The following is a 55,165-nucleotide window of genomic DNA, read 5'->3' on the forward strand; positions in this document are numbered from 1 at the left end:
TGGCGCCTCTGGTTTTCCGGCATGGCCTGATAGCTGTCGTAATCGGCGGCGAGGATCAGCCGGGCGAGGCCGGCCTCGCGCGCCGCCTTCAGGTTCTGNGCGCTGGTCTTTTCCAGGTCGCCCAGGGTGATCTCCAGGCCGGAGGCCAGAAACAGCGCCTTCGCCTCGAAGACCTTGGCCACATACTGGTTGTAGCCCTCGATGGTCCAGCTCGTGCCCGCCGTCTCGCCCTCGCCGTTCACGATCAGCGCCAGCGCCCATTCGCCCCGCGCATTCGTGGTCGCCTCGACCTTCTGCGTCACCACCCGCACCCCGCCGTCGAAAATGTCCGAGCCCTGCAGCGTGGCGACGATCTTGCCCGCGGCGACCGGGGCGAGCGTCGCGTCCACCAGCACCCCCCTGACTGTGGCTTTGTTCGGCATCTGTCCCTCTCCTCATCCGAATGGCCCGGCCATTATCCGGCAGAGGCGCCAGCGTTGCCGCAAAGGGCCGTGCAACGGGCGGCTAGGGCGCCTCCCCGGCCGGCAGGCCGCGGCTCTGGCGCCAGAGGTCGGGCGTGCTGCCCTCGGTCTCGCGGAAGACGCGGATCAGGTGCGAGGCGTCGCAGAAGCCGGTCTCCTCGGCGATGCGGGTCACGGTGCGGTCGGTGCGCGCCAGCAGCATGCGCGCCTGCGCCAGCCGGATGCGGATCGAGGCATCGGCCGGCGGGATGCCCAGGTCGGCGTTGAAATGCCGCTCAAGCTTGCGCCGCCCCACACCGAGGTCGCGGGCAATGCGCGCGATCGGCAGCGGCGCGTGCAGGTTCTGCTGCATCGCCAGAAGCGCCCGCCGCACCAGAGGGTCCCGCGCATGCAGCTCAAGCGGAAGACCAGGCTGAGGACGGTCTCCGGCCCGAAAAGCAGAAACCCCGGACAAGCCAACGCAATACATTGACTTGTCCGGGGTTTCTGGTGCCGGTGAAGGGACTCGAACCCCCGACCCCATCATTACGAATGACGTGCTCTACCAGCTGAGCTACACCGGCATATGCCGCGCCGGATAGCAGGTTACGGCGCGGCCGAAAAGGGGGGATCAGTATTTTTTCCCCGCGATCTTCGCCTCCTCAGGCTCGGGCGGTTCGACATCGGGGCGCACCGGCAGGATGTCGCCCTGCGCGGCGACCAGCGGCTGGCGCTCGGACTCGGGCGGGGCGGCCTCGGCCGGGGCGGCTGCCGGTTCGGGCTCGGGGTCGGTGACGGTCATCGCGGGTTCCGCCCCGGCCGAGACCGGCGAAACCCGGCGATAATCCGATTCGCGCGGCACCATGCCGGGCGAGACATCCGCGATCTCGACCGGGGCCGGGGCGTCTGGGGAAGGCTGCGCCCCGGGCTGCGGACCGACCATGCCGGGCGACGGCGCGCCGGCGGGCTGCGAAGCCGTGGCAAGCGGCGTCGGAACCGGCACCGCCCCCCCCGCCCCATGCCTGTCCCCGACCAGCAGCGGCAGCATCTCGGCCCCGTTCGCGGCCGGCGCGCTCCAGACCGGGCTGTCCGGCTCGCGCCAGGTCAGCGTATCGAAGCCGCCGCAGCTGTCGCAGGTCGGGGACCAGTCCGCCATGACGTTGTGGCACTTGTCGCAGACCCATTGCGGGCCGCGGCTGGCGACCAGCGCACGCGCCAGAATGCCGCGCACCACCGCGTCGTCCGAGCCTTCGCCGCGCTCGACGGCGGCCAGGATCGACAGCGAGCGCACCGTCGGATGCTTCTCGGCCAGATCGCCGAGCGCGCGGCGGGCGCCGGGGAAATCCTCGGCGGCCAGCAGCAGTTCGGCGCGCAGCAGCCGGGTCTCCTCGTGATCCGGGTTCTGCCGCATCAGATCCTCGAAACGGCGCAGCCGCGCGGCCGGCTTCTCGTCCGGCACGATCTCGGCATAGGTCGCGGCGATCGCGGGATGCGGGCGCACGCTCCAGGTCTTTTGCAGCACCCGGCCGGCGTTGCGGGGATCGTTCTGGGCGATGTAGCTGCGCGCGGCCAGCACCGCGGCCGGGATCAGGTCCGGGCTGGCCCGGTTGGCCGAGATCGCGGCCTCGCGCGCGCTGATCGAATTGCCCTCGGCGAGCACCTCGGACGCCTCCTTCAGCGCCAGCACGGCATCGCGGCGGACATGCACGTCCTTGGGCAGCTGGCCCTGCTTGCGCTTGTCCTTGAGCACCGCGCGCGCGCCCTTCCAGTCGCCTTCGCGGGTCTGCAGCTCCAGCAGCATGTCCTGGACCTCGCCGTGCTTGGGCTTCAGCGCATAGGCCTTTTCCGCCAGCTTCAGCGCGGTGGCGGTGTCGCCCTCGGCCAGCTTGTGGTGCATCAGCCCGCGCACGCCGACGAAGCGGGTGCGCGGATCCGAAAGCAGCCGGCGATAGATCTCGGCCGCCTTGGCGCGGTCGCCGGCCACCTCGGCGGCCTGCGCCGCCAGAAGATCGGTGACATGCGGCTTGTCGAGGAATTTCGCCGCCTTCGCCGCCTTGTCCTGCGCCAGCCGGCCCTCGCCCGAGGCGACGGCCAGCATGCCCTCGGACAGGGCGTCGTAGCCCTTGCGCTCGCGCGAGCGGGCGAAATAGCGGTTGATCGCCGTCTCGTCGCCCAGCAGGAAGCGCAGGAAGGCCAGAAGCAGGGCCAGCAGCCGCACCACGGCCCAGCCCAGCACCACCACCACCAGCGCCGCGATCACCAGCTGCACCGGCCCCAGCGTGTATTCGGTGCCGCCATAGACCATGCTCAGGCCCTGGCCGGTTTCCGAAAGCTGCATGGCGCCCAGCGTCAGAACCAGCACGATGGCGAAGAAGATCAGGATTTTCAGTGCCGAAAGCAGCATGGCGCGCCCCTTACATGCTGCCCGCGGCCAGAGCGGCCAGCGCGGCATTGGCTTCGATCCACGTCCGGGCGCGGGAGGTCCAGCCGGCCATCGCCGCCTGAGCGGATTGCGGCAGGGTGGCGATCTCGTCCAGCGCGCCCTTGATGTCGCCGGCATTCACCGCCGCATCGGCGCGCGACAGGATGGCGTCGGGATCGCCGCCCTCGCGCGGCTCGACCGAGCGGGCGCCGGTCTGCACCCGCAGGAAATTCCCGATGACGCCCAGCGCGCCCTCGGCCTCGGGCGCGTCGCGCAGCGCGGCGGCCAGGCCCTCGCGCGCGGCGGCGGGAAAGCCCGCGCGCAGCTGGCCCAGCGTCGGGACGTCGCCGGCCAGCACGGCGGGCGGCTCGACCCCGGCGGCGCGCAGGTCGGCCAGCGCCTGATCGCGCGGGCCGCCGGTCTCGAGCGCGGCCTGCAGCGCCGCGGCGGCGGTGGCGGCCTGGGCGCGGCGATTGGCCGCCTCGGCGCTTTCCTGCAGGGTCGAGGCCTGCGCCTCGGCGGCGGCGATGCGCTTCTCGGCCTCCTCGGCCGCGGCGGCGATCTGCGCCTGCAGCGCCTCGGCCTGGGCGGCAAAGCCCTGGATCTGCTCGGCGGTGGCCGTATCGGTCGCCGGACGCGCCGCAAGCTCGTCGATGCGGCCCTGCTGCGCCGCCAGCCGCGCGGTCAGCTCGTTCAGCACTTGCTGCAACCCGTCGCTGTCCTCGCCCGAGACCACCGGCGCCACGACGGGACGCGCAGCCAGTTCGGCGACGGCCTTTTCCAGCGCGGCCAGCTTTTCCCCCTGCGCCTGCAGCGCCTCGGCCTGGCCGGCCTGGGACTGCCCCTCGGCATCGGCCAGCGCCTGGCGCGCCGCATCCGCCCCGGCCTCGGAGGCGCGGTTGGCAAAGGCGTCGGCCTGGGTCTGGATCTCTTCGCGCGCCGCCTCGATGGCGGCCTCGCGGGCGGCGGCGATCTGGGCCTCGGTCGGGGCGGGATCGGTCCCGACCGGCTGCCAGGCGGGCGGCAGATGCGGAATCGCCCACCAGGCCGCCGCGGCGCCCAGGCCGGCGGCGACGACGCCGCCCAGGAAGGTCGGCGCGAAACCGGCCTTGCGCACCTCGACCACGCGGGTTTCGACCTTGGCGGGCTGCGGCTGCGAAACGGCCGGCTTGGGCGCCTCGGCCGGCCCGGCATCCGACTTGCCGACCGGCGGCACGGTGCCCGGCTTCGCCTCGGCGGCGGACGGCGGCACGGCGGTTTTCGATTCGGCGGAGGGCTTGCCGGTCGCCGGCTTGGGCGCGGCGGCATCCGGGCCGGTGCCGCTGCCGACCAGCCTCGATTCGATCTGCGGCTTCGGCTCGGGCTTCAGGGCGGCGGCGCCCTCGCCGGCGCTGACCGGGCGGCTGTCGATCGCCGCGCCCGAAACCGCTTTTTTCTTTCCGTCTTTTCCGGGGCTTGCCTTGTTCTCGCTGGAATTGGTTTCTGGCTTCTTCACAATTCTTCCCCGTTCCCTTTCGTGTCGCAGCCCGGCTGCCGGGGCAGGCCCTGCCCCCTCCGCCCGCGATCATGCCTGGCTCCCGCCGGCAGTCTAGTCGCGGGGGCGTGGCGCCTCAACCCGCCCTCATGCGGATTGTTCCGTTGCCAGCAGGCGCCGGATCGCGCAAAGCATCCCCTCCGCGTCGGGCGTGGGCGCCAGCGCGACCTGCGCCGCCGGCCCCGTCCAGGCTTCGCGCGCCGCGGCGCTGATCGGCGCCAGCCACAGCGGCGCCCGCGCCCCCGCCGCCTGATCCGCCAGTATCCGCGCCGAGCGGGGCGAGAACAGCGGCAGGATCACCGGCGCCGCGCCCGCCAGCACCGTCCGCGCCGGCCCGTCCAGCGGCTGGGGCAGCTGGTCATAGACCACCATGCCCGGCACCGGCAGCACCTTGGCGACATGGGCGCCGTGCGGATGCAGCCAGCCCTCGCCCAGCCCCTCCAGCAGCGGCAGCATCCGCGCCGCGTCGCCCGGCCCCTCGGCGACGTCGAAACCCGCGGCCCGCGCCGCCTCGGCCGTGGCCGGGCCGACGCAGATCGCCGGCCGCCCGCGCCCCTGCCCCGCCGCCGGCACGGCATTGACCGAGGTGAAGACCAGCCCCCGCGCCGCCGCCAGCCGCGCGGCGTCATGCGCGACCGGCCGGATGCGCAGCACGGGCGAGATCAGCACCTTCAGCCCCGGCTGTCCCAGCCCTGCGGCAAATCGCCGCGAGGCCGGTTCGGGCCGGGTCAGCAGTACGATGGGCGCGGGGTTGGGCGGCATGGCAATCGGCCTGACAAGGTGTTACTTCCCCCTTGCCTAGGCCCTTGGCGGCGCGGGAACAAGGATGAGCATGGGACTGACCTTTCTGGGCATAGAAAGCAGCTGCGACGACACCGCCGCGGCGGTGGTGCGCGACGACCGCAGTATCCTTGCCTCGGTGGTGGCGGGCCAGACGGCGCTGCATGCCGATTTCGGCGGCGTGGTGCCCGAGATCGCCGCCCGCGCCCATGCCGAGAAGCTGGACCTCTGCGTCGAGGAGGCGCTGGCCCAGGCGCGGCTGCGCCTGTCGGATCTGGACGGCATCGCCGTCACCGCCGGGCCGGGGCTGATCGGCGGCGTGCTGTCGGGGGTCATGCTGGCCAAGGGGCTGGCGGCGGGCAGCGGCCTGCCGCTAATCGGCGTGAACCACCTTGCCGGCCATGCGCTGACGCCGCGGCTGACCGACGGTGTCGCCTATCCCTATCTGCTGCTGCTGGTTTCGGGCGGGCATTGCCAGTTCCTGCGCGTGGACGGCCCCGAGGATTTCGCCCGGCTCGGCGGCACCATCGACGATGCCCCGGGCGAGGCTTTCGACAAGGTGGCGAAACTTCTGGGCCTGCCGCAGCCGGGCGGCCCCTCGGTCGAGGACGCCGCGCGCGCCGGCGATGCCCGGCGCTTCGCCCTGCCCCGGCCGCTGCTGGACCGGCCGGGCTGCGACCTGAGCTTTTCCGGCCTCAAGACCGCCGTCCTGCGCCAGCGCGACGAGCTGGTCGCGGCACAGGGCGGCCTGCACCAGCAGGACCGCGCCGATCTTTGCGCCGGCTTTCAGGCGGCGGTGGCCGAGGTGCTGGCGGAAAAGACCCGCCGCGCGCTGGCGCTGGCGCCCGCTCCGGCGCTGGCCGTGGCCGGCGGCGTCGCGGCCAACGAAACGCTGCGCACGGCCTTGCAGGCGGTCGCGGCCGAGGCGGGCGCGTCCTTCCTCGCCCCGCCGCTGCGGCTTTGCACCGACAATGCCGCGATGATTGCCTGGGCCGGGATCGAGGCTTACCAGGCCGGCCGGCGCGACGGCATGGATCTGGCCGCGCGCCCGCGCTGGCCGCTGGACCGGACGGCCGCGCCGATGCTGGGCGCCGGCAAGCGGGGGGCCAAGGCATGAGCGTCGCGGTGATCGGGGCCGGCGCCTTCGGCACGGCGCTGGCAGTTTCGCTGGCAGGCAAGGGGCCGGTCACGCTCTGGGGTCGCGACACCGGCTGGACCGCGACGCGCGAGAACCCGCGCCTGCCCGGCGTCTCGCTGCCGCCCGCGCTGCGCGTCACCGACCGGCTGGAGCAGATCGCGGCCGAAACCGTGCTGCTCGCGCTGCCCGCGCAGGTGCTGGGCGGCTTTCTGGCCGAGCACGGCGGGCGCTTCGACCGCCGCAATCTGGTCAGCTGCGCCAAGGGCATCGACCTTGCCACGCTGACCGGGCCCTCGGCGCTGATCGCCGCCGCCTGCCCGCATGCCACGGTGGCGGTGCTGACCGGCCCCAGCTTCGCCGCCGACATCGCCCGCGGCCTGCCCACGGCGCTGACGCTGGCCTGCGCCGACGCCGGCGCGGCCGAGGCGCTGCAACGCCAGCTGTCCACCGCCACGCTGCGGCTTTACCGCACCACCGACGTCGCCGGGGCCGAGCTGGGCGGCGCGCTGAAGAACATCATCGCCATCGCCGCCGGCGCCGCCATCGGCGCGGGCTATGGCGACAGCGCGCGGGCCAGCATCGTCACCCGCGGCTTTGCCGAGATGCTGCGGCTGGCCACCGCGCTCGGCGCCCGGCCCGAGACGCTGACCGGCCTGTCGGGTCTGGGCGATCTGGTGCTGACCTGCACCTCGGAACAGTCGCGCAATTTCCGCTATGGCCTGGCGCTGGGATCGCGCCGCCCCTTCGCCGCCGGCACCACGGTCGAGGGCGCCGCCACCGCCCGCGCCGTCACCCAGCTGGCCGAAAGGCTGGGGATCGAGATGCCGATCTCGAATCTGGTCGCGGGCCTTGCCGAGGGCCGCATCGCCATGGAACATGCGCTGGATTTTCTGCTGAAGCGCCCGCTCAAGGAGGAATGATGCCCCTTTTCGCCGTGATCTGCCGCGACCATCCTGGCAAGCTGCAAACCCGTCTCGACACCCGTGAAAAGCACCTGGCCTTTCTCAGGGCGCAGCCCGGCCTGCAGATGGCCGGTCCGCTGATCGAAGAGGGCGAGATGCGCGGCTCGCTGCTGGTGGTCGAGGCCGAGGGGTTGACCCAGGTCAAGGAATGGGCGGCGCAGGACCCCTACAAGGCGGCGGACCTGTTCGCCTCGGTCGAGGTGATCGAATGGAAGAAGGTGATCGGCTGATGGCGTATTGGCTGTTCAAATCCGAGCCTGACGTCTTCAGCTTCGACGACCTGATCGCCCGCGGCGACAAGGGCGAGCAATGGGACGGGGTGCGCAACTATCAGGCCCGCAACAACATGCGCGCCATGAAGAAGGGCGAGCGCGGCTTCTTCTACCACTCGAACATCGGCAAGGAGATCGTCGGCATCTGCGAGGTCGTGGCCGAGGCGCATCCCGACTCGACCGCCGCGGACCCGAAATGGGAATGCGTCGATGTCCGGGCCGTCGCCCGCGTCAACCGCCCCGTCTCGCTGGACGAGGCCAAGGCCGAGCCGCGGCTGGCCGAGATGGTGCTGGTCAACAATTCGCGCCTGTCCGTGCAGCCGGTCTCGGAGGCGGAATGGGATGTGATCCTGGAGCTCGCGGGCGGCACGCGGGATATCTGAAGCACCGGCATGCCGGAACCGGCCGGGCGCCGCGCGCACCCCCGGCCCGGCCGCCCGAACGGCAAAGGAAGACAAGCATGGCCCGCGGCACCCCGATCATCGCCGACCGCCCCACCACGCGCCGCATCGGCGCGCTCCGCGCGCTCTGGCCCTTCATCCGCCCCTATCGCGGGCTGCTGGCGGCGGCGCTGGTCGCGCTGGCGGTGACGGCGGCGATCAGCCTGGTCCTGCCGCTGGCCGTGCGGCGGGTGGTCGACGGTTTCGACGCCGGGGCGCATCTGTTGGACCAGTATTTCGGCGCGGCGCTGGCCATCGTCGGGCTGCTCGCCCTGGGGACGGGGATGCGCTACTATCTCGTCACCCGGCTGGGCGAGCGGGTGGTCGCCGATATCCGCAAGGCGGTCTTCGACCGGGTCATCGCCATGAGCCCGGCCTTCTACGAGCGGGTGCTGACCGGCGAGATCATCAGCCGCATCACCACCGACACCACGCTGATCCAGTCGGTGATCGGTTCCTCGGTCTCGATCGCGCTGCGCAATTTCCTGATCCTGGCCGGCGGCATGGTGATGCTGGTCTGGACCTCGGCCAAGCTGTCCGGCCTGGTGCTGCTGCTGGTGCCGCTGATCGTGGTGCCCATCGTCGTGCTGGGCCGGCGGCTGCGCAAGCTCTCGCGCGAGAACCAGGACTGGATCGCGCTGTCCTCGGGCGCGGCCTCGGAAAGCCTGCTCTCGGCGCAGACCGTGCAGGCCTTCACCCATGAGGGACCGACCCGCGCGCGTTTCGCCGAGGTCACCGACCGCTCCTTCGACGCGGCGCTCAGCCGGGTCAGGACGCGCACGGTGATGACGGTGATCGTGATCTTCCTGATCTTCTCGGGCGTACTGGGCGTGCTCTGGGTCGGGGCGCGCGACGTGCGCATGGAGGCGATGACGGTGGGCGAACTGGTGCAGTTCGTCATCTATGCGGTGCTGGTCGCCGGCGCCGTCGGCGCGCTGTCGGAAATCTGGGGCGAGCTGCAGCGCGCCGCCGGCGCCACCGAACGGCTGACCGAGCTGCTGACCACGCAGGACACGCTGACCGACCCGGCCGATCCCGTCACCCTGCCCCGCCCGGTCAAGGGCGCCATCGGCTTCGAGGAGGTGACCTTCCACTATCCCTCGCGCCCCGACCGTTCGGCGCTGGAGGGCGTGACGCTGGACATCCGCCCCGGCGAGACGGTGGCGCTGGTCGGTCCCTCGGGCGCCGGCAAGACCACGGTGATCCAGCTGCTGCTGCGCTTCTGGGACCCGGATGCCGGCACGGTGCGCATCGACGGCATCGACCTGCGCGCCATGGCGCGGGCCGATTTCCGCCAGGCCATCGCGCTGGTGCCGCAGGATCCGGTGATCTTTGCCGCCACCGCGCGCGAGAATATCCGCTTCGGCCGCCCCGGCGCCTCGGATGCCGAGGTCGAGGCCGCCGCCCGCGCCGCCCATGCCGACGAGTTCCTGCGCCTGCTGCCCCAGGGCTATGACAGTTTCGTCGGCGAGCGCGGCGTGATGCTGTCCGGCGGGCAGAAGCAGCGCATCGCCATCGCCCGCGCCATCCTGCGCGACGCGCCGATCCTGCTCCTGGACGAGGCGACCTCGGCGCTGGATGCCGAATCCGAGCGGCTGGTGCAGCATGCCGTGGACGAACTGGCCCGCTCGCGCACCACGATCATCATCGCGCACCGGCTGGCAACGGTGAAGAAGGCTGACCGCATCGTGGTCTTCGACCACGGCAGGATCGTGGCGCAGGGCCGGCACGAGGAACTGGTGGCGCAGGGCGGGCTTTATGCCCGGCTGGCGCGGCTGCAATTCACCGAAGGCGCGGCGGAAACCGCGTAAGCGGCGGCCAGGCGACAGGCGCGATGCGGGGAGGCGACGGCCGCCCCGAGATTCCCGCCGCCCGGCCATGGTGAAGGCAGGCCCGTTTCATGGTCGGGCCATGATCCCCCCGCATATCCCCGGCGTCGTGGCGAGGAGCCGGCCCGGCGATCCACGCTCCGGCAATTCCACAACGGCGCAGCAGCCGTGAAGACCCTCTCCAGCCTGCGGTCCATGTCGTTCGGCGCACCCCGGGGGGCGTCGTGAGGGCCGCGGCAAGCCCGCACCCGCAGCAAGGGAAACGGCGGCGAAACGGCCTCGCGTAAATAGACCGGGCTGCGGGGTTTCCGGGCTCCCGTCAGGCGACCGGGCTTCCGGGCGCTGCTGGACCGACTCCGCCCTTCCATGGCAACGGCAACGGGAGATCGCCCCTGCCGCCCGGGCCTGCAACCGCAAGCGCCGTGATGATGGCCGCGCGAGGGCCTCGGTCAAGCGGCCGGTCTCGCGGCGCGGTGGGGCGGATCCACCCCTCTCCGCCCACCTTGGCCTTCTCGGCACGGCAGCGGGGAACCGGCAATACCGGGCAGGGTCGCATCCGGAAAGCGCCGCGGCTGGGAGGCCGGGGCGGGTCCGTTCAGCGCGGGGCGCTGTAGACCGCCGCCCAAAACACGGTCTTGCCATCCGCCCCGACCGCCTTGCCGATGCCGTAATGCCGGGCCTGCGGGATCAGGATATTGGCAAGATGGCCCCTGGAACGCGCCCATTCCTGCAGCACGCGCTCTTGCCCCCAGGGACCGGCGGCGATGTTTTCGGCCGCGACGCGGGGCTTGTAGCCCTGACTCTTCAGCCGCTGCATCGGCCCCGAGGACTTGCTGTCGCGATGCGACATCACCCCCCGCTTGGCCATGTCGCAGGCATGGCGCGCCGCCGCCGCGGCAAGATCCCGGTTGGACCGCAGGGGCGGCAGCCCCCGCGCCTGGCGGGTGGCGTTGGTGGCGCGCACCGCTGCCTCGTTTTCAGGCATCGAGGTCTGGTAGCAGGTGACCGTCCCCGGGCCCGCCCCGCCGGGCCCGACCGATTTCGTCGAGATTCGCACCCCTTCCGCCCAGGCGGCAGGCACCCCCAAGCCAAGAAATGCGACAAAAAGCAGGAATTTAGCAGATGTGTTCAACATTCGATTTCCTCTAGACGGGCAGAAGCTAGGAGCGACGGTCCATTTTCTCAACTTCTGATTGCTTAAATTTGTCTGGAACCGGCGGATCGGCGGAGCGTTGCCGCCCGAGACGCAGCCTGAAAGGAGAGGTCATGGCTATCTGGGATTTCGTGAAGGACGCCGGCAAATCGCTTTTCGGTTCGGAAGCCGAGGCGCAGGAGGCGCCCGCGCAGCCCGCGCAAAGCGACACCGACCGCAAGGTGGCGGCGCTCAAGGCCGAACTGTCCGCCCTGGGCCTGACCGGCAAGGACGTGCACCTGAAACTGCGCGGCGACACGGTGGTGATCTCGGGCAAGGCGCGCAATCAGGAGACGCTGGAGAAGCTGATCCTGGCGGTGGGCAACATCAAGGGCATCGCCCGGGTCGAGCTGGCCGAGGGCGCCGGCACGGAAGCCCCCGCCCCGACCGCAGCGGCCCCGGTGTTCCATACCGTGCAAAAGGGCGAGACGCTTTCGGCCATCGCGCAGAAATACCTGGGCAAGGCCAGCCGCTATCCCGAGATCTTCGAGGCCAACAAGCCCATGCTCAGCCATCCCGACAAGATCTATCCCGGCCAGACCCTGCGCATTCCCCAGACCTGACCCCTGCCGGCCGCGACGCTGCGTTCGCCGCCCGGCTGGCGTGGCGGAACGCTTGCCAGCACGCTGATAGTTGGACCATTCTGCCTCTCGGCGGGGCGCGACCCCGGGAGGAAGAACTGGGAGGTAGGATAATGGTCAGGTTCGCGAACGTCGCAGACCGCGATGCGGTCGAGACGGAGATGCCCTATGCGCAACGCCAGGTGCCGCAGACGGTCTATCAGGCCCTGACCGAGACCCGCGACCGCCATCCCCAGCGCCCGGCGATCAGCTTCCAGCTGTTCTCGGACCCGAAGGCTCCGGCCCGCACGCTGACCTGGACCGAGTTGCATGAGCGGGTGACCGAGACGGCGAACCTGTTCCGCAGCCTGGGCGTCGGGCCGGGGGATGTGGTGGCCTATCTGCTGCCCAATTGCATCGAGGCGCCGATCGTGCTGCTGGCCGGGGCGACGGCGGGGATCGTCAACCCGATCAACCCGCTGCTGGAACCCGACCACATCGCCGCCATCCTGCGCGAGAGCGGCGCCAGGGTGCTGGTGACGCTGAAGAGCTTCCCGAAATCCGAGGTCGCCCAGAAGGCGGCCGAGGCGGTGGCGCAGGCCCCGAACGTGCAGACCGTGCTTGAGGTGGACCTGCGCGGCTATCTGACCGGCGTCAAGCGCCTGCTGGTGCCGCTGATGCGGCCCAAGGTCCCGACCCGGCACCATGCCAAGGTGATGGATTTCGAAGCCGCCGCCAGCGCCCAGAAGCACAACCGCCTGACCTTCGACGAACCGGCCGAGGACCGCGTCGCCGCCTTCTTCCACACCGGCGGCACCACCGGCATGCCCAAGGTCGCCCAGCACAAGCAATCGGGCATGGTCTACAACGGCTGGCTGGGCGGCACGCTGCTGTTCAGTGAAACCGACGTGCTGATGTGCCCCTTGCCGATGTTCCACGTCTTCGCGGCCTATCCGGTTCTGATGTCCTGCCTGACGTCGGGCGCGCAGCTGGTCATGCCGACGCCGGCCGGCTATCGCGGCGAGGGGGTGTTCGACAACTTCTGGAAGCTGATCGAACGCTGGCAGGCGACCTTCCTGATCACCGTGCCCACGGCCATCGCCGCGCTGATGCAGCGCCCGGTCGATGCCGATGTCTCGTCGCTGAAGACCGCGATCTCGGGCTCGGCGCCCTTGCCGATCGAGCTTTACAACCGCTTCAAGGCCGCGACCGGGGTCGAGATCGCCGAGGGCTACGGGCTGACCGAGGCGACCTGCCTCGTGTCCTGCAACCCCATCGACGGGCTGAAGAAGGTCGGCTCCGTCGGCCTGCCCCTGCCCTATACCCATGTCCGGATCCTGCAGCGCCAGAACGGCGGCTTCCGCGAATGCGCCACCGATGAGATCGGCGAGATCTGCATCGCCAATCCCGGCGTCTTCGAGGGCTCGACCTATACCGAGGCCGACAAGAACAAGGACCTCTTTGCCGAGGGGCGCTTCCTGCGCACCGGGGATCTGGGCCGGATGGATGCCGACGGCTATCTGTGGATCACCGGCCGGGCCAAGGACCTGATCATCCGCGGCGGCCACAACATCGACCCCGCCGAGATCGAGGACGCGCTGCTGTCGCATCCCAAGGTCGCCTCGGTCGGCGCCATCGGCCAGCCCGACAGCTTCGCGGGCGAGCTGCCCTGCGCCTATGTCGAACTGGTCGCAGGGGCCGAGGTCGGCCTGGACGAGCTGATGGAGCATGCCCGCGCCCATATCCACGAACGCGCCGCCGTTCCGAAGCATATCGAGATCTTGCCGGAACTGCCCAAGACCGCGGTGGGCAAGATCTTCAAGCCGGACCTGCGCAAGCTGGCGATCAAGCGCGTCTACGACGAGGCGCTGGCCGGGGCCGGGCTGGCGGTCGAGGTGGCCGAGGTGGTGGACGACCGCAAACGCGGGCTGGTGGCAAGGCTGGCGCGGCGGGGCACGGTGGATGACAAGGCGGTGGCCGATTGCCTGGGCCAGTTCACCCTGCCTTGGGAATGGGCCTGAAGCCATGAACCCGGTCTGCCCGCTTTGCGGGCGGCCGATTCCACCGGGCGTGCCGCAAAGCCGGCACCATCTGGTCCCCAAGCTGCGCGGCGGCAAGGGCGGCGAGATGGTGCTGCTGCATCAGGTCTGCCACTCGACCATCCATCGCAAGCTGAGCGAGACCGAGCTCGCACGGCAATACAACACGGTCGAGGCGCTGCGCGGCCATCCCGAACTGGCGCGCTTCTTCGCCTGGGTGGCGAAGCGGCCGCCGGGCTGGAAGGGCAAGGTGCGCTAGGGCGCACCCTGCACAGGGCGCCGGCCCTAGCGCATGAACTTCTTGTATTTCACCCGCTTCGGTTCGATGGAATCCGGGCCGAGGCGGCGAACCTTGTCGGCCTCGTAATCCTCGAAATTGCCCTCGAACCATTCGACATGGGCGTCGCCCTCGAAGGCCAGGATATGCGTGCAGAGCCGGTCGAGGAAGAAGCGGTCGTGCGAGATGATGACCGCGCAGCCGGCGAAATCCTCCAGCGCCGCCTCCAGCGCCTGCAGCGTCTCGACGTCCAGGTCGTTGGTCGGTTCGTCCAGCAGCAGCACGTTGCCGCCCGATTTCAGCAGCTTCGCCATGTGGACGCGGTTGCGTTCGCCGCCCGAAAGCAGGCCGACCTTCTTCTGCTGGTCGCCGCCCTTGAAGTTGAAGGCCGAGCAATAGGCGCGGCTGTTCATCGTCGCGTCGCCCAGCTCGATCTGCTCGGCCCCGCCCGAGATTTCCTCCCACACCGTCTTGTTGGGATCCAGCGCATCGCGCGACTGGTCCACGTAGGAAAGCTTCACCGTGTCACCGTAGCTGATCTCGCCCGCATCGGGCTTTTCCTGCCCGGTCAGCATCTTGAACAGCGTCGACTTGCCGGCGCCGTTCGGGCCGATCACGCCGACGATGCCGCCCGGCGGCAGGCTGAAGGTCAGGTCCTCGATCAGCAGCTTGTCGCCCATGGCCTTTTTCAGGCCGTCGACCTCGATCACCTTGTTGCCCAGCCGCTCGCCATTGGGAATGATGATCTGGGCGCGGGTCAGCTTCTCGCGCTCGGACTGGCTGGCCAGCTCGTTATAGGCGTTGATCCGGGCCTTCTGCTTGGCCTGACGCGCCTTGGCGCCGGCGCGGATCCATTCCAGTTCCCGCTCCAGCGTCTTCTGCTTGGCCTTGTCCTCGCGGGCTTCCTGTTCCAGCCGCTTGGCCTTCTGCTCCAGCCAGGCCGAGTAATTGCCCTCGTAGGGGATGCCGCGGCCGCGGTCGAGTTCCAGGATCCAGCCGGTGATGTCGTCGAGGAAATAGCGGTCGTGGGTGACGATCAGGATGGTGCCGGGATATTCGATCAGGTGCTTTTGCAGCCAGGCGATGGTCTCGGCGTCCAGGTGGTTGGTCGGTTCGTCCAGAAGCAGCATGTCGGGCTGTTCCAGCAGCAGCTTGCACAGCGCCACCCGGCGGCGTTCGCCGCCCGACAGGCTTTCCACGTCGGCGTCGTCTGGCGGGCAGCGCAGCGCCTCCATGGCGACGTCGATCTGGCTGTCGAGATCCCAGAGGTTCTCGGCGTCGATCTCGTCCTGCAGCTTCGCCATCTCGTCGGCGGTCTCGTCCGAGTAGTTCATGGCCAGCTCGTTGTAGCGGTCGAGCTTGGCCTGCTTGGCCTTGACGCCCTCCATGACGTTGCCGCGCACATTCAGCGCCGGATCAAGCTGCGGTTCCTGCGGCAGATAGCCGACGGTCGCGCCCTTGGCGGCCCAGGCCTCGCCGGTGAAGTCCTTGTCAATGCCGGCCATGATGCGCAGCAGCGTCGACTTGCCGGCGCCGTTCACGCCGACGACGCCGATCTTGACGCCGGGCAGGAAGTTCAGGCGGATGTTCTCGAAGGTCTTCTTCCCGCCCGGATAGGTCTTGGACACCCCGTCCATGTGGTAAACGAACTGGTAGGAGGCCATGATCTTTCCTCGTTGCTGAACCCGTGAAGTTGCGCGCTATGTAGTCGAGCAGGGGCGAAAGGGGAAGGCTCAGCGGAACTGCCGGGTGAATTCCGGCCCGAAGGTCCGGTCGAGAAACTCGAACTGCGGTTCCAGCTTCTCGCGCAGCCGGGCGCGGGCCTTGTCGGGCACCACCAGCGCGTTGTCCGAGGCGAAGACCTTCTTGCCGACATCGCGATAATCATGCGGGGCCAGGCCCAGGAAATCCTCGACCCGGCGCAGGAAGCCCAGGGGATCGCGGGCAATCATGCCGAAGGGCATGTAAAGCAGCCGGTCGGGGCCGAAATGCGCGTTCCAGCGCGGCACATAGCGCATGTAGTCGCCGCGATCCATCAGCACCGGATCCTCGACCTCGCGCAGCCAGTCCTCGACGCCCTTCGGGCGGCGGCGCGCGCGGGTCAGGTTCATCTTGAGCTGCGAGATGGCGCGATCCACCGGATGGCGGATGATATAGACGAACTTCGCCTGCGGCAGGAATTTCGCCACGAAATCCACGCCTTCCGGCGGAAGGGTCGAATATTCGGGGGTGACGTCGATCGCCTTTGCCCCCTCGGGCGCCGGGGCGAAGACCAGCTTGTACCAATGGTTGGTGAACATCGGCTCGCGGGTGATGCGGTCAAGATAGCGCACCATGTGGCGCGGCATCTCCTCGCCGCGGGCGGCCCAGCGTTTCTCGATGTTCTGGCGGCCGCGGCGGAAATGCCAGGGCAACCATTTGCGATGCTCCTCGATGAAGCGATGGTTGAAGAACTGCACCTCCTTGAACGGAGGCGTCCAGACCTCGGGATGCTGGCCCAGCATCTGCGACAGCCAGGTGGTGCCGGCCTTCTGGGCGCCGATGCCGAGGAAATCGGGTTTGCGGGGCTTGCCTTCAGGGTCCCAGTTCATCCGTGCCGCCTTGTTGCGTCGCTGCCGCCCCTGATAAGCCAGCCGGGCCCGCGCCACAACCGGGGCGGTCATCGCCGGTCAGAGCCGGCCCCAGAGGTCGTATTCGCCGGCCTCGTCCACCGTCACCGTCACGATGTCGCCGGGGGTCAGATCCTCGAAGCCCTGGTCGATGAACAGGTTGCCGTCGATTTCCGGCGCATCGGCCTTGGTCCGGCAGGTGGCGCCTTCGGCATCGACGCTGTCCACGATCACCTCGATGCGGCTGCCGAGCTTCGCGGCCAGCTTCGCCTCGGAGATCGCCTGCGCCTTCTGCATGAAGCGGTCCCAGCGGTCCTGCTTGACCTCTTCGGGCACGTGGTCGGGCAAGTCGTTCGCCCGCGCGCCCTTGACGTTCTCGTATTGGAAGCAGCCGACGCGGTCCAGCTGCGCCTCGTCCAGCCAGTCCAGCAGGGTCTGGAACTCGGCCTCGGTCTCGCCCGGATAGCCGACGATGAAGGTCGAGCGCAGGGTGATCTCGGGGCAGACGGCGCGCCAGGCGGCGATCTCGTCCAGCGTCTTGGCCGCCGCCGCGGGCCGGGCCATGCGGCGCAGCGTGTCCGGATGGGCGTGCTGGAAGGGGATGTCCAGATAGGGCAGCACCAGCCCCTCGGCCATCAAGGGGATCAGGTCGCGCACATGCGGATAGGGATAGACGTAATGCAGCCGCACCCAGGCCCCGAGTTGGCCAAGGTCGCGGGCCAGGTCGGTGATATGCGCGCGATGCCCGCGCTCTTCGGCGAACTTGCGGTCGAGCCCGTAGGCCGAGGTGTCCTGCGAGATCACCAGCAGCTCGCGCACGCCGGCCTCGACCAGCTTCTCGGCCTCGCGGATCACCGCATGCGCCGGGCGCGACACCAGCTTGCCGCGCATGTCGGGGATGATGCAGAACTTGCAGGCGTGGTTGCAGCCCTCGGAGATCTTCAGATAGCTGTAATGCCGCGGCGTCAGCTTGACGCCCGAGGCCGGCAGCAGGTCCACGAACGGATCGGGCGAGGGCGGCACGGCGGAATGCACCGCGTCCAGCACCTGCTCGTATTGCTGTGGGCCAGTCACCGCCAGCACGGAAGGGTGCGCGCCGGTGATGTATTCCGGCTCGGCCCCCAGGCAGCCGGTGACGATCACCTTGCCGTTTTCCGACAGCGCCTCGCCGATGGCCTGCAGGGACTCGGCCTTGGCCGAATCGAGGAAGCCGCAGGTATTCACGATCACCGCGCCGGCGCCCTTGTAGTCGGGGCTGATGGCGTAACCCTCGGCGCGCAGGCGGGTCAGGATGCGCTCGCTGTCCACCAGCGCCTTGGGACAGCCGAGGCTGACCATGCCGATGGTCGGTTGCCCGTCCCTTCGCCCCCCCTCCCCTTGTGCAGAGTCGAAGATCGGGCTGGGGGCTAGATCGGGGCGCAACAGGGGCGGGTTCTGGCTCATGATGCGCGGCATATAGTGGCAAGCGGGCCGCTTGTTAAGCAGGAAGCGCGGCTCGCCGGAACGTCATTTGGCCTTGCGCGCCGGAACGGGCATATCGGCGGGGATGACGAATAGGATGCGCGCCCTAATGCCCCGGATTTCCGCCTGCCTTGCCCTGCTGCTGACCCTGGTCCTGCTGGCCGCGCCCGAGGCGCAGGCCCAGCAGCGCGGCCGGGGCGAGCCCATCGTGATCATGAACAACCGCGGCGGCAACGTGGTCGAGGCGATCCGGTATCGCAACCGGCTGGCGGCCAGCGGCCGCCCGGTCGAGGTGCGGGGCTATTGCCGCTCGGCCTGCACCATCTACATCACCCTGCCGAACGCCTGCCTGGGACCGAATGCGACGGTGGGATTCCATGCCCCGCGGCTGCCGGGCACCCGGATCATCCCGCCGATCGTGGACGAGCTGATGGCGCAATATTACCGCAACGGCATCCTGCAGATGTGGAATGCGCGCTGGAAGCACTCGCTGCAGATGCAGAAGATCTCGGCGCGGGAATATGTCCGGCTGGACCCGCAGACCCGGCTGTGCCGGCGCTGAGGCGCACCCAGCGGGGTGACCGGGGCGCGGTTTCATGGCAGGCTGGACCCGAAGGAGGACAGCCATGTCGGGACAAGGATGGGCCGCGGTCGCCGCGGCCATGATCTGGGCTGGCGCAGCGGCCGCGCAGACGCCGTGGTTCGACGCCGGCAACCAGGCGATGATCATGCATCAGGGCGACCTGCTGGAACAGCAGACCGCGCCGAACGGCGGCGCGCCAGCCGGCAAGGCGGGCAAGAAGCCGGTGCGGACGGCCGACTGCTCGATCTCGGCCAGCCGCGAGCGGCTGCGGCCGGAATACCACCGGCGGCTGCAGGCGCAGGGACGCCAGGCGGCGGATGCCTGGCTGCAGCAGCAGGCGGCGGCGCTTGGCCGGCACGCAGCACAGATGGCCAAGGCCGGAACGCCCTGCCGGCCGTAGAGGGGCGGCGCATCGGCCGCAGGCGCGCGCTCAGGCGCGGCCCGGCGGCGCGACGGGAATCACTCCCGCAGCCGCCAGCCGGTCAGGAAGATCCAGCGGATCGCACCCATGCAGACCAGGATCATCAGCGCCACCGCGGCCAGCGACAGGCCCACCGGCACGTCGGCAAAGCCGAAGAAGCTCCAGCGGAAGCCCGAGATCAGGTAGAGTACCGGGTTGAGCTTGGCGACCCCCTCCCAGAAGGGCGGCAGCATCGAGGCCGAGTAGAAGGCGCCGCCCAGGAACACCAGCGGCGTGATGACCATCATCGGCACGATCTGCAACTGCTCGAAATTCTTGGCCCAAAGGCCGATGATGAAGCCCAAGAGCGAGAAGGCGACGGCGGTCAGGACCAGGAAGGCCAGCATCCAGAACGGATGCGCGATATGCACGCCGGTGAACCAGAAGCTGGTCAGAAGGATCACCAGCGCGATCATCACGGCCTTGGTGGCGGCGGCGCCGACAAAGCCCAGCGTGACCTCGATCCAGCCGGTGGGCGCGACGAGGATCTCGTAGATCGTGCCGGCGAATTTCGGGAAATAGATGCCGAAACTGGCGTTGGCCACCGATTGCTGCAGCACCGTCAGCATCATCAGCCCCGGCACGATGAAGGCGCCATAGGCCACGCCCTCGACCGCCTGGATGCGCCCGCCGATGGCGGCGCCGAAGACGACGAAATACAGCACCGTCGACAGCACCGGCGACGCCAGCGACTGCCAGATCGTGCGGAAGAACCGCGCCATCTCGTGGTTGAAGACGGCACGGGCGGAACGCCAGTTCATGCGGTTTCCTCCTCGACCAGCGACATGAAGATCTCTTCGAGGCTGCTCTGCTTGGTCGAGACGTCGCGCACGGCGATGCCGCGCTCGGCCAGTTCGGCCAGCAGATGCGCGATGCCGGTGCGCTCGGCCCTCGTGTCGTAGTCATAGCCCAACTCGCGCCCGTTGGCCGAAAGCACCAGCCCGCGCCCCGCCAGTTCGGCGGGCAGAGTCGCCAGCGGTTCGTAAAGCGAGACGGTCAGGTGCTTCTTGCCGAATTCGCCCATCAGCTCGTCCTTGGACTTGACCAGCAAGAGCTCGCCCCGGTTGATGACGCCGATGCGGTCGGCCATGTCCTCGGCCTCTTCCAGGTAATGCGTGGTCAGGATGATGGTCACGCCCTCGGCGCGCAATTCGCGCACCACCTGCCACATCTCGCGGCGCAGCGTCACGTCCACGCCCGCCGTCGGCTCGTCCAGGAACAGCACCTTGGGCCGGTGCGACAGCGCCTTGGCGATCAGCACCCGGCGCTTCATGCCGCCCGACAGCTCGCGCGTCTTGGCCTCGCGCTTGTCCCACAGCGCCAGGCTGCGCAGCAATTGCTCGATATAGACCTCGTCCGGCGGCTCGCCGTAAAGCCCGCGGGTGAAGCGCACGCAGTCGAGGACGCTTTCGAAGGGCTCCAGCGCGATCTCCTGCGGGACCAGGCCGATCAGCTTGCGCGCCGCGCGCCAGTCCGTGCGGATGTCGTGGCCGCCGACGCGCACCGTGCCGCCGGTCGGCACCACCAGGCCGCAGATGATCGAGATCAGCGTGGTCTTGCCGGCGCCGTTCGGGCCGAGCAGCGCCAGGATCTCGCCTTCCTCGATCTGCAGCGAGACGTCGTTCAGCGCCACCGTGCCGCTGCCGTAGCGCTTGGAAACATGGTCGATGTCGATGATCGGACGCATCCCGTCCCCCTGTTCTGGCCCGAAGGCCCGCGAATCCGCCGGGCAGGTTGGACCGCAACCGGCCGCGGGTGCAATGGCGAAAACGCCCCTGACCTTGCGTCAGCCGTCAGGCCGGCGGCAGGCCGCCCGCTTCGGCCAGCAGCCGGTCGCTGGCGGTCTCGATCCGTGCCTCCAGAAGCTCCATCACCGCGGTCGAACGCGGGCCGGCCGGGATCGGCGGCAGGAACTCGATCACCGCGGTGCCGCCGCGGATCGGGATGCCGCGCTTGGGCCAGAACAGGCCGCAATTCACCGCGACGGGATGGATGGAGAGGCCGGTCGCGCGCTGGATCGTGCCGGCGCCGTGCTTGTAGGGCAGTTTCTGCCCCGGCCGGGTGCGGGTGCCCTCGGGATAGATGATGAGCTGGCCCAGACCCTCGGGGCGGGCGCGGGCGGCCTCGATGCCGGCGATGATCTGCTTCATCGCTTCCTTGCCGCGCGCGCGGTCGATGGGGATGCAGCCGACCTTGCGGGCGAACCAGCCCATGATCGGCACGCGCAGCACCTCGCGCTTCATCACGAAGGCGCGGCGCGGACAGGCGCGGGCCAGCGCGAGGATGTCGAGAAAGCTCTGATGCTTCGAGGCGACGATGCATTCTCCCGCGGGCGGCGTGCCGCGATATTCGATGCGCACCCCCAGGATGACCCGCGCCGCGCCCAGCATCTGGTCCAGCCACAGGCGGGCGACGCGATGCGCGCGCTCGGGATGGACCAGCACCTGCGGCAGGCCCCACAGCCCCAGCGCAAAGGTCACCAGCGCCGCGTAAAGGTAATAGACCACCGCGCGCAGCCAGTCCAAGGGCGAAGGCGGGCGCGGATGGTAGGGATTCATCAGCGCACCTCGCGCAGCATCTTCAGCGCCGCCCAGCGGGTGGCGGCAAAGCCGATCGCGGCGGCGACGGGCGGCACCAGCAGCGGCCAGAGCCAGCCCCAGCCCTGAAAGCCCAGCCCGGTCAGGAAGCTTCCCGCCTGATCCATCGAGGGCAGCGCCCAGATGGCCGCCATCCCCAGCGCCGTGCCCCCGGCCGCGCCCATGGCGGCGCGGCGGGTAAAGCGGCGCACGAAGGCGGTGGCGATGGTGATGTCGCGCGCACCGATCAGCCGCAGCACCCGGATCACCTGCCCGTTCGCGGCCAGCGCCGCCTTCGCGGCCAGCGTGATCATCGCCCCCGAGGCGGCAGCGATCAGCAGCAGCGAGACGAGCCCCAGCACCCGCAGCCGGTTCGCCGCCGAGACCAGCGGCTGGCGCCAGCGGGTATGGTCGTCCAGCACCGCGCCCGGCGCCTCGCCCTGCAGCCGCAGGCGCAGCGCGGCGGCATCGAAACCCTCGGCGGCCTCGGTGATCTCGATCAGCCGCGGCACCGGCAGGGCCTCGACCGGGACATCGGGGCCGAACCAGGGTTCCAGCAGCTTTTCCACCTCCTCATCGGGCAGCAGCTTGGCCTCGGCGATGCCCGGGGTGGTCTTCAGCGCCTCCATCACCGTCACGGTCTGCTCGTCGATCTGGTCCTCGGGGGCCGAGATGCGCACGGTGACGGTCTGCGCCAGCTCGGTCGACCAGCGTTCGGCCAGCCGGCCGGTGGCCAGCGCCAGCGCCAGCGCAAAGACCGCCAGAAAGGCCATGGCGCCGGCCGAGAACACCGTCAGCTGCGCGGTGAAGCCGGTCGGCGGCACCACGCGGTCCGTTCCCGCCGGGTCCGGCCGGGTCAGCCCCCGCCACAACGTCGCCAGGTCGAGCGATTTCAGTTCGGCTTTCTTCACAGGTCCGCCCCCGCCAGTTGCAGCCTCTTGCCCGCGATGCGCAGCACCCGCGCCTGCACCTGCTGCTTGGCGGCGCGGATCAGGTTCAGGTCATGCGTCGCGATCAGCACCGCCTTGCCCGAGCGGTTCAGCTCGATCAGCAGCTGCAGCAGCCGCATCGACATGTCCCAGTCCAGGTTGCCGGTCGGCTCGTCCGCCAGGATCAGGTCGGGCGACATGATGACGGCGCGGGCCAGCGCGGCGCGCTGCCGCTCTCCCCCCGACAGTTCCGGCGGCATGGCGCGGGCATGGCCGGACAGCTGCACCCAGGCCAGCAGGTCGCCCAGGGCCGGCATGTCCACCTGCTCGCCCGAGACCAGCAGCGGCAGGGCGATGTTCTCGGCCACCGGCAGGTGGTCGAGAAATTGCGTGTCCTGATGCACCACCCCCACCCGGCGGCGCAGCGCGGCGATGCCGTCGCGCGACAGCCCGCGCACGTCCTGGCCGAATGCCGTCATGCGCCCGGCGCTCGGCAGCAGCTCGGCATAGCAGAGCCGCAGGAAGGTGGTCTTGCCCGCACCCGAAGGGCCGGTCAGGAAATGGAAGGAACCCGGCTGTAGCGTCAGCGACATATCGGCAAGCAACGGATCGTTGCCGCTGTAGCCGAAGGACAGGTTCTGCATCTCGATCACTGGTCGTCCCTTTCTGAGCGGGCCTTTCCGAGCGGGCTGCTTGGCGCGCGGTTCGTGGCTTGATAGAACAGTCGCGCGGCGAATGCGAGACGCCCGCATGACCGAAACCGCCCCTGTCCGGAGACGAAAGACCCGCCCATGCGCCTGACCTGCCCCCGCTGCGCGGCCCAGTACGAGATCGCGGAATCCGCCATTCCCGCCTCGGGGCGCGAGGTCGAATGCTCGGCCTGCAGCCATGTCTGGCGCCAGCCGGGGCCGGGAAAATCCGCGCCGTCGCCGGCTGCTCCGGAACGCGGCCCCTACGACCCCGAGGCGCGCCCGGCGCTGAACCGGCCGCTGGACGAATCGGTGCTGGCCATCCTGCGCGAGGAAGCCGCGCGCGAACTGGGCGCCCGCCGCTCCGAGGCGCAGCCCGCCGAACCCGATCACATTCCCGCGACGCAGGCGGCCGAGGCCCCGCCCGAAGTCCCGCCTGATGTCCCGGCCGATGCAGCGCAGCCCGCCGAACCCGCGCTTTCCGGCGACGGAGAGCCGGCCGCCGGCCCGGCGATCGACTGGCCCGCCACCACCGTGACCGAAGCCCCGCTGGCCGAGCCCGCCCCCGCCCACCCGGAGGCGGAACCGCCCACCGAGACCGGTGCCGCCTCGCAGCCGGCCGCGGATCCGGTCCCGCAGCCCGAGGCCGGAGATCCGCAAGCTCTGCACCCGTCCCCTCGGCCCGAGCCGGTGTCCGCCCCGGTCGAGGACTCGTCGGCCTTTGACCAGCCCGAGCCGATCATTCCCATCCTGCCCGATGCCCAGGAACTGGCCGCGACCCTGACTCGCTCGGCGCCGTCCCTGCCCGGCGGCGCGGCCGGGGCGGCCGCCGAGGAACCGCCCGTCCTGCCGCTGCTGCGCCCCGCCGCTGCCGAAGAGACGGCACCGGCCGACACGGCCGCCGAGCCCGCCCCGCGCGAGGCGCCGGTGCCTGTGATCGTGCCGAGGCCGCGCCGCACGGGCTATGCCTCGGGCTTCGGCCTTGCCGCGATGCTGGCGCTGGGGCTGGTGGCCAGCTATGCGCTGGCCCCGCAGATCCCGGCCGACGAGGGCGGCGGGCCGCTGGCGGAATGGCGCCAACAGATCGACCGCGGCCGGCTGTGGCTGCATGACCGCATCAGGGGGGAATAGGCTGCCGAGGCCCTGCGCCCCTGACCGGGACCGGCAGGCAGGCCGCGTCGGGAAGTCCCCGCCGCGCCGGCGCGGCGCCGGCCACCCGCCGCCGCAGGCTCAGAAACTCTCCAGCAACCGGCCCAGATAGTCGCGTTCGTCGCGGGGCCGCTCGCGCTCGCCGCTGCGGCGGCGGATCTCGTCCTGCAGCTCGCGGGCCTTGCGCGAGGGATCGCCGCCCTCGGCCAGCGGGTCGCCCGAGGTGATCGAGCCGCCATCGCCCGACAGCGCCCGGCCCAGCGGATCGGTCTGCGGCCGGCGGTCATAGGGCTGCGCCAGCCCGCGCTGGCCGCGCGGATCGCCCGAGGGCCCTTCGGGACCGTTCTCCTGCCCGCCCTGCTGCGGCTCGCCATCCTGGCCCTGCTGCTGGTCCTGCGCCATCATGTCGCCAAGCGCCCGCATCCCCTCGCGCATGGACTGGATGGCCTGGGCCTGCCGCTCCATCGCCCCGCCGGCATCCCCCTCGCGCAGCGCCTGCTCGGCCTCCTCCATGGCGCGGCCGGCCTCGTCCAGCTGGCGCCGCGCCTCCTCGCCCTGCGGCGTGCCGCGGCCGGGCAGCAAGCCGCGCTGGCGGCCCAAGTCCTCGCGCAGCTCGCGCTGGCGGTCGGCAAGCTGCTGGTTGTCCTGGCTGCCCTGGCCTTCCTCGCCCTGCTGCCACTGGCCGTATTGGTCCTGCATCTGGCGCATCGCCTCGTCGGCCAGCTTCTGCTGGTCGCGCAGCGTCTCGGCCAGCCGGTCCGAGGGGCGCTGGCGCCCGCCCTCGCCGCCCTCGGATTGCGTCACCCGCAGGTTCTGCATCATGCGGTTGAACTGCTCCAGCAATTCCTGCGCCTCGGCCATGCGGCCCTCGTTCATCAGGCGCTGGATCTCGTCCATCATCTGCTGGATCTGGTCACCGGTGATCTGCTGGCGGTTCTGGGGCGAGCGGTCGAAACGCTCGGAAGGGTCCTGCCCCTGCTGCTGCGCCAACATGTCCAGATAATCGTCGGTGGCCTGCTTCAGCTCGTCCATCAGGCGCTGGATCTCGTCGGGGCTGGCACCGTTGCGGATCGCCTCGGAAAGCCGCTCCTGCGCCTGGCTCATCCGCTCCAGCGCATCGGCCAGTCCGCCATCCTCCAGCGCCACGGCCGCGTCCCAGAGCAGCTGCGCCAGCTTGTTGCGCGCCTCTTCGGTCAGATTGCCGGATTCCAGCGCGCCGACGGCGCCCTGCAATCCCTGGTAAAGCTCGGCATCCATGAAGCCCTCGGGCTGCCAGCTGGCGGCGCGCAGCACCTGGGCGCTGCGGCCGGCATTGCCGCGCGACCAAAGCAGGTCGCGCCGCACCTCGATCAGCGCCGCCGCCAAGGGGTCGAAGAAGCGCCGCCCCGGCAGCACCATGCGCATCGGGGCCGAGGCGCCCTGCTGCCCGATGCCGTCCTCCACCTTCAGCGAGACGGTCACCGGCAGGTTGGCCCAGGGGTGGCGCGACAGATCGCCCACCAGCCGGCCGCGGATCTCCTTGCGGCTGCCGGTCGCGGGCAGCGGCAGATCCAGCGCCACAGCCTCGCGCGGCTCGGGGTCGGGGGCAAGGCCGAAGCGCCGGTCGACCGCATCCAGGTCCAGCGCGATCACCGCCTGCCCGGCCGCGATGCCGTTGTCGTCGCTGGCGGTGAATTCCTGCACCAGCCGGCCGTCGGCGCGCCGCTCGGGCGCCTTGCCGGGCGCGACGGCCGGCGCCGCATCGGGCAGCACGGTCACGTCGAATCGCCGCCCCGCGACCTCGATCACTCCGTCGCGCTCGGCCATGAATTCCGGCGCCGAGGGCTCGCCGCCCGGCAGCGCGGCGCCGATATCCTGCGCGATTTCGGCGCCCTCGCCGTAAAGCCGGAAGCTCAGCTTCGAGCCCTTGGGCAATTCCAGCCGCTGCCCCTCGGGCAAGGCGTTGAGGTAAAGCGTCGGGCGGCGGGTATAGGCGGGGGGCTCGGCCCAGCCCTCCCAGGACGGACCGGCCTCGGCCCCCGGACGCGCCTCGGGGGCGGGGCGGAAGGTCGCACCCAGCGCGGCGATACCCTGCCCCAGCTGCCCGGGCGGCGCGAAGATCAGCGCCATGACCAGCGCCACCAGGCCGACCAGCCGCAGCGCGACCGGATCGCGCCAGCGCAGCCGCGCATCCGGCGCAACCGGGCGCGCGGCCAAGGCGGCGGCCTGCATCCGCGCCAGATGCGCGCGCCACAGCGCGTCCGCACCCTCGTCCCCGGCCCCCACCGCGACCCGGTCGCGCAGCGCCGAAAGCGGCCGCCCCGGCAGGGCCAGGTCCACCCGTTCCCGCGCCGCCTCGGCCGAAGGCCGGCGGAAGCGCCGCAGCCCCCAGCCCGCAGCCAGCAGGGCCGCCAGCGCCGCCAGACCCATCAGCCAGATCAGCGCCCGCGAGGAGAAAAGATCGGTCGCGCCGAAGGCCAGCGCCGCCAGCACCAGCGCCAGCAACACGCCCAAAGGCCAGAAGGCCGCGGCCAGCGCCTCCCACCACATGCCGGCGCGGGTCAGCCCGACCGCCCAGCCGATACGGCGCGGTTCAGCCATGGCCGCTTCTTTCTTGGACAAATATCCCACGGGGGCCCGGGGGTGTGAAACCCCCGGCCGCAGCGGCGCGGGAATGAGCGATCAGAGCCATTCCGGGATGGTATCGCGTCCCAGCATTTCCTCAAGCGTCGGCCGCGCCCGAATGACGGCGAATTGATCGCCGCTGACCAGAACCTCGGGCACCAGCGGCCGGGAATTGTATTCCGAGGCCATCACCGCCCCATAGGCCCCGGCCGAGCGCAGCGCCACCAGGTCGCCCGGACCCAGCGCCGGCAGCTCGACCGCCTTCTGGAAGGTGTCGCCGGTCTCGCAGACCGGGCCGACCACGTCATGCGGCGCGACCGCGGCCCCCGGCGCCGCCTCGCGCACCGGGACGATGTCGTGATGCGCCGAATACATCGCCGGCCGGATCAGGTCGTTCATGGCCGCGTCGAGGATCAGGAAATCCCGCCCCTCGCCCTGTTTCAGATAGATCACCGAGGACAGCAGGATGCCCGCATTGCCGGCGATGTTGCGGCCGGGCTCGATCTCGATCTCGCAGCCCAGATCGCCCACGGCATCGCGGATCACCTGGCCGTATTCGATCGGCAGGGGCGGCGCGTTGTTGTCGCGCCGGTATGGGATGCCCAGGCCGCCGCCCATGTCGAGCCGGGTGATCGCATGCCCGTCGGCGCGCAGCGCGCGGGTCAGCTCGGCCATCTTGGCATAGGCCTGGCGATAGGGCTCCAGGTCGGTCAGCTGGCTGCCGATATGCATGTCGATGCCGACAACCTTGATCCCGGGCAGGCGCGCGGCATGCGCATAGACCTCGCGCGCGCGGGCGATGGGAATGCCGAACTTGTTCTCGGACTTGCCGGTGGCGATCTTCTCATGCGTCCTGGCATCGACATCCGGGTTCACCCGCACGGCGACCGGCGCCTCGACCCCCATCGAGGCCGCGACGCGCGACAAAAGCTCCAGTTCCGGCTCGGATTCGACGTTGAACTGGCGGATGCCGCCCGCCAGCGCCATGCGCATCTCGGATTCAAGCTTGCCGACGCCGGAAAACACGATCCGCTCGCCCGGCACGCCCGCCGCCCTGGCGCGCGCATATTCCCCGGCCGAGACGATATCCATGCCCGCGCCCAGATCGCCCAGAAGCTTCAGCACGGCGATGTTCGAATTCGCCTTGACCGCGAAGCAGACCAGATGGTCGCACCACGCCAGCGCCTGCTGGAACAGCCTGAAATGCCGGGTCAGCGTGGCGGCGGAATAGACATAGACCGGCGTGCCGACCTCGGCCGCGATGCGGGTCAGGGGCACGTCCTCGGCATGCAGCCAGCCGTCGACATAGTTGAAATGGTCCATCAGGTGATCCTGCGAGAGCGGATGAACAGATAAAGCGGCAGCGCAAAGCCGATCCCCAGCGCCAGCCCCGGAAGCGTCAGAAGCGCCGCCCAGTTGCGGCGCAGCATGGTCTCGATCAGGCACCACAGCGCCAGCGCCGCCTGCGCCACCAGTTCGGTCGCCCGGGCGCCCTGCCAGAGCGCCTCGCCCCGCCACAGCGCCACGGCGGCGCCAAGCAGCGCCAGCCCCGCCCAGACCAGCCGCAGCGGCGTCAGCTCAGAGCTTCGAGACGACACCGATCTGCGCCTCTCCGCTGATCTGCAAGCCGGATTCGGCGACAGGGCCGGGCCGGGTCGGCGGGCCATCGACGCCGCAGGCGGCCAGCGTCGCCAGCATCAGCGCGAACAGCGCCAGAAGCAGGTGCTGCGTCATGCGGTTTCCCCCAGCTTCTCTTTCCAGCGCGCGATCTGGGCGCGGACCTGCGCCGGCGCGGTGCCGCCGTAGCTGGTGCGCGAGGCGACAGAATTATGCACGCCCAGCACGTTGTAGACGTCTTCGGTGATCGCCGGGTTGACCGATTGCATCTGCTCCAGCGTCAGCTCGGGCAGGTCCACGCCCTGCTTCTCGGCCATGGCGACCAGCGCGCCGGTGACGTGATGGGCGTCGCGGAACGGCAGCCCGGCCTCGCGCACCAGCCAGTCGGCCAGGTCCGTCGCGGTGGAAAAGCCCGAGCCCGCCGCCGCCTCCAGCCGCTCGCGGTTCGCCGTCAGGTCCGACAGCATCCCGGTCATCGCGGCCAGCGCCAGCATCAGGTTGTCGCTCGCGTCGAAGACCTGCTCCTTGTCCTCCTGCATGTCCTTGGAATAGGCGAGCGGCAGCCCCTTCATCACCACGAAGAGCGCCACGGCAGCGCCAAGGATGCGGCCGATCTTGGCCCGGATCAGCTCGGCCGCGTCGGGGTTCTTCTTCTGCGGCATGATCGACGAGCCGGTCGAGAAGCGGTCCGACATGGTGACGAAGCGGAACTGGGCCGAGGACCAGATCACCAGCTCCTCGGCCAGCCGCGACAGGTGGACGGCGCAGATCGCCGCCGAGGACAGGTATTCCAGCGCGAAATCCCGGTCGCTGACCGCATCGAGGCTGTTCGCCATCGGCCGGTCGAAGCCCAGCGCCTGCGCGGTCGCCTCGCGGTCGATGGGAAAGCCCGTCCCGGCCAGCGCGGCGGCGCCCAGCGGCGATTCGTTCATCCGCCGGCGCGCGTCCTGAAAGCGCGACAGGTCGCGGCCGAACATCTCGACATAGGCCATCATGTGATGGCCCCAGGTCACCGGCTGCGCGGTCTGCAGATGGGTGAAGCCCGGCATGACCCAATCCGCGCCCTTTTCCGCCTGCGACAAAGTGGCGCGGATCAGCGCGTCCAGCCCCTGGATCGCCGCGTCGCATTGGTCGCGCACCCACAGCCGGAAATCGGTCGCCACCTGATCGTTCCTCGACCGCGCCGTGTGCAGCCGCCCCGCCGGCTCGCCGATCAGCTCCTTCAGCCGCGATTCCACGTTCATGTGGATGTCTTCCAGCGCGGTCGAGAACGGGAAGCCGCCCGCCTCGATCTCTGACAAGACCGTGAGCAGCCCTTCCCCGATCGCCTCGGCATCGCTAGTGCTGATGATGCCCTGCGCGGCCAGCATCGCCGCATGGGCGCGGCTGCCCCGGATGTCCTGGGCATAGAGCCGCTGGTCGAAGCCGATCGAGGCGTTGATCGCCTCCATGATCGCGTCCGGGCCTGCGGCGAAACGTCCGCCCCACATCTGGTTGGCGGTGCTGGCGGGCTGCTCGGTCATGACTTGTCCTTCGGGGGGTGGAATGCGTTGGCTGGTTCTTTATACGGCGATGATCCTTGGTGCAAATGCCGGTTACGCGGGGGAAATCGACTGGCAGGCCGCGCATGACGGCGGGCTGGCGAAGCTGCAGCAGACCGACCCGACCCCGGTGCCGGCAACCGAATTCACCGATCCCGAGGGCGGCACGCACAGCCTGACCGACTGGAGGGGCAAGGTGGTGCTGTTGAACTTCTGGGCGACCTGGTGCGCGCCCTGCCGCGAGGAGATGCCCTCGCTGGACGCCTTGCAGGCCGAGATGGGCGGCGAGGATTTCGAGGTGGTCGCCATCGCCGCCGGCCACAACCCGCCCCCGGCGGTGAGGAAGTTCCTGGACGAGGAGAACATCGCCAACCTGCCCGTGCGGCTGGACCCGCGCCAGCAACTCGCGCGCGAGATGGGCGTGATGGGCATGCCGGTGACGGTGCTGATCGACCGCGACGGCAACGAGATCGCCCGGCTGATCGGCGGCGCCGACTGGTCCTCGGACACGGCCAAGGCGCTTATCCGGCAGGCGACAGCGCCCTGACGCGGTCATGGGCGGGACAGTGGACCATATGGTCGTTGACCAGCCCGCAGGCCTGCATGAAAGCATAGGTGATCACCGGCCCGCAGAAGGTGAAACCGCGCTTTTTCAGGGCCTTGGCCATGGCTTCCGATTCCGGGGTCTTGGCCGGGACCTCGGCCATGCTGGCGAAACGGTTCTGCACCGGACGCCCGCCCACGAAGGACCAGATGAAGGGCGAGAACCCCTCGGAACTCTCGATGTCCAGAAAAAGCCGGGCGCCCTTGACGGTGGCCTCGATCTTGCCGCGATGGCGGATGATGCCGGGGTTCTTCAGCGCCGATTCGACCTCGGCCTCGCCCCAGCGGGCGACGCGCTCGGGATCGAAGCCCTCGAAGGTCTCGCGGAAGGCGTCGCGCTTGCGCAGGATGGTGATCCAGCTCAGCCCCGCCTGGAAGCCGTCCAGCACCAGCTTTTCCCAAAGCGCGCGCGCATCGTATTCCGGCACCCCCCATTCATGGTCATGATAGGCGACGTAAAGCGGGTCGGAGCCGCACCAGGCACAGCGTTCGGTCATGTCGGGCAAGGATCCGTTAACCTTGAGTCGAGAAATCGGGACCAGTTTACGCGATCTTAGGAGATGATCGCCAGACTTCCGTCGATGACAGGAGTCTTGGCATGACCGACAATATTGATTCGCAAAAGGAAATGGGTTCTCCGCTGGATTTCGCCGTCGATCAGCAGTCGCGGGTGACGATGGCGACGGTGCGGCGGGCGGTCTCGCGCGGCGATGCCGTCCTGGCCTATCAGCCGGTGGTGCAAGCGGAACGCCCCGACCATGCGGCCTTCCACGAGGGGCTGATCCGAATCATCGATGAAACCGGGCGAATCGTGCCGCTGCGGGACTTCCTGCCGCTGGCCGAAACCACCGAGCTGGGCCGCCAGATCGACTGCCTGTCGCTGTCCCTGGGCCTGAAATCGCTGGCCGAGGAACCCTCGCTGCGGCTGTCGATCAACATGTCGGCGCGCTCGATCGGCTATCCGGCCTGGCTGCGCACGCTGCGCGAGGGCATCGCCGGCGACGACAGCATCGGCGAGCGGCTGATCCTGGAAATCACCGAAAGCTCGGCCATGGGCATGCCGGAGCTGGTCGGGCGATTCATGCATGAGTTGCAGGCCCAGGGCGTCAGTTTCGCCCTGGACGATTTCGGCGCCGGCTACACCTCGTTCCGCTATCTGCGCGATTTCTGCTTCGACATGATCAAGATCGACGGCCAGTTCATCCGCGACATCGCCGAGCAGCGCGACAACCAGGTCCTGGCCCGGGCGCTGCAATCCATCGCGCACCATTTCGACATGTTCACCGTCGCGGAATCGGTCGAGACGGCGGATGACGCCGCCTTCCTGATCGACATGGGCATCGACTGCCTGCAAGGCTATTACTTCGGCGCGCCGACCATCGTGCCGCCGTGGAGGTCCCCCAGCTCTGCCGCCCAGCGCAGCTGAGCGCGATTCGCCTTATGGTAGAAATGCTCCGGCCATATCCGCGGCCGCCCGACCCGCTTTCATCGTCGCATCCATGCCGCCGGGACCGGGGGAAGGCCCTGCCCCGGCCAGCCTGCGCAGGGCGGCCGCGCAAGCCGGCCGGATGCGGCGTTTCCGCGCCGGACCTGCCGCCAAGTCCGCTTGACCTCGGGTAACGAAACGGCAAACGTCGGCATGCACCGATCGTCTCGGCATCAGGAGGGAACCTGTCATGACCAAAGCCGTAATCGTTTCTGCCGCGCGCACCCCCGTCGGCAGTTTTCTGGGATCCTATGCGAACCTGCCCGCGCATGACCTTGGCGCCATCGTCCTGAAGGCCATCGTCGAGCGCGCCGGCATCGATCCTTCCGAAGTGTCCGAAACCATCCTCGGCCAGGTCCTGACCGCCGGCCAGGGCCAGAACCCGGGCCGTCAGGCCCATATCAAGGCCGGCTATCCGCAGGGTTCCGCCGCCTGGGTGCTGAACCAGGTCTGCGGCTCGGGCCTGCGCTCGGTCGCGCTGGCGGCGCAGCAGGTGCTCTTGGGCGACGCCACCGTGGTCGCGGCGGGCGGCCAGGAATCGATGTCGCTGGCGCCCCATGCCGCCTATATCCGCTCGGGGCAGAAGATGGGCGACATGAAGATGCTCGACACCATGATCAAGGACGGGCTCTGGGACGCCTTCCACGACTACCACATGGGCACCACGGCCGAGAACGTCGCCTCGAAATGGGGCATCACCCGCGCCGAGCAGGACGAGTTTGCCGTCGCCTCGCAGAACAAGGCCGAAGCGGCGCAGAAGGCCGGGAAGTTCGCCGATGAGATCGTGCCGGTGACGATCAAGACCCGCAAGGGCGAGACGGTGGTCGATGCCGACGAATACATCCGCCACGGTGCCACGCTGGAGGCGATGGAGAAGCTGCGCCCCGCCTTCAGCAAGGAGGGCACGGTGACCGCCGGCAACGCCTCGGGCCTGAATGACGGCGCCGCCGCCGTGCTGGTGATGACCGAGGACGAGGCCGCCCGCCGCGGCCTGACGCCGCTGGCGCGCATCGCCTCCTATGCGACGGCCGGCGTCGATCCGCAGATCATGGGCACCGGCCCGATCCCGGCCAGCCGCAGGGCGCTGGAGCGGGCCGGCTGGTCGGTCGGCGACCTGGACCTGGTCGAGGCGAACGAGGCCTTTGCCGCCCAGGCCATCGCCGTCAACCGCGACATGGGCTGGGATCCGGCCATCGTCAACGTCAACGGCGGCGCCATCGCCATCGGCCACCCGATCGGCGCCTCGGGCGCGCGCATCCTGAACACGCTGCTGTTCGAGATGCAGCGCCGCGACGCCAAGAAGGGTCTGGCGACGCTGTGCATCGGCGGCGGCATGGGCGTCGCCCTTTGCCTGGAACGTCCCTGATCGAAAAAGGCGCGCGCAACTATCTTGCGCGCGCCGGCCGGGTTCGGTAACACAATTTCAAGACCATTTTCAAAGGGGGACGAGAAATGGCAAAAGTGGCCCTTGTGACCGGCGGGTCGCGCGGCATCGGCGCGGCGATCTCGAAGGCGCTGAAGGAGGCGGGCTATACGGTCGCCGCGAATTACGCCGGCAATGACGATGCCGCCCGCGCCTTTACCGAGGAGACCGGCATCAAGACTTATAAATGGTCGGTGGCGGATTATGACGCCTGTGCGGCGGGCATCAAGCAGGTCGAGGAGGAGCTGGGCCCCATCGCCGTGCTGGTCAACAATGCCGGCATCACCCGCGACGCGATGTTCCACAAGATGACCCCCCAGCAGTGGAAGGAGGTCATCGACACCAACCTGACCGGTCTCTTCAACATGACCCATCCGGTCTGGTCGGGCATGCGCGACCGCAAGTTCGGCCGCATCATCAACATCAGCTCGATCAACGGCCAGAAGGGGCAGGCCGGCCAGGCGAATTATTCGGCGGCCAAGGCGGGCGACCTGGGCTTCACCAAGGCCCTGGCCCAGGAGGGCGCGCGCGCCGGCATCACCGTGAACGCGATCTGCCCGGGCTATATCGGCACCGAGATGGTCCGCGCCATCGACGAGAAGGTGCTGAACGAGCGCATCATCCCCCAGATCCCGGTCGGACGCTTGGGCGAACCCGAAGAGATCGCGCGCTGCGTCACCTTCCTGGCCTCGGACGAGGCCGGCTTCATCACCGGCTCGACCATCAGCGCGAACGGCGGCCAGTTCTTCGTCTGACCCCTTGGCCGGACAGGCTGCGAAATGGCAACGGCCCGCGAGATCTCGCGGGCCGTTTCTCATTCCATGGTCAGGGCCGCGGGCGGGACCGGGCCCGCCCGTGTCACAGGTCAATGCGACAGGCGTGTGATCTCTTCCTTGAGGCGAAGTTTTTCCTTCTTCATCTGGGCGATGGTGAGGTCATCCATGCCGGGGCTGCGATGCGCGGCCTCGATGGCGTTCGAAAGTGACTGATGTTTGCGGCGAAGCTCCTGAACATGGGATTCAACCGACATGTCGTCCTCCTCTTGGATTGATCGAACCAAGGGATTGCAGCACAGAATCGTCACATTGTCACCGAAAATTCGGCCCCTCGAGCGAAAGTGCCGCACCCCCGCGCAAAACCGCCTGCGCGGCCTCGGTCAGGTCCTCCTGATCGCCCGCATGTGACGGTTTCGCATGCATGACGAAGGGCGTGAGCAGGCGCAGCGGCGCCCGCGCGCCCTTGCGGGCAGAGACGATGATCCGCCCCGCCTCGCGCCCCGCGCGCGCCGCCACCGGCAGGATCGCGATCGCCCCGGCCGGGCCGGAAAGCGCCGCCAGAATCGCCGCCAGCCGATCGGCGCGCTGGATCAGCGTCAGCCGGCCGCCCGGCCGCAGCCGGCGCAGCCCGGCCTCGACCCATTGCGGCAGCGGAGTCGCCTCGTGCCGGGCGCGGCCGCGACCGGCATCCGGCGCCGGCGGGCCGCCGGTGAAATAGGGCGGATTGGCGATGACATGGTCGAAGCTCCGGCCGCGCAGCTCGGCGGGCATCCGGGCAAGGTCGCCCTGATACAGTTCCGCCGGGATGGCATTGGCCGCGGCATTGCGTCGCGCCAGTTCGGCATAGGCGGGCTGCAGCTCCAGCCCCGCCAGGTGCAGTCCCGGCACCCGCGCGCCAAGGCAAAGCAGCGCCACCCCGGCCCCGCAGCCCAGTTCCAGCACGCTGTCGCCGGCCCGCGCCGGGCAGGCGGCGGCCAGCATCACCGCATCGGCCCCGGCGCGATAGCCGCGCGCGGGCTGAAGGATGCGCAGCCGGCCGCCGAGGAAGCCGTCCTCGCGCAGCTCAGTCATGGTGGATGCGATTGTCCCGCAGGATGGCGCGCGCCATGAACAGGTCGCGATCCGCGACCATCAGCCGCCGCGGCAGGATGCCCAGCGAACCCTCGAGCACGCTCATGTGCTGGTCCAGCGGAAAGGACTGGATGCCCTCGGCCGCCAGCAGGTCGGCGGCGCGGGTGATGAGAAGCGGGTCGGTGGTGCGCAGAAGCTCTTTCATGACACGGGAAAGTTACGCGGCTGTTGCGCATGTGTCCATGGCATGGCAATGGCTTGCGGCGAAAGGGGATCGCTGATGGGCATGAACGAAAACGTCTCCAAGCCGCTCGACCGGCTTTCGGCCGAACTTGCCGGGGATATGGACCGGGTCAACGCACTGATCCGCGAACGCATGGCCAGCCGCCACGCCCCCCGCATTCCCGAGGTCACCGCGCATCTGGTCGAGGCCGGCGGCAAGCGGCTGCGGCCGATGCTGGTGCTGGCCGCCGCGCGGCTTTGCGGCTATGCGGGCGAAAGCCATGTCCTGCTGGCCGCCGCGGTCGAGTTCATCCATACCGCGACGCTCTTGCATGACGACGTGGTCGACGAAAGCCAGCAGCGCCGCGGCCGGCCGACGGCGAACCTGCTGTGGGACAACAAGTCCAGCGTGCTGGTCGGCGATTATCTGTTCGCGCGCAGCTTCCAGCTGATGGCGGACACGGAAAGCATGCAGGTCATGCGCATCCTGGCCAATGCCAGCGCCACCATCGCCGAGGGCGAGGTTCTGCAGCTGACCGCCGCGCAGGACATCGCCACGACCGAGGATACCTATATCCAGATCGTGCGCGGCAAGACGGCGGCGCTGTTCTCGGCCGCGACCGAGGCGGGCGCGGTGGTCGCCGGCGCCGAGCCGGCGGTGCAGCGGGCGCTGTTCGATTACGGCGACGCGCTGGGAATCGCCTTCCAGATCGTGGACGACCTTCTGGATTACGGCGGCTCGACCACCGTGATCGGCAAGAATGTCGGCGACGATTTCCGCGAGCGCAAGCTGACCCTGCCGGTGATCAAGGCCATTGCCCGCGCCGATGCCGAGGAACGCGCCTTCTGGGAGCGCACCATCGGCCAGGGCCGGCAGGAGGAATCCGACCTGGCTGCCGCCCTGGAGATCCTGCGCCGCCGCGAGGCGCTGGAGGCCGCACGCGCCGACGCCATCGCCTGGGCGGGCCGCGCCAAGGCGGCCCTGCAGACCGCCCCCGACCAGCCCCTGCGCAGGATCCTGGCGGATCTGGCGGATTTCGTGGTCTCGCGCCTGGCCTGACCGCCGGACGCCGCGCAACGAAAAAGCCCGGCTCGCGCCGGGCTTTTCCTTGGCCTGAAGCCCTGCCTCAGCTGTTATAGGCGCTTTCGCCATGGGTGGTGACGTCGAGGCCCTGCCGCTCGTCATTGTCCGAGACGCGCAGGCCGACCACCGCCTTGACGATCATCAGCGCGATGAACGAGACCACCGCCGACCAGACCACCGCCACGATCACGCCCAGCGTCTGCGTCATCAGCTGGCCGGCGATGTCGTAGCCGGCCACGACCGATTCGGTGGCATAGTCGTAGATGCCCGAGCCGCCCAGCGACGGCGCCGCGAAGACCCCGGTCAGGATGGCGCCGACGATGCCGCCGATGCCGTGGATGCCGAACACGTCCAGGCTTTCGTCCACGCCCAGCTTCGCCTTCAGGCTGACCACGAACCACATGCACAGGAAGCCGGCGGCCAGGCCGATGACGATGGCACCCATCGGGCCCACGAAACCGGCGGCGGGCGTGATGCCGACAAGCCCGGCAATGGCGCCCGAGATGCCGCCCAGAAGCGAGGGATGGCCGCGGAACAGCCATTCGCCGAAGGCCCAGGCCAGCGCCGCGGCCGAGGTGGCGACGGTGGTGTTCAGGATCGCCATGGCGGCGGTGCCGGTGGCCTCCATGTTCGAGCCGGCGTTGAAGCCGAACCAGCCGATCCACAGCAGGCAGCCGCCGAGGAAGGTGAAGGGCAGGTTGTGCGGCGCCATCAGCTCCTTGCCGTAGCCGAGGCGCGGGCCGACGACCAGCGCGGCGACCAGGCCGGCGACGCCGGCGTTGATATGGATGACCGTGCCGCCGGCAAAGTCCAGATCGCCATGGCCGAACAGGAAGCCCCCGGGCGCGTCAAAGGCCGAGGGCCCGCCCCACCACCAGACCATATGCGCCATCGGCAGGTAGGAGAAGAAGAACCAGATCACCACGAAGGCCAGCATGGCCTGGAACTTCATCCGCTCGACCGTGGCGCCGACGATCAGCGCCGGCGCGATGCAGGCGAAGGCCATCTGGAAGATGATGAAGACATATTCCGGCACATAGACATTGGTGGTGAAGGTCTCGGCCAGCGACGAGCTGTCCACCCCCGCCAGGAACGCCTTGGAGAAGCCGCCGATGAAGGGCGTGAGCCAGTTCGCCTCCTCGGCCGAGCCGGCGCCGGTGAAGGCCAGCGAATAGCCGAAGCAGACCCAGAGGATCGACATGATGCAGAAGACGGTGAAGACCTGCATCAGCACGGACAGCATGTTCCTGGCGCGCACCAGCCCGCCATAGAACAGCGCCAGCCCCGGGATGGACATGGCCATGACCAGGATGGCCGAAATCATCATCCAGGTCGTGTCGCCCTTGTCCACGATGGGCGCGACCGCCTCGACGACGGCTTCGACGGCGGCGGCGGGGCTTTCGGCATCCTGCGCCAGGGCCGGCACCGCCAGCCCGATCAGCGGGAGGGCGAGCGCCGGGATCATGGGTTTGATCGCGGTAGGTCTCATCATGTTTCCTGCACCTTCTTTCTGCGTTGCAGCAGTTCCATGTCCCGGCCAGAAAACCCGTCGCCCGCGGCCGGGCACAAGGTTTGTGCAGCTTTCGGCCGAGCCCGCGCCTCGTCTGCCCGGAAAAAGGGCAGCCTTGCCGGGCTTTGCGCCATGACGGGGCAGTTCACTGATAGGTCAACTCGGTTCTCAAGCCCCGGGCTTTGCTGTATGTTGCGCGCCAACGGGCCGGAGCACTCGGCCGGGCAGGAAAGCAGGCATGAAGAAACCGACCGGCACAGGCCGCATTGTCGCGGACAAGCGCAATTTCGACCAAGCCCCTCAGAAAAGGCAGAAACAATCCGGCGGATCCTCGGGCAAGCCGCCGCGGAAGCCGCGGCGCGGCAATGTCGTCACGCGGGGAATCGCCGGAATCGTCTTGCTGGTCTGGCGGGTGATCTGGGGCTCGGTCTGGCGGCTGGGGCTGACCGTGGCGCTGATTCTCTTTGCCGCCAGCTTCTATTACTACACGACGCTGCCCGAACCTTCGGCGCTTTTCGACGGCCGTGCCCGCGGTTCGGTCACCATGCTGGACACCGAGGGGCGGGTCTTCGCCTGGCGTGGCGAAACTTTCGGCATGGTCAGCGCCGACAAGATCGCCCCGGTGCTGAAGAATGCGGTGGTCGCGACCGAGGACAAGCGATTCTATCGCCACCTCGGCGTGGATCCGCAGGGCATCGCCAGCGCCATCCGGATCAACCTGTCCCAGGGCCGCGGCCCGCTGGAGGGCAATGGCGGCTCGACCATCACCCAGCAGGTCGCGAAACTGCTGTGCCTGGGCGAAAGCTTCGACCCGATCCGCTGGAAATCCGAGGCCGAGTTCGAGGCGGAATGCCGCAAGTCCTCGATCTGGCGCAAGGTCAAGGAAGTGCCCTATGCGCTGGCGATGGAGTTCAAATACTCCAAGCAGGACATCCTCAACATCTACATGAACCGCTCCTATCTGGGCGCGGGGGCGCGCGGCTTCGAGGCGGCGGCGCAACGCTATTTCGACAAGTCGGCCGCCGAGGTGAACGCCGCCGAGGCGGCGATGCTGGCCGGGCTGCTCAAGGCGCCCAGCTATTTCGCGCCGACCTCGAACCTGCAGCGGGCGCAGGACCGGGCCTCGGTCATCCTGGGGCTGATGCACGACCAGGGCTATCTGGACGACAAGCAGTTCGCCGAGGCCAAGGCGCAGCCGGCGGCGCTGTCCAAGGCGGCGGCGGCGCGGGCCGGCGGCTATTTCGCCGATTGGGTGATGGAATCCGGCCCCGGCTTCCTGACCAGCGAGACGACCGAGGACGTCACCATCACCACCACCTTCGACCAGCGGGTGCAGCGGGCCGCCGAACGCGCGCTGAAGCGTATCTTCGACGAGAAGGTCGCGCCCGGCTCCAAGGCGCAGGCGGCCGTGGTGGTGATGTCGCCCGACGGCGCGGTCCGGGCGATGATCGGCGGGCGCGACAATACCGCGACCGGCACTTTCAACCGGGCGACGCAGGCCAAGCGGCAGACCGGCTCGAGCTTCAAGCCCTTCGTCTATGCCGCGGCGCTGGACCAGGGCTACAGCCCCAACGACACGGTTCTGGACGCGCCGCTGACCATCAACGTGCGCGGCTCGGGTCCCTGGTCGCCGCAGAACTATACCCGCCGCTATCTGGGCGAGGTGACGCTGACCCGGGCGCTGTCGCAATCGCTGAACACCGCCACGATCCGCCTGCAAGAGATCGCCGGCCGCGACGCCGTGCGCCGGGTCGCGCAGGATTTCGGCTTTGCCAACGACCTGGCCAGCGGCCCCTCGCTGGGGCTGGGCGTGTCGGAATCGACGCTGCTGGCGATGACCGGCGCCTATGCCGGCATCCGCAACGGCGGCACCGCGGTCAGCCCCTATGGCCTGGTCGAGCTGCGCATCAAGGGCGACGACCAGGCGCTGATCGGCCAGGCCGGCGGCATGGGCCAGCGGGTGATCTCGCAAAAGGCGGCCGGAGAGCTGATCGGCATGATGCAGCAGGTGATCGAGCGCGGCACCGGCACCCGCGCCAAGCTGCCGGGCCGTCCGGCGGCGGGCAAGACCGGCACCACCTCCAGCTATCGCGATGCCTGGTTCATCGGCTTCACCGGGCAATATGTCACCGGTGTCTGGATGGGCTATGACGACAACACGCCGCTCAAGGGCGTGACCGGCGGCGGGCTGCCGGCCGAGATCTGGCAGGCGGTGATGGCCGAGATCCATGACGGCCTGCCGGTCGAGCCGCTGGGCAATTTCGCCTTCGATCCCGACAGCGCCGTGCCGCAGGTGGTCAGCACCGGCGGCGACGGCGCGGCGGATCCGCTGGCCGCGGCGCTGTCCGAGGCGCTCGGCCAGCCCTCGCCTCAGGGACAGGCGCAGGCGCCCGCCGAGGGGCAAGCCCTGCCCGATCCCGGCGTGCAGACCCCCGGCGGCCCGCCGACCTTCCCGGCCGAGACCGTGACCAGCGGCCCCGAGGCCGAGATGCCGGTGCCCGGCGCCGATGGCGGCACCGAGGACGCGCTGACCCAGGCGTTGCGCGGCATCGAAGGGGTCTATCAGCAGTAATGGCAAAAGGCCGGTCCCGCGGGGCCGGCCTTCCCTTTTCCGCAGGACGGATGTTTCAGCCCGCCTGCCGCAAATCCGCCGCCAGCGCCGCCAGATCGCCCTTGCGCCGCGCCAGCATCGCCCCGATCTCGGCCCGTTCCGAGGCGAGCATGTTCACCCCCTCGATGATGATGTTGAAATAGCGGCTTTTCCCGGACTTGTCCGAGACATGCCACTCGACTTCCATCGGGCTGCGGCCCTTGAGATAGGCGACCGAGGTCACGGCATAGAAGGATTTCACCGGCCGGGCGCCCGTCACCTCGATCTTGGAGCCGATGAACTCGCGGAAGCGCTTGCCGTATTTGCGGCCGATATAACCTTGGAAAGCCTGCCTGTAATCGGCGAATTCGGCGGCGCCGGCCTGCCGTGCCGCCGGACCCAGCGCCGAGCGGGCGATGATCTCGACATCCGCATAGCGCGCGAAGATCGCTTCGAAGGCGCGATACATCTGTGCCGGCGGCTGGCCGGAATTGATCACGGCATAGACCTCGTCCAGCGAGGTCTGGATCAGCGCCCGGGCCTCGTTCGTGTCCAGCGCCCAGGCCGGAGTGGCCGCCAGCGCCAGCCCGGCGCCGACCAGGCCCAGGAAGCCCCGGCGATCCGGCTGGCGGATCTCATTCGGCATAAGGGTCAATGTGCTCTCCTTCCTCGCCAAGCTCGTGGCGGCGATGCTGCAACCAGATCAGCCGCGTCTGGGCATAACTATCGGCGCTTTCGTGCAGGATGGAATCGACGGAATCGCCAAAACGGCCCCGTTCACCGGCTTTTGAGGCGACCCGTGCCCCCATGCCGATCAGATACTGGTCGCGGTTCAGCCAGCCGCGCATCGGGTCAAGCACCAGATCGACCACCCGCCCGGCCGCGTCGCGCGTCGTCGAGGGCCCGATCAGCGGCAGCTCCAGATAGGCCCCCTCGCCCAACCCCCAGACGGCCAGCGTCTCGCCGAAATCCGTGTCTTCCTCGGGCAAGGCGAAATCCTTGCCCGCCGGGTCCAGGAAGCCGGCCAGCCCCAGCGTCGAATTCACCAGAAAGCGAAAGCTCGTCCGCACCGCCGGCGCCGGCCTGCCTTGCAGAAGGTGGTTCGCCGCCTTGCCGGGCAGCGCGAGGTTCGACCCGAAATTCCCAACGGCCTCAAGGGCATGGCTGCCCAATCCGTCGTCGCCTTCGCCCGCCATGCCCGCGCCCAGCGGCTTGACCACCCGCGCATCGAGCCCGCGGTTGAAGGCATGGATCTTGCGGTTCATCGGCTCATAGGGATCGTTGATGCCCTCGGCACCGCGATCCGCAGAACAGGCCGCCAGAATCGCGGTGACGAAAAGAAGCATTGAAAAATTCCGCGCGGGCAAGCTTTTGGTAACCTTCCGTGGCTATGACCTGTCAAGGCGGCGACGATTCGCCTCGGCGGGACCGGGGGTGGCGAGCGGACTGTTTCACGGCCGCGCTTTGGGATATGCGCTGGAACGATTCCGGGCAAGCCCGGACAGGTTGACGAGGAAGGAACCGGCATGGCATTGCCGCCGACGCGACATGACGGCCAGAAAGAGCTGAAATCCGCCCGGGGCAGGGCCTGGCAGCTTTACGTCTTTGTCGGCCTGTTCTCGTTCGCGGTGAACATGCTGATGCTGACCGGGCCGCTTTTCATGATGCAGGTCTATGACCGGGTCCTGGCCAGCCGCTCGGTCGAGACGCTGACGGCGCTGTTCCTGCTGGTGGTCTTCCTGTTCACCCTGATGGGGGTGATCGACCTGGCGCGCAACCGCGTCATGTCCCGCATCGCCGCCCGTTTCCAGGAACGGATGGAGGGCCGCGTCTTCACCGCCGCGCTTCAGGACGGCCAGGCCGTCGGCTCGGACCTGGTGGTGCGCGGCGGGATGCGCGATCTCGAGGCGGTGCAGCGGCTGATCGCCTCGCCGGTGCTGATGGCGCTGTTCGACCTGCCCTGGGCGCCGTTCTTCCTGGCGGCGGTCTTCCTTTTCCACCCCCTGCTGGGCGCGGTGGCGACGGCGGGCCTGGCGGTGCTGGTCGGCGCGACGCTGCTGAACCAATGGCTCGGCCGCGACGCGCTGCAGCAGGCGGCCATCGCCAGCCAGTCGGCCGAGCGCATGTCGGACCTCTATCGCGACGAGGGCGAGCTGATCGGCTCGCTCGGCATGCGGTCGGCGGCCTTCGAACGCTGGCAGGCCGCACGGGACGCCGCGACCGAAGCGGTGATGCGCGGCAACGATCGCGCCACCGGCTTCACCGTATTTTCCCGCACCTTCCGGCTGTTCCTGCAAAGCGCGATCCTGGCCGCCGGCGCCTGGCTGGTGCTGCAGCAGGAGGTGACGCCGGGCGCGATGATCGCCTCTTCCATCCTGATGGGCCGGGCGCTCGCGCCGGTCGAGCAGGTGGTGGGCGGCTGGTCCATCGTGCAGCGCGCCCAGGACGGCTGGAGGCGGCTGGGCGAGCTGCTGTCGCGCCGGCCGCCGGTGCCGCAGCGGACCCCCCTGCCCCGCCCCGAGGCGCTGCTCGAGGTGCGCAACCTGACCGTCGCCCCTCCCGGCCAGGCCGTGGCCACGCTGCGCGGGGTCAGCTTCGACCTGGGTCCCGGCCAGGCGCTCGGCGTGATCGGCCCCTCGGGCGCCGGCAAGACGACGCTGGCCCGCGCGCTGATCGCCGCCTGGCCGGTGGCCTCCGGCTCGATCCGCCTGGGGGGCGCGACACTCGACCAATACGACCCGGACGTGCTGGGCGGGCTGATCGGCTACCTGCCGCAGCAGGTCACGCTGTTCGACGGCACCATTGCCGAGAACATCGCCCGGCTTTCCCCCGAACCCGATCCGCAGCGCGTCGTCGCTGCAGCCATGGCGGCGGCCGCGCATCGGATGATCCTGGACCTGCCGCAGGGCTATGACACCAGGGTCAGCCAGACCGGCGGCCGGCTGTCGGGCGGCCAGATCCAGCGCATCGGCCTGGCCCGGGCGCTCTATGCCGATCCGGTGATCTTCGTGCTGGACGAGCCGAACTCGAATCTCGACAACGAGGGCTCCACGGCGCTGAATCTGGCGATCCGCAACATCAAGGCGCGCGGCGGCGCCGTCATCATCATGGCGCATCGCCCCGCCGCGATCAGCGAATGCGAAATGCTGCTGGTGATGGATCAGGGCCTGCGCCGCGCCTTCGGCCCGCGCGACGAGGTGCTGAAATCTCTGGTCCGGAACGCCGACCAGATCGTCCGCGCCCAGGGCCAAGGCGGAGGCGTGACATGACCGATCCCAGCGAGCTTGGCCGCGCCCCGGTCGAAAAGCTGTCCCCCCCGACGGCCGACCGCGAGGCCGCGCCGCGCTTCCGCGCCCGCCGTGCAGAAAGCCCGGCCCCGCCGCCAGGGCCGGTCCGCAAACGTCCGGAGTGGTCGGCGCGCGGACCGGTGCTGCTGGGGCTGCTGGCCCTGCTGGTGCTGATCGGCGGCTTCGGGCTCTGGGCCTGGACGGCGCGGATCGCCGGCGCCGTGGTCGCCCCCGGTCAGGTCGAGGTCGAACAGCGCCGCCAGATCGTCCAGCATCCGGATGGCGGGGTGGTCGCCGAAATCCTGATCCAGGACGGCGAAAGCGTGAGCGCCGGACAGCCGCTGATCCGGCTGGACGGCGCGCTGCTGAATACCGAACTGGCCATCGTCGAAGGGCAGTATTTCGAGATCCTCGCCCGCCGCGGCCGGCTCGAGGCCGAGCGCGCCGACCGCAAGCAGATCGCCTTTCCGCCCGACCTGATCGAGGCCGCCGCGAAGCGCCCCGAGCTGAAGGCGCTGATGGACGGGCAGTCAAGCCTGTTCCTGGCCCGGCTCGATACGCTCGAGCAGTCGCTCGGCCAGCTGGCGAAACAGGCCGAGCAGATCCAGTCGCAGATCGGCGGGGTGGATGCCCAGAGCCAGGCGCTGCAGCAGCAGAGGGGCTTCATCGCGCAAGAACTGCGCGACCAGCGCTCGCTGCTGGAAAAGGGCCTGGCGCAGGCGCCGCGCGTGCTGGCGCTCGAACGCGAGGCGGCGCGGCTCGACGGGCTGCTGGGCGAGGCGACCGCCACGCGCGCCCGCGCCGTGACCCAGCTGGCCGAGATCGACCTGTCGCGTCTGGAAAAGACCGCAACCCGCCGCGAGGCGGCCGAGACCGAACTGCGCGAGCTCGGCTATCGCGAACTGGAACTGGCCGAACGGCGCCGCTCGCTGCTCGAGCAGATCACCCGGCTGGAAATCCGCGCCCCGGTCTCGGGCGTGGTGCAGGAACTGCAGATCACCACGCCGCGCTCGGTGATCCGGCCGGCGGACCCGATCATGTTCCTGATCCCCCAGGACCGCCCGCTGGTGGTGGGGGCCCGCATCGCCCCGATCAATATCGACGAGGTCCATCCCGGACAGCAGGTGGTGCTGCGCTTCTCGTCCTTCTCGTCGCGCACCACGCCCGAGATCGACGGCACGCTCAGCCGGGTTTCCGCCGACACGCTGATCGACCAGGCCACCCATGTGCCCTATTATCGGGCCGAGGTGACGATCCCCGCCGCCGAGGCCGAAAAGCTCCAGGGGCTGGAACTGGTGCCCGGCATGCCGGTCGAGGTCTATATCCAGACCGGCGACCGCAGTCCGATGGCCTATCTGGTGAAGCCGCTGTCGGATTATTTCACCCGCGCCTTCCGCGAGAACTGACAGGATCGCCCGCGGCAGCCTCCGCGCTTCTTTCTTGTCCAAATATCCCGGGGGAGTCGCGCCGCGGCGCGACGGGGGCAGAGCCCCCTTTGCCACGCCTCCGGCACAGGGGCCACTGCCGCAAATGCGCCGATCCGGCCTGCGCGAGACCCGGGGCAGGTCCACCCCCCGCCGCGGCGAATGGCGGGCATGGGACGATGCCTGGACCCGGTCAGGCGGGGCCTTGACCCCGCAACGCCTCCCGGGGCCGGTCGGTCGCAGGCCCGGGGCCAGCAATCCGGGCCAGGACGATCCCGGCCGAAAGCGGATGCGTGCCGGCCGCGATGCTCTACAGGCCCAGGCACCAGCGCATGATGGCCTTTTGCGCATGCAGCCGGTTCTCGGCCTCGTCGAAGATGACCGAGTTCGGCCCGTCCATCACCGCGCTGGTCGCCTCGTCGTCGCGATGCGCCGGCAGGCAATGCATGAACAGCGCATCCGGCTTGGCCCGCGCCATCAGCGCCTCGTTCACCTGATAGGGGCGCAGCTGGTTGTGCCGCCGTTCGCGCGCCGATTGCGGATCATGCATCGACACCCAGGTATCGGTCACCACCAGATCGGCGCCCTCGACCGCCCGCATCGGATCGCGCTCGATCTGCACCTGCACCCCCTGGGCGCGGGCGAATTCCACCGCCTCGCGCTCTGGGTCCAGCGTGGGCGGGCCGGTGAAGGTGAAGTCATAGCCGAACTGGCCGGCGGCATGGATCATCGAGCAGCAGACATTGTTGCCGTCGCCCGACCAGACCACCTTGCGCCCGGCGATGGGCCCGCGATGCTCCTCGAAAGTCATCACATCGGCCATGATCTGACAGGGATGGGTGCGGTTGGTCAGGCCGTTGATCACCGGAACGCTGGCATGCTCGGCCATTTCCAGCAGCGTCGCCTCTTCGAAGGTGCGGATCATGATCAGGTCGACATAGCGCGACAGCACCCGGGCAGTGTCGGCGATGGTCTCGCCATGGCCCAGCTGCATCTCCTTGCCCGACAGCACCATGGTCTGGCCGCCCATCTGCCGCACGCCCAGGTCGAAGCTGACGCGGGTCCGGGTCGAGGGCTTTTCGAAGATCAGCGCCACCATGCGGTTCCTGAGCGGCAGATCGGCATCGGGCGTTCCCTTGGGCTGGCCGTTGCGCGCGTCCTTCATCCGGCGCGCGGTGTCGATCATGCCGCGCAGATCTGCCTTGTCGGTGGTATGGATGTCGAGGAAACTGTTCATCTTTGACTGTCTTTCGCATTGATCCGGCAAGCAAGCCGCTTTGCCGAACGGAGGTCAAGGCCCAAGGCCCGGTGTCGCGGCGGAATTCGACGCAACCTCATCGGTGCCGGGTCATGACGCGGGCCAGGGTTCCGTCCTCGGCGGGACGCAGCTCTTCGCCGCGAAAGCCTGCCTTCCCATAGGCCCGGATCGCACGTAGGTTGTCGGGCTCGGGGTCGATGACCAGCACCGGCGCCTCGGCCAGCAGCCGGTCGCCCAGGGCGCGCAGCCAGGCGCCGCCATGGCCGAAACCCGCGGGACCGGAAAAGCAGTCGATCGCCAGCGCATCGGCCGGCAGGCCGGCGAAATGCGGCGCGCCCCAGTGATGCGCCGGGTAGAATTGCGCATAGGCGATGGGCGCGCCGTCCAGCAGGGCCAGCCATTGCCGCATGGCCGGCTCCTCCAGATCCTCCTCGATCCCGGCCAGCTGCTCCTCGGCGCCGCGCCACCAGCGCGCCACCTCGGGCAGGCGCAGCCAATCCGCCAGCATGGGCAGATCGGCGCGCGTCACCGGCCGGAAGCCGAACCTATCCATCGATCCTGCTGGCCGCCCGGTCGAGCCGGGCGACCGCCTCGGCGATTTCCTCGTCCGAGATGGTCAGCGGCGGCAGCAGCCGCAGCGTGTCGTCAGCCGCGGCCACGGTCAGGATATGCTCGGCATAGCCGGCCTTGACCACCTCGCCCGGCGCGACCTTGCATTTCAGCCCCAGCATCAGCCCCTGGCCGCGCACGAAGTCGAAGACATCGGGATGCGCCGCCACCAGCCCCTCGAGCTTCTGGCGAAACAGCGCGGCCTTGCGGTTCACCTCGGCCAGAAATTCGGGCGCGGCGACGATCTGCATCACCTTGGCGCCCACCGCGCAGGCCAGGGGATTGCCGCCATAGGTCGAGCCATGCGTGCCCACCGCCATGCCGGCGGCGGCCTTTTCCGTGGCCAGCACCGCGCCCAGCGGGAAGCCGCCGCCGATGCCCTTGGCGACCATCATGATGTCGGGGGCGATGCCGGCATATTCATGCGCGAACAGCTTGCCGGTGCGGCCCATGCCCGACTGCACCTCGTCCAGCACCAGCAGCGCGCCGGTCCGGTCGCACAGCGCGCGGATCGCCGCCAGGTCGGCATCGGGCAGCGGGCGGATGCCGCCCTCGCCCTGCACCGGCTCCAGCATGACGGCAGCGGTGCGGTCCGAGATCGCCGCCTTCAGCGCCTCCATGTCGCCCCAGGGCAATTGCCGGAAGCCGGGCATCAGCGGGCCGAAGCCCTTGACCATCTTTTCCGAACCCGCCGCCGCGATGGCGCCGGTCGAGCGGCCGTGAAAGGCACCCTCGAAGGTCAGGATCTCGTAGCGGTCGGGATCGCCCTGCTCGCTCCAATACTTGCGCACCATCTTGATCGCCAGCTCCGCGGCCTCGGTGCCGGAATTGGTGATGAAGGCGGTGTCGGCAAAGGTATGCTCGACCAGCAGGTCCGCCAGCTTCTCCTGCTCGGGGATCTGGTAGAGGTTCGAGACATGCCAGATGCGGTTCGCCTGCTCGGTCAGCGCGGCGACCAGGTCGGGATTGGCGTGACCCAGCGCGTTCACGGCGATGCCGGCGCCCAGGTCCAGATATCGCGTCCCGTCCGTCGCGATGGCCCAGGAGCCCTCGCCCCGCTCGAAGGCGATGGGGGCGCGGTTATAGGTCGGCAGGACGTGCGAAATCATGGAGTTACCCTCTCTGGGAACGGCCGCGCGGCGGCACCATGGCTGACGGAAAGACGGAAAGGCAGGCGGGATCGGACGTTGAAGGCGTCAACGTCGGGGACGGGCGATATGGGCGGTCCGGGCGATCATGCCCGTCGCATAGCGCGGATGCGCGCCCCGTGCAACGGAGATTTCAGGGCTTCATGCGGTAGCCGGTGGCCAGCCAGCGCCAGGCGGTGAACAGCACCAGCGCCACGGTCAGCGCGCAGACCGCCAGCCCGCGCAGCACCGGCGCGTCGGAAACCCCGGCGATGCCGTAGCGCGCGCCGTCGATCAGGTAGAAGATCGGGTTCCAATGCGCCAGCGCCCGGAACGGCTCGGGCAGCGCCTCGACGGAATAGAAGGTGCCCGACAGGAAGGACAGCGGCGTCACGATGAAATTGGTGATCACCGCCATCTGGTCGAATTTCTGCGCCACGATCCCGGCCAGAAGCCCCAGCCCGCCCATCAGCAGCGCGCCCAAGACCACGAAACCCAGCGCCCAGACCGGATGCGCCACCCCCTGCCCGATCACCAGCGCCATGCCGGCGGCGATGGCGGCGGCGACGATCAGCGCCCGCGTCACCGCGCCGATCAGATAGCCGGCCAGGATCTCGCCCGCCGAGAGCGGCGGCATCAGCGTGTCGACGATATTGCCCTGCATCTTGGCCGAGATGATCGACGAGGAAGTATTGGCGAAGGCGTTCTGGATCACCGTCATCATCAGGATGCCGGGTCCCAGGAAGGCCAGATAGGGCAGGCCCATCACCTCGCCGCGGTTGCGCCCCAGCGCCAGGGCAAAGACGATCACGAACAGCGCCGAGGTCATCAGCGGCGCGAAGATGGTCTGCTGCCAGACCGACATGAAGCGCATGATCTCGCGGCGGCTGAGCGTATAGAGGCCCAGCCAGTTCATCCGGCCGAAGCGGCGTACGCCCATCTGGCGGAATCCGGGGCTGGTCGGGTCGGGCTGCATCGGGGCTCCTTGAATTTGCGGGCTCGGATGGGTAAATCTGGCTATCCCCGGATTTAAGGCCGGGTCTTGCGGAATTGAAGCCACTAGCACGAAGAGCGCCGGGACGCATCCCGGTGCATGAAAGGCAAGCCATGTCCTGGACCGACGAGCGCGTCGAGACGTTGAAACGCATGTGGGCCGAGGGCCAGTCGGCCAGCCAGATCGCCAAGGAGCTGGGCGGCGTGACCCGGAACGCGGTGATCGGCAAGGTCCACCGCCTGGGCCTGTCGAATCGCACCGAGGACGGCGCGGATCCGGCGCCCGACCCCGTCGCCAAACCCGCACCCGCCGCAGCGGCGCCCGAGCCGAAGCCCGCGGCGGCGGCCCAGCCGGCGCCCGCACCCGAACCGAAGCCCGCGGCAGCCGCCGCACCCGAGCCGGTGCCCGAACCCGCGCCGCAGCCCGCCAGCTTCAACCGCCGGCCCATCGTGCCGGCCGGCCAGCCGCTGCCGCCGCAGCCCTCGGCCAACGAGATCAGCCCCGAGGCGCTGGCCTCGGTCCGCGAGGTCGAGAAGCGCGCGCGCAAGCTGACGCTGATGGAACTGACCGAGCGCACCTGCAAATGGCCGATCGGCGACCCGGCGACCGACAAGTTCTGGTTCTGCGGCCTGCCCTCGATGCCCGGCAAGCCCTATTGCGAGGCGCATGTCGGCGTGGCCTTCCAGCCGATGAGCGCCCGTCGCGACCGCAGGCGGTAGGTGGCCGGCTTTCCCCGGCTGGCCGCGCTGGCGGTGACGCTGGACGGCCGGGGCGATGCGGCCCGCGTCCTGCTGGTGCAGCGCCGAAACCCGCCCGATGCCGGGCTCTGGGGTTTTCCCGGCGGCCATGTCGAGCCCGGGGAAACCGCGCTGCAGGCCGCCGCCCGCGAGCTGGCCGAGGAAACCGGCGTCATCGCCCGGCCAAGGGCCTATATCGACAATATCGACGTGATCGAACACGGGGCCGATGGCGCCCTGCGCTTTCATTTCCTGCTGGCCGCGGTGCGCTGCGACTATGTCTCGGGCGTGCCGGTGGCGGCGGATGACGCGCTGGATGCGCGCTGGGTCTCGGTCGAGGAGATCCGCAGCGCCGCCCTGCCGCTCAGCGCGCGGGTGGCCGATACGGTGGCCAAGGCGCTGCGGCTGGAGCGGCTGGGCGGCTGACCGGCCCCCTGCCGGTCCGGCCGCGCGAAACAGGCCACCGCCTGCACCAGCAGGACCGCCAGGCCCAGTTCCAGCAATTCCTCGAACCGGTCGGCCAGCGCCCCCTGCCCGGGCTGCAGCATGATGCCGAAACCCGCCAGCTTGCGGTCCAGCCCGTCCAGCGATTTCGAGACCACCAGCAGCAGCGCCGCGCCGCCGACCAGCCAGCATGTCGTGTCGCCCGCGCGCAGGCCGCGCCACCAGCGCGGCAGGTTCAGGACCAGCAGCCGCCACCCGCAAAGCAGGATCAGAGCCACCGCCGCCGCACCGACGGCCTTTTCCCAGACCGGCGCCCCGCCGCTGTAAAGCCGCAGCTGCAGCAGCCCCTCGGTCGTGAATTGCTTGTCGAAATCCAGCTCGCGCATCGCCATCAGCAGCAGGATCGCCGGGATGTGCCAATGCCGGCGCCGCTCTCGCCCCCAGGCCAGCCAGAGCAGCGCCGGCACCACCAGCAGCAGCGCGGACAGGATCTCGATGCTGTGGTCTTCCTTGAAAATCGAGGCGACCTGCGCCTGGGTTATCAGGTCCAGGCTCAATGCCAGCAGGATCAGGCCCAGCTGGCAAGAAAGCAGGGTGGCGGGTTTCAAGGTCATCTGGCTCCTAACGCGGCTGGATGCTTGGCTGGGAAACCCGGCACGACGGCCGGCACGCGGGACGCGACCATCATGAAATCGTCACCACAACGACATAATCCGCCCGGCCCGGATGCACAACCGCGCCGGCCTTTGGGCGCTGGCCTTCACCCGATCCGGGGGCTAAACACGGGCGACGAACCTTACAGGATCCGCATATGGCCCGGCACCTCATCACCTCGGCGATCCCTTACATCAACGGGATCAAGCACCTCGGCAATCTCGTCGGCTCGCAGCTTCCGGCGGATCTCTATGCCCGCTACCTGCGGGGCCGCGAGCACGAGGTGATGTTCATCTGCGCCACGGACGAGCACGGCACCCCCGCCGAGCTTGCCGCCGCCAAGGCCGGCAAGCCGATAGCCGTCTATTGCGCCGAGATGCACGAGATCCAGGCGGAAATCGCCCGCAATTTCGGCCTGTCCTTCGACCATTTCGGCCGGTCGTCCAGCGAACGCAACCACGTGCTGACCCAGCATTTCGCCGGCAAGCTGGACGAGAACGGCTATATCGCCGAGGTCGAGGAGCGGCAGGTCTATTCCATCGACGACGGCCGGTTCCTGCCCGACCGCTATATCGAGGGCACCTGCCCCAACTGCGGCTATGACAAGGCGCGCGGCGACCAGTGCGAGAACTGCACCAAGCAGCTCGACCCGACCGACCTGATCGAGCCGCGCTCGGCCATTTCCGGCTCGACCAATCTGGAAGTGCGGGCGACCAAGCACCTCTACCTGCGCCAGCGGGCGCTGAAGGACCAGATCGCCGCCTGGATCGACAGCAAGACCGACTGGCCGATCCTGACCACCTCGATCGCCAAGAAATGGCTGAACGACGGCGACGGGCTGCAGGATCGCGGCATCACCCGCGACCTCGACTGGGGCATCCCGGTGAAAAAGGGCGACAAGCCCTGGCCGGGGATGGAGGGCAAGGTCTTCTACGTCTGGTTCGACGCGCCCATCGAATATATCGCCGCCACCGCCGAGGGCGCCGACAAGCGCGGCGAACCCGACAGCGCCTGGCGCCGCTGGTGGCGCCTGGACGAGGGCGCCGAGGACGTGACCTATACCCAGTTCATGGGCAAGGACAACGTGCCCTTCCACACGCTTTCCTTCCCGGCCACGATCATCGGCTCGGGCGAGCCCTGGAAACTGGTCGATTACATCAAGAGCTTCAACTACCTGACCTATGACGGCGGGCAGTTCTCGACCAGCCAGGGGCGTGGCGTGTTCATGGATCAGGCGCTGTCGATCCTGCCCGCCGATTACTGGCGCTGGTGGCTGTTGTCGCACGCTCCCGAATCCGGCGACAGCGAGTTCACCTGGGACAATTTCCAGCAATCGGTGAACAAGGACCTGGCCGACGTGCTGGGCAATTTCGTCAGCCGGATCACCAAGTTCTGCCGCAGCAAGTTCGGCGAGGCCATCCCCGAGGGCGGCAGCTACGGCCCCGAGGAAGAGGCGCTGGTCGAGGCGCTGACCACCCGCATCCGCGCCTATGAGGGCTTCATGGACCATGTCGAGGTCCGCAAGGCGGCGGCGGAACTGCGGGCGATCTGGGTTCTGGGCAACGAATACCTGCAATCGGCCGCGCCCTGGTCCACCTTCAAGACCGACCCGGACAAGGCGGCGATGCAGGTCCGGCTGGGGCTGAACCTGATCCGGCTTTATGCCGTTCTGTCCTCGCCCTTCATCCCCTTCGCGGCGGATGCGATGCTGGCGGCGATGCAAAGCCAGGACCGGGCCTGGCCCGACGATGTCCGCACCGCCCTGCAGGCGCTGCCCGCCGGCCACGCCTTCACCGTGCCGGAGGTGCTGTTCGCCAAGATCAGCGACGAGCAACGCGACGAATGGCAGGACCGCTTCAAGGGCATCCGCGGCTGATGCGGGGCTTGCGCCGCTGACGCGGGCGGTGGACTTCCGCCGCCGGGCAAGGGCATGATCGCGAACATCCCGACCGACAAGCGCAGAGGCCAACATGACCCATTGCATCCTGATCGGCGCCCCGGTGGACGAGGGCCAGCGGCGGCCCGGCTGCCTGATGGGCCCCGCCGCCTATCGCGTGGCCGGGCTGGCCTCGACCCTGACCGCGCTGGGGCACACGGTCGAGGATCGCGGCGATCTGTGCCCCGCCCCCGGCCGCGGCCAGAGCTGCCCCAACGCCGCCGTGCATCACTTGCCCGAGATCATCGCCTGGACCGAGGCCCTGCGCGCCGCCGGCTGTGCGGCGATGGAGGAAGGCCTGCCGATCTTTCTGGGCGGCGACCATGCGCTGGCGCTTGGCACGCTGGCCGGGGTGGCCGCACATGCCCATGCGGCGGGCCGGCCGCAATTCGTGCTGTGGCTGGACGCGCATAGCGATTTCCACACCGTCGAGACCACCCAATCGGGCAACCTGCACGGCACGCCCCTGGCCTATGCCTCGGGCCGGGCGGGCTTCGACGCCTTCCCCGCCTTTCCGGCGCCGATTCCGGGCCGGAACATCTGCATGTTCGGCATCCGCAGCGTGGACGCCGCCGAATCCGCCGCGCTGCGCGAGACCGAGATCGTCGTGAACGACATGCGCGTGCTGGACGAGCGCGGCATCGTCGCGCCGCTGCGCGAATTCCTCGACCGGGTGCGGGAGGAGAAAGGGCTGCTGCATGTGTCGCTGGACGTCGATTTCCTCGACCCTTCGATCGCGCCGGCCGTCGGCACCACCGTCCCCGGCGGCACCACCTTCCGCGAGGCGCATCTGGTCTGCGAACTGCTGCACGAAAGCGGGCTGATGACCTCGCTGGACCTGGTCGAGCTGAACCCGTTCCTGGACGAGCGCGGCCGCACCGCCAAGCTGATGGTCGATCTGGTCGGCTCGCTGATGGGACGCAAGGTCTTCGACCGGCCGACGCGCAGTTACTGAAAGAGCCGTCACCCGAACCCCGGCGCGCAAGGGACATCCGGCCGGCGGTCCGAGGATTTTCCGGAACGCGTCAGGCCGCCCTGCCGGCAGCCGGCGGCCCGTCATGGGCAGGACGCGGCAGCCGGCCAGCCGCCCTGCCGCACGCTTCGCGGCGCCCTCGCCGCGGTATGCGCCACCAACTTGCCCAGCGGCAAAGCGTCGCTGCGAATATCCCGAGCCGCAATCTCGCGCATTCCGCATCACCCGCAGCCGATTGAAAAGCCCATCCCACACGATCCCGTCGGCTGCAGCTTTGCCCCATCCGGAACCCTTCAGCCGAGGCTTGCCAATCCCCGCCGCGCCCGCTAGCCAATCCCCGGCGCGGGCGTGGCGGAATGGTAGACGCATGGGACTTAAACTCCCTGGGGCGCAAGCCTGTGCGGGTTCGAGTCCCGCCGCCCGCACCAGATCCATGCGCCCCCGGCAGCGATATAAGCACGACATGCATGCCACCCCTTCCGGCCAGGATCCCGGCTGCGGCACCGGCCTTCAGCCACGAAGCACCCGGCGCGGCATGCCGTGACCGCAGGCGGCCACCTTTCGATGCCCGCCCGCGATCCCAGAAAGAGGGCAAGAGAAGGCGCACCGGTTCACCTGCCCTCGCCGCCCGAAGAACCCTTACCACCACGCTTGGATCGTCCGGGGGCCTTCCCTCTATCGGCATCTTTCCTTACTTCGCCGGCCGATTCGCCGCAAATGTCAACCAGGACCGATTTTAAACAAATCACCTTGGTTCCCCTGCCCGGCTCGGCTAGGTTCGCGCCGGAATCCGAACCCAGGAGAACACGATGGCACAGCGCCTTCACCTCGTTTTCGGCGGCGAGCTTGTCGAC

At 69.3% G+C, this 55,165-nt stretch carries 54 protein-coding genes and 2 tRNA genes (1 of these 56 cut by a window edge); 25 read left to right on the top strand and 31 right to left on the bottom strand.

All coding sequences use genetic code 11. The annotated features are described in order from the left end of the window. From L632_RS0114220 to L632_RS0114245, 6 genes are all read right to left on the bottom strand, one after another. Positions 1-422 (bottom strand): hypothetical protein (locus L632_RS0114220; protein ID WP_028714510.1); only part of this gene is annotated, 422 nt, incomplete at its 3' end. A gap of 82 nt (positions 423-504) precedes the next feature. Beyond that, positions 505-834, bottom strand: coding sequence for a helix-turn-helix domain-containing protein (locus L632_RS0114225; protein ID WP_028713298.1), 330 nt, complete (start codon positions 832-834; stop codon positions 505-507). A 114-nt stretch (positions 835-948) separates the two neighbouring features. Then, positions 949-1,024: transfer RNA gene (locus L632_RS0114230), tRNA-Thr, on the bottom strand. Between the two features lie 47 nt (positions 1,025-1,071). After that, on the bottom strand, positions 1,072-2,844 hold the full coding sequence (locus L632_RS0114235) for a heme biosynthesis protein HemY (RefSeq protein ID WP_036698364.1): 1,773 nt from the start codon (positions 2,842-2,844) through the stop codon (positions 1,072-1,074). 10 nt (positions 2,845-2,854) lie between these two features. Continuing rightward, positions 2,855-4,357 carry a hypothetical protein gene (locus L632_RS0114240; protein WP_028717025.1) on the bottom strand — a complete coding sequence of 501 codons (1,503 nt, stop codon included), beginning with the start codon at positions 4,355-4,357 and terminating at the stop codon, positions 2,855-2,857. Positions 4,358-4,483: 126 nt separating this feature from the next. Next, entirely contained in the window at positions 4,484-5,158 is a 675-nt protein-coding gene (locus L632_RS0114245) for a uroporphyrinogen-III synthase (protein ID WP_028713295.1), read from the bottom strand. Positions 5,159-5,222: 64 nt separating this feature from the next. Between L632_RS0114245 and tsaD the strand changes: the two genes are divergently transcribed. The 5 genes from tsaD to L632_RS0114270 all read left to right on the top strand — a co-directional run bounded on the left by tsaD (position 5,223) and on the right by L632_RS0114270 (position 9,799). Next, positions 5,223-6,293, top strand: coding sequence for a tRNA (adenosine(37)-N6)-threonylcarbamoyltransferase complex transferase subunit TsaD (gene tsaD, locus L632_RS0114250; RefSeq protein WP_028713294.1), 1,071 nt, complete (start codon positions 5,223-5,225; stop codon positions 6,291-6,293). Continuing rightward, a complete protein-coding gene (locus tag L632_RS0114255) occupies positions 6,290-7,234 on the top strand; it encodes an NAD(P)H-dependent glycerol-3-phosphate dehydrogenase (protein WP_028717026.1) in 945 nt (314 codons plus the stop codon). The genes tsaD and L632_RS0114255 overlap by 4 nt, the downstream gene beginning before the upstream one ends. After that, on the top strand, positions 7,234-7,506 hold the full coding sequence (locus tag L632_RS0114260) for a YciI family protein (protein ID WP_036698393.1): 273 nt from the start codon (positions 7,234-7,236) through the stop codon (positions 7,504-7,506). Before L632_RS0114255 ends, L632_RS0114260 begins: the two co-directional genes overlap by 1 nt. Further along, a complete protein-coding gene (locus tag L632_RS0114265; protein ID WP_028713291.1) occupies positions 7,506-7,931 on the top strand; it encodes an EVE domain-containing protein in 426 nt (141 codons plus the stop codon). The genes L632_RS0114260 and L632_RS0114265 overlap by 1 nt, the downstream gene beginning before the upstream one ends. Positions 7,932-8,008: 77 nt before the next feature. Beyond that, positions 8,009-9,799: an ABC transporter transmembrane domain-containing protein gene (locus tag L632_RS0114270; protein WP_028717027.1), complete on the top strand. Its 1,791-nt coding sequence runs from the start codon at positions 8,009-8,011 to the stop codon at positions 9,797-9,799. A gap of 613 nt (positions 9,800-10,412) precedes the next feature. Here the strand turns inward: L632_RS0114270 and L632_RS0114275 are convergent. Continuing rightward, on the bottom strand, positions 10,413-10,952 hold the full coding sequence (locus tag L632_RS0114275) for a CAP domain-containing protein (RefSeq protein ID WP_084648110.1): 540 nt from the start codon (positions 10,950-10,952) through the stop codon (positions 10,413-10,415). Positions 10,953-11,083: 131 nt separating this feature from the next. On the opposite strand from L632_RS0114275, the gene lysM reads away from it, so the two are divergent. The 3 genes from lysM (at position 11,084) to L632_RS0114290 (ending at position 13,867) form a co-directional block, all read left to right on the top strand. After that, the gene (gene lysM, locus L632_RS0114280; RefSeq protein ID WP_028717029.1) at positions 11,084-11,572 is read left to right on the top strand and encodes a peptidoglycan-binding protein LysM; all 489 of its coding nucleotides are present in this window, start codon (positions 11,084-11,086) and stop codon (positions 11,570-11,572) included. A gap of 131 nt (positions 11,573-11,703) precedes the next feature. After that, a complete protein-coding gene (locus L632_RS0114285) occupies positions 11,704-13,590 on the top strand; it encodes an acyl-CoA synthetase (RefSeq protein ID WP_028717030.1) in 1,887 nt (628 codons plus the stop codon). A 4-nt stretch (positions 13,591-13,594) separates the two neighbouring features. After that, on the top strand, positions 13,595-13,867 hold the full coding sequence (locus L632_RS0114290) for an HNH endonuclease (protein ID WP_028717031.1): 273 nt from the start codon (positions 13,595-13,597) through the stop codon (positions 13,865-13,867). 26 nt (positions 13,868-13,893) lie between these two features. Here L632_RS0114290 and ettA read toward each other — a convergent pair whose 3' ends face one another. The 3 genes from ettA to rimO all read right to left on the bottom strand — a co-directional run bounded on the left by ettA (position 13,894) and on the right by rimO (position 17,937). Continuing rightward, positions 13,894-15,549, bottom strand: coding sequence for an energy-dependent translational throttle protein EttA (gene ettA, locus L632_RS0114295; RefSeq protein WP_028717032.1), 1,656 nt, complete (start codon positions 15,547-15,549; stop codon positions 13,894-13,896). A 69-nt stretch (positions 15,550-15,618) separates the two neighbouring features. Further along, positions 15,619-16,476 (bottom strand): sulfotransferase, encoded by an 858-nt coding sequence (locus L632_RS0114300; RefSeq protein WP_028713284.1) that lies wholly within the window; start codon positions 16,474-16,476, stop codon positions 15,619-15,621. A 78-nt stretch (positions 16,477-16,554) separates the two neighbouring features. Continuing rightward, the gene (rimO, locus tag L632_RS0114305; protein ID WP_028713283.1) at positions 16,555-17,937 is read right to left on the bottom strand and encodes a 30S ribosomal protein S12 methylthiotransferase RimO; all 1,383 of its coding nucleotides are present in this window, start codon (positions 17,935-17,937) and stop codon (positions 16,555-16,557) included. A gap of 127 nt (positions 17,938-18,064) precedes the next feature. Between rimO and L632_RS0114310 the strand changes: the two genes are divergently transcribed. Both L632_RS0114310 and L632_RS0114315 read left to right on the top strand, forming a co-directional pair. Beyond that, positions 18,065-18,517 carry a hypothetical protein gene (locus L632_RS0114310; protein WP_230377409.1) on the top strand — a complete coding sequence of 151 codons (453 nt, stop codon included), beginning with the start codon at positions 18,065-18,067 and terminating at the stop codon, positions 18,515-18,517. Positions 18,518-18,581: 64 nt separating this feature from the next. Further along, a complete protein-coding gene (locus L632_RS0114315) occupies positions 18,582-18,938 on the top strand; it encodes a hypothetical protein (RefSeq protein WP_028713281.1) in 357 nt (118 codons plus the stop codon). A gap of 59 nt (positions 18,939-18,997) precedes the next feature. On the opposite strand, the gene L632_RS0114320 is transcribed toward L632_RS0114315, so the two are convergent. The 5 genes from L632_RS0114320 to L632_RS0114340 all read right to left on the bottom strand — a co-directional run bounded on the left by L632_RS0114320 (position 18,998) and on the right by L632_RS0114340 (position 23,156). Beyond that, positions 18,998-19,759, bottom strand: coding sequence for an ABC transporter permease (locus tag L632_RS0114320; RefSeq protein ID WP_028713280.1), 762 nt, complete (start codon positions 19,757-19,759; stop codon positions 18,998-19,000). Continuing rightward, complete coding sequence (locus tag L632_RS0114325) at positions 19,756-20,685, bottom strand: ABC transporter ATP-binding protein (RefSeq protein ID WP_028713279.1); 930 nt, start codon at positions 20,683-20,685, stop codon at positions 19,756-19,758. Before L632_RS0114325 ends, L632_RS0114320 begins: the two co-directional genes overlap by 4 nt. Before the next feature lie 106 nt (positions 20,686-20,791). After that, a complete protein-coding gene (locus tag L632_RS0114330) occupies positions 20,792-21,556 on the bottom strand; it encodes a 1-acyl-sn-glycerol-3-phosphate acyltransferase (protein WP_028713278.1) in 765 nt (254 codons plus the stop codon). Beyond that, positions 21,556-22,485, bottom strand: a complete 930-nt coding sequence (locus L632_RS0114335; protein WP_036698369.1) for an ABC transporter permease — start codon at positions 22,483-22,485, stop codon at positions 21,556-21,558. Before L632_RS0114335 ends, L632_RS0114330 begins: the two co-directional genes overlap by 1 nt. Beyond that, complete coding sequence (locus L632_RS0114340) at positions 22,482-23,156, bottom strand: cell division ATP-binding protein FtsE (protein WP_028713276.1); 675 nt, start codon at positions 23,154-23,156, stop codon at positions 22,482-22,484. Before L632_RS0114340 ends, L632_RS0114335 begins: the two co-directional genes overlap by 4 nt. A 138-nt stretch (positions 23,157-23,294) precedes the next feature. Between L632_RS0114340 and L632_RS0114345 the strand changes: the two genes are divergently transcribed. Next, complete coding sequence (locus L632_RS0114345; RefSeq protein ID WP_028713275.1) at positions 23,295-24,323, top strand: zinc-ribbon domain-containing protein; 1,029 nt, start codon at positions 23,295-23,297, stop codon at positions 24,321-24,323. 99 nt (positions 24,324-24,422) lie between these two features. Here L632_RS0114345 and L632_RS0114350 read toward each other — a convergent pair whose 3' ends face one another. The 5 genes from L632_RS0114350 to argH form a co-directional block, all read right to left on the bottom strand. Further along, positions 24,423-26,921, bottom strand: coding sequence for a DUF4175 domain-containing protein (locus L632_RS0114350; protein ID WP_084648111.1), 2,499 nt, complete (start codon positions 26,919-26,921; stop codon positions 24,423-24,425). A gap of 81 nt (positions 26,922-27,002) precedes the next feature. Next, positions 27,003-28,268: a diaminopimelate decarboxylase gene (lysA, locus tag L632_RS0114355; RefSeq protein ID WP_028713273.1), complete on the bottom strand. Its 1,266-nt coding sequence runs from the start codon at positions 28,266-28,268 to the stop codon at positions 27,003-27,005. Beyond that, complete coding sequence (locus L632_RS0114360; RefSeq protein ID WP_028713272.1) at positions 28,268-28,543, bottom strand: DUF2834 domain-containing protein; 276 nt, start codon at positions 28,541-28,543, stop codon at positions 28,268-28,270. The genes lysA and L632_RS0114360 overlap by 1 nt, the downstream gene beginning before the upstream one ends. Further along, entirely contained in the window at positions 28,524-28,679 is a 156-nt protein-coding gene (locus tag L632_RS24690; RefSeq protein WP_028713271.1) for a hypothetical protein, read from the bottom strand. Before L632_RS24690 ends, L632_RS0114360 begins: the two co-directional genes overlap by 20 nt. Beyond that, the gene (argH, locus tag L632_RS0114370; RefSeq protein WP_028713270.1) at positions 28,676-30,085 is read right to left on the bottom strand and encodes an argininosuccinate lyase; all 1,410 of its coding nucleotides are present in this window, start codon (positions 30,083-30,085) and stop codon (positions 28,676-28,678) included. The genes L632_RS24690 and argH overlap by 4 nt, the downstream gene beginning before the upstream one ends. A gap of 22 nt (positions 30,086-30,107) precedes the next feature. Here argH and L632_RS0114375 point away from each other — a divergent pair, with 22 nt between their 5' ends. Next, entirely contained in the window at positions 30,108-30,650 is a 543-nt protein-coding gene (locus tag L632_RS0114375; protein WP_028713269.1) for a TlpA disulfide reductase family protein, read from the top strand. Here the strand turns inward: L632_RS0114375 and L632_RS0114380 are convergent. Continuing rightward, positions 30,625-31,203: a DNA-3-methyladenine glycosylase I gene (locus L632_RS0114380; protein ID WP_028713268.1), complete on the bottom strand. Its 579-nt coding sequence runs from the start codon at positions 31,201-31,203 to the stop codon at positions 30,625-30,627. The two genes, L632_RS0114375 and L632_RS0114380, sit on opposite strands and share 26 nt — an antisense overlap. A 101-nt stretch (positions 31,204-31,304) precedes the next feature. Between L632_RS0114380 and L632_RS0114385 the strand changes: the two genes are divergently transcribed. The 3 genes from L632_RS0114385 to L632_RS0114395 all read left to right on the top strand — a co-directional run bounded on the left by L632_RS0114385 (position 31,305) and on the right by L632_RS0114395 (position 34,370). Beyond that, positions 31,305-32,132 (top strand): EAL domain-containing protein, encoded by an 828-nt coding sequence (locus L632_RS0114385; RefSeq protein WP_028717035.1) that lies wholly within the window; start codon positions 31,305-31,307, stop codon positions 32,130-32,132. Positions 32,133-32,382: 250 nt separating this feature from the next. After that, positions 32,383-33,558 (top strand): acetyl-CoA C-acetyltransferase, encoded by a 1,176-nt coding sequence (locus L632_RS0114390; RefSeq protein ID WP_028713266.1) that lies wholly within the window; start codon positions 32,383-32,385, stop codon positions 33,556-33,558. An 86-nt stretch (positions 33,559-33,644) separates the two neighbouring features. Then, entirely contained in the window at positions 33,645-34,370 is a 726-nt protein-coding gene (locus L632_RS0114395; protein ID WP_028713265.1) for a beta-ketoacyl-ACP reductase, read from the top strand. Positions 34,371-34,480: 110 nt separating this feature from the next. On the opposite strand, the gene L632_RS23900 is transcribed toward L632_RS0114395, so the two are convergent. Genes L632_RS23900 through L632_RS0114410 form a run of 3 tightly spaced genes read right to left on the bottom strand, consistent with a single transcriptional unit; the run spans position 34,481 to position 35,667 of the window. Further along, positions 34,481-34,645: a YdcH family protein gene (locus L632_RS23900; protein ID WP_084637836.1), complete on the bottom strand. Its 165-nt coding sequence runs from the start codon at positions 34,643-34,645 to the stop codon at positions 34,481-34,483. Positions 34,646-34,703: 58 nt separating this feature from the next. Next, positions 34,704-35,462, bottom strand: coding sequence for a tRNA1(Val) (adenine(37)-N6)-methyltransferase (locus tag L632_RS0114405; protein ID WP_028713264.1), 759 nt, complete (start codon positions 35,460-35,462; stop codon positions 34,704-34,706). After that, positions 35,455-35,667, bottom strand: coding sequence for a DUF2007 domain-containing protein (locus L632_RS0114410; RefSeq protein WP_010398258.1), 213 nt, complete (start codon positions 35,665-35,667; stop codon positions 35,455-35,457). The genes L632_RS0114405 and L632_RS0114410 overlap by 8 nt, the downstream gene beginning before the upstream one ends. Positions 35,668-35,742: 75 nt before the next feature. Here L632_RS0114410 and L632_RS0114415 point away from each other — a divergent pair, with 75 nt between their 5' ends. Beyond that, positions 35,743-36,744, top strand: a complete 1,002-nt coding sequence (locus L632_RS0114415; protein WP_028713263.1) for a polyprenyl synthetase family protein — start codon at positions 35,743-35,745, stop codon at positions 36,742-36,744. 67 nt (positions 36,745-36,811) lie between these two features. Here L632_RS0114415 and L632_RS0114420 read toward each other — a convergent pair whose 3' ends face one another. Further along, a complete protein-coding gene (locus tag L632_RS0114420) occupies positions 36,812-38,257 on the bottom strand; it encodes an ammonium transporter (protein WP_198019353.1) in 1,446 nt (481 codons plus the stop codon). A 259-nt stretch (positions 38,258-38,516) separates the two neighbouring features. Here L632_RS0114420 and L632_RS0114425 point away from each other — a divergent pair, with 259 nt between their 5' ends. Then, entirely contained in the window at positions 38,517-40,850 is a 2,334-nt protein-coding gene (locus L632_RS0114425) for a transglycosylase domain-containing protein (RefSeq protein WP_028713261.1), read from the top strand. Between the two features lie 55 nt (positions 40,851-40,905). Here L632_RS0114425 and L632_RS0114430 read toward each other — a convergent pair whose 3' ends face one another. Both L632_RS0114430 and L632_RS0114435 read right to left on the bottom strand, forming a co-directional pair. After that, complete coding sequence (locus L632_RS0114430) at positions 40,906-41,514, bottom strand: phospholipid-binding protein MlaC (protein ID WP_028713260.1); 609 nt, start codon at positions 41,512-41,514, stop codon at positions 40,906-40,908. Next, positions 41,504-42,214, bottom strand: coding sequence for a VacJ family lipoprotein (locus L632_RS0114435; protein WP_028713259.1), 711 nt, complete (start codon positions 42,212-42,214; stop codon positions 41,504-41,506). Before L632_RS0114435 ends, L632_RS0114430 begins: the two co-directional genes overlap by 11 nt. Before the next feature lie 180 nt (positions 42,215-42,394). Here L632_RS0114435 and L632_RS0114440 point away from each other — a divergent pair, with 180 nt between their 5' ends. Together L632_RS0114440 and L632_RS0114445 are read left to right on the top strand one after the other, a co-directional pair. Continuing rightward, complete coding sequence (locus L632_RS0114440) at positions 42,395-44,137, top strand: type I secretion system permease/ATPase (protein ID WP_028713258.1); 1,743 nt, start codon at positions 42,395-42,397, stop codon at positions 44,135-44,137. Then, on the top strand, positions 44,134-45,561 hold the full coding sequence (locus L632_RS0114445) for an HlyD family type I secretion periplasmic adaptor subunit (protein ID WP_084637834.1): 1,428 nt from the start codon (positions 44,134-44,136) through the stop codon (positions 45,559-45,561). The genes L632_RS0114440 and L632_RS0114445 overlap by 4 nt, the downstream gene beginning before the upstream one ends. 328 nt (positions 45,562-45,889) lie before the next feature. Here the strand turns inward: L632_RS0114445 and argF are convergent, their stop codons facing one another. The 4 genes from argF to L632_RS0114465 all read right to left on the bottom strand — a co-directional run bounded on the left by argF (position 45,890) and on the right by L632_RS0114465 (position 49,549). Then, the gene (gene argF / locus L632_RS0114450; RefSeq protein ID WP_028713256.1) at positions 45,890-46,816 is read right to left on the bottom strand and encodes an ornithine carbamoyltransferase; all 927 of its coding nucleotides are present in this window, start codon (positions 46,814-46,816) and stop codon (positions 45,890-45,892) included. A 97-nt stretch (positions 46,817-46,913) separates the two neighbouring features. Beyond that, positions 46,914-47,390: a GNAT family N-acetyltransferase gene (locus L632_RS0114455; protein ID WP_028713255.1), complete on the bottom strand. Its 477-nt coding sequence runs from the start codon at positions 47,388-47,390 to the stop codon at positions 46,914-46,916. Beyond that, entirely contained in the window at positions 47,383-48,555 is a 1,173-nt protein-coding gene (locus L632_RS0114460; protein WP_028717036.1) for an aspartate aminotransferase family protein, read from the bottom strand. Before L632_RS0114460 ends, L632_RS0114455 begins: the two co-directional genes overlap by 8 nt. A 172-nt stretch (positions 48,556-48,727) precedes the next feature. Next, positions 48,728-49,549, bottom strand: coding sequence for an ABC transporter permease (locus L632_RS0114465; RefSeq protein WP_028713253.1), 822 nt, complete (start codon positions 49,547-49,549; stop codon positions 48,728-48,730). Positions 49,550-49,680: 131 nt separating this feature from the next. Between L632_RS0114465 and L632_RS0114470 the strand changes: the two genes are divergently transcribed. The 6 genes from L632_RS0114470 to L632_RS0114500 form a co-directional block, all read left to right on the top strand. Next, positions 49,681-50,286, top strand: a complete 606-nt coding sequence (locus L632_RS0114470; protein WP_028713252.1) for a GcrA family cell cycle regulator — start codon at positions 49,681-49,683, stop codon at positions 50,284-50,286. Beyond that, complete coding sequence (locus tag L632_RS23905; RefSeq protein WP_028717037.1) at positions 50,287-50,730, top strand: NUDIX hydrolase; 444 nt, start codon at positions 50,287-50,289, stop codon at positions 50,728-50,730. Positions 50,731-51,559: 829 nt separating this feature from the next. Then, positions 51,560-53,278, top strand: coding sequence for a methionine--tRNA ligase (gene metG, locus L632_RS0114485; protein WP_028713251.1), 1,719 nt, complete (start codon positions 51,560-51,562; stop codon positions 53,276-53,278). Between the two features lie 94 nt (positions 53,279-53,372). Then, positions 53,373-54,293 (top strand): arginase, encoded by a 921-nt coding sequence (gene rocF / locus L632_RS0114490; protein WP_028713250.1) that lies wholly within the window; start codon positions 53,373-53,375, stop codon positions 54,291-54,293. 360 nt (positions 54,294-54,653) lie between these two features. Beyond that, positions 54,654-54,739 (top strand) — tRNA-Leu (locus L632_RS0114495). Positions 54,740-55,120: 381 nt separating this feature from the next. Then, positions 55,121-55,165, top strand: the beginning of a protein-coding gene (locus L632_RS0114500) for a DUF4170 domain-containing protein (RefSeq protein WP_028713249.1). It continues 201 nt past the right edge of the window; the window shows 45 of its 246 coding nt (coding positions 1-45); the start codon lies at positions 55,121-55,123; its stop codon lies off the right edge, out of view.

This window comes from Paracoccus sp. J39 (genome assembly GCF_000518925.1).
In the GTDB taxonomy this organism is placed as follows: Bacteria; Pseudomonadota; Alphaproteobacteria; order Rhodobacterales; family Rhodobacteraceae; genus Paracoccus.

Bases quoted from the DNA above. Each gene is read 5' to 3' on its own strand.
- L632_RS0114245 (WP_028713295.1), bottom strand. From the start codon at position 5,158: ATGCCGCCCAACCCCGCGCCCATCGTACTGCTGACCCGGCCCGAACCG.
- L632_RS0114420 (WP_198019353.1), bottom strand. From the start codon at position 38,257: ATGAGACCTACCGCGATCAAACCCATGATCCCGGCGCTCGCCCTCCCG.
- L632_RS0114350 (WP_084648111.1), bottom strand. From the start codon at position 26,921: ATGGCTGAACCGCGCCGTATCGGCTGGGCGGTCGGGCTGACCCGCGCC.
- L632_RS0114290 (WP_028717031.1), top strand. From the start codon at position 13,595: ATGAACCCGGTCTGCCCGCTTTGCGGGCGGCCGATTCCACCGGGCGTG.
- L632_RS0114320 (WP_028713280.1), bottom strand. From the start codon at position 19,759: ATGAACTGGCGTTCCGCCCGTGCCGTCTTCAACCACGAGATGGCGCGG.
- lysM (WP_028717029.1), top strand. From the start codon at position 11,084: ATGGCTATCTGGGATTTCGTGAAGGACGCCGGCAAATCGCTTTTCGGT.
- L632_RS0114330 (WP_028713278.1), bottom strand. From the start codon at position 21,556: ATGAATCCCTACCATCCGCGCCCGCCTTCGCCCTTGGACTGGCTGCGC.
- L632_RS0114300 (WP_028713284.1), bottom strand. From the start codon at position 16,476: ATGAACTGGGACCCTGAAGGCAAGCCCCGCAAACCCGATTTCCTCGGC.
- L632_RS0114410 (WP_010398258.1), bottom strand. From the start codon at position 35,667: ATGAAAGAGCTTCTGCGCACCACCGACCCGCTTCTCATCACCCGCGCC.
- L632_RS0114380 (WP_028713268.1), bottom strand. From the start codon at position 31,203: ATGACCGAACGCTGTGCCTGGTGCGGCTCCGACCCGCTTTACGTCGCC.
- L632_RS0114425 (WP_028713261.1), top strand. From the start codon at position 38,517: ATGAAGAAACCGACCGGCACAGGCCGCATTGTCGCGGACAAGCGCAAT.
- L632_RS0114375 (WP_028713269.1), top strand. From the start codon at position 30,108: ATGCGTTGGCTGGTTCTTTATACGGCGATGATCCTTGGTGCAAATGCC.
- L632_RS0114395 (WP_028713265.1), top strand. From the start codon at position 33,645: ATGGCAAAAGTGGCCCTTGTGACCGGCGGGTCGCGCGGCATCGGCGCG.
- L632_RS0114310 (WP_230377409.1), top strand. From the start codon at position 18,065: ATGCCCCGGATTTCCGCCTGCCTTGCCCTGCTGCTGACCCTGGTCCTG.
- tsaD (WP_028713294.1), top strand. From the start codon at position 5,223: ATGAGCATGGGACTGACCTTTCTGGGCATAGAAAGCAGCTGCGACGAC.
- L632_RS0114235 (WP_036698364.1), bottom strand. From the start codon at position 2,844: ATGCTGCTTTCGGCACTGAAAATCCTGATCTTCTTCGCCATCGTGCTG.
- L632_RS0114345 (WP_028713275.1), top strand. From the start codon at position 23,295: ATGCGCCTGACCTGCCCCCGCTGCGCGGCCCAGTACGAGATCGCGGAA.
- argH (WP_028713270.1), bottom strand. From the start codon at position 30,085: ATGACCGAGCAGCCCGCCAGCACCGCCAACCAGATGTGGGGCGGACGT.
- L632_RS0114390 (WP_028713266.1), top strand. From the start codon at position 32,383: ATGACCAAAGCCGTAATCGTTTCTGCCGCGCGCACCCCCGTCGGCAGT.
- L632_RS0114325 (WP_028713279.1), bottom strand. From the start codon at position 20,685: ATGCGTCCGATCATCGACATCGACCATGTTTCCAAGCGCTACGGCAGC.
- L632_RS0114260 (WP_036698393.1), top strand. From the start codon at position 7,234: ATGCCCCTTTTCGCCGTGATCTGCCGCGACCATCCTGGCAAGCTGCAA.
- rimO (WP_028713283.1), bottom strand. From the start codon at position 17,937: ATGAGCCAGAACCCGCCCCTGTTGCGCCCCGATCTAGCCCCCAGCCCG.
- lysA (WP_028713273.1), bottom strand. From the start codon at position 28,268: ATGGACCATTTCAACTATGTCGACGGCTGGCTGCATGCCGAGGACGTG.
- metG (WP_028713251.1), top strand. From the start codon at position 51,560: ATGGCCCGGCACCTCATCACCTCGGCGATCCCTTACATCAACGGGATC.
- L632_RS0114435 (WP_028713259.1), bottom strand. From the start codon at position 42,214: ATGCTTCTTTTCGTCACCGCGATTCTGGCGGCCTGTTCTGCGGATCGC.
- L632_RS0114465 (WP_028713253.1), bottom strand. From the start codon at position 49,549: ATGCAGCCCGACCCGACCAGCCCCGGATTCCGCCAGATGGGCGTACGC.
- L632_RS0114430 (WP_028713260.1), bottom strand. From the start codon at position 41,514: ATGCCGAATGAGATCCGCCAGCCGGATCGCCGGGGCTTCCTGGGCCTG.
- L632_RS0114265 (WP_028713291.1), top strand. From the start codon at position 7,506: ATGGCGTATTGGCTGTTCAAATCCGAGCCTGACGTCTTCAGCTTCGAC.
- L632_RS23900 (WP_084637836.1), bottom strand. From the start codon at position 34,645: ATGTCGGTTGAATCCCATGTTCAGGAGCTTCGCCGCAAACATCAGTCA.
- argF (WP_028713256.1), bottom strand. From the start codon at position 46,816: ATGAACAGTTTCCTCGACATCCATACCACCGACAAGGCAGATCTGCGC.
- L632_RS0114255 (WP_028717026.1), top strand. From the start codon at position 6,290: ATGAGCGTCGCGGTGATCGGGGCCGGCGCCTTCGGCACGGCGCTGGCA.
- L632_RS0114270 (WP_028717027.1), top strand. From the start codon at position 8,009: ATGGCCCGCGGCACCCCGATCATCGCCGACCGCCCCACCACGCGCCGC.
- L632_RS0114275 (WP_084648110.1), bottom strand. From the start codon at position 10,952: ATGTTGAACACATCTGCTAAATTCCTGCTTTTTGTCGCATTTCTTGGC.
- L632_RS24690 (WP_028713271.1), bottom strand. From the start codon at position 28,679: ATGACGCAGCACCTGCTTCTGGCGCTGTTCGCGCTGATGCTGGCGACG.
- L632_RS0114415 (WP_028713263.1), top strand. From the start codon at position 35,743: ATGGGCATGAACGAAAACGTCTCCAAGCCGCTCGACCGGCTTTCGGCC.
- rocF (WP_028713250.1), top strand. From the start codon at position 53,373: ATGACCCATTGCATCCTGATCGGCGCCCCGGTGGACGAGGGCCAGCGG.
- L632_RS0114460 (WP_028717036.1), bottom strand. From the start codon at position 48,555: ATGATTTCGCACGTCCTGCCGACCTATAACCGCGCCCCCATCGCCTTC.
- L632_RS0114405 (WP_028713264.1), bottom strand. From the start codon at position 35,462: ATGACTGAGCTGCGCGAGGACGGCTTCCTCGGCGGCCGGCTGCGCATC.
- L632_RS0114440 (WP_028713258.1), top strand. From the start codon at position 42,395: ATGGCATTGCCGCCGACGCGACATGACGGCCAGAAAGAGCTGAAATCC.
- ettA (WP_028717032.1), bottom strand. From the start codon at position 15,549: ATGGCCTCCTACCAGTTCGTTTACCACATGGACGGGGTGTCCAAGACC.
- L632_RS0114385 (WP_028717035.1), top strand. From the start codon at position 31,305: ATGACCGACAATATTGATTCGCAAAAGGAAATGGGTTCTCCGCTGGAT.
- L632_RS0114455 (WP_028713255.1), bottom strand. From the start codon at position 47,390: ATGGATAGGTTCGGCTTCCGGCCGGTGACGCGCGCCGATCTGCCCATG.
- L632_RS0114445 (WP_084637834.1), top strand. From the start codon at position 44,134: ATGACCGATCCCAGCGAGCTTGGCCGCGCCCCGGTCGAAAAGCTGTCC.
- L632_RS0114315 (WP_028713281.1), top strand. From the start codon at position 18,582: ATGTCGGGACAAGGATGGGCCGCGGTCGCCGCGGCCATGATCTGGGCT.
- L632_RS0114470 (WP_028713252.1), top strand. From the start codon at position 49,681: ATGTCCTGGACCGACGAGCGCGTCGAGACGTTGAAACGCATGTGGGCC.
- L632_RS0114285 (WP_028717030.1), top strand. From the start codon at position 11,704: ATGGTCAGGTTCGCGAACGTCGCAGACCGCGATGCGGTCGAGACGGAG.